This is a genomic window from Roseomonas gilardii subsp. gilardii (genome assembly GCF_023078375.1).
Classification (GTDB): Bacteria; Pseudomonadota; Alphaproteobacteria; order Acetobacterales; family Acetobacteraceae; genus Roseomonas; species Roseomonas gilardii.
On record NZ_CP095554.1, the window covers coordinates 1,890,014 to 1,945,189 of the forward strand.

At 71.4% G+C, this 55,176-nt stretch carries 51 protein-coding genes (1 of these 51 running past the window's edge); 22 read left to right on the forward strand and 29 right to left on the reverse strand.

Translation table 11 applies throughout. The features are described from left to right. The 7 genes from MVG78_RS08365 to MVG78_RS08395 form a co-directional block, all read right to left on the reverse strand. Nucleotides 1–384: the 5' portion of a DUF4214 domain-containing protein gene (locus tag MVG78_RS08365; RefSeq protein WP_247559906.1), read on the reverse strand. 1,389 nt of this gene lie to the left of the window's left edge; only the first 384 of its 1,773 coding nucleotides appear in the window; its start codon is at nt 382–384; its stop codon lies off the left edge, out of view. Nucleotides 385–573: 189 nt separating this feature from the next. Continuing rightward, entirely contained in the window at nt 574–1,731 is a 1,158-nt protein-coding gene (locus tag MVG78_RS08370; RefSeq protein ID WP_247559908.1) for a benzoate/H(+) symporter BenE family transporter, read from the reverse strand. Nucleotides 1,732–1,928: 197 nt separating this feature from the next. Then, entirely contained in the window at nt 1,929–2,321 is a 393-nt protein-coding gene (locus MVG78_RS08375) for a GFA family protein (protein ID WP_247559910.1), read from the reverse strand. 102 nt (nt 2,322–2,423) lie between these two features. Continuing rightward, nucleotides 2,424–3,437, reverse strand: a complete 1,014-nt coding sequence (locus tag MVG78_RS08380) for a Bug family tripartite tricarboxylate transporter substrate binding protein (protein WP_247559912.1) — start codon at nt 3,435–3,437, stop codon at nt 2,424–2,426. Nucleotides 3,438–3,620: 183 nt separating this feature from the next. Then, nucleotides 3,621–5,372 carry an FAD-binding protein gene (locus MVG78_RS08385; RefSeq protein WP_247559914.1) on the reverse strand — a complete coding sequence of 584 codons (1,752 nt, stop codon included), beginning with the start codon at nt 5,370–5,372 and terminating at the stop codon, nt 3,621–3,623. Next, nucleotides 5,362–7,122 carry an FAD-dependent oxidoreductase gene (locus tag MVG78_RS08390; RefSeq protein ID WP_247559916.1) on the reverse strand — a complete coding sequence of 587 codons (1,761 nt, stop codon included), beginning with the start codon at nt 7,120–7,122 and terminating at the stop codon, nt 5,362–5,364. Before MVG78_RS08390 ends, MVG78_RS08385 begins: the two co-directional genes overlap by 11 nt. After that, the gene (locus MVG78_RS08395) at nt 7,122–8,039 is read right to left on the reverse strand and encodes an IclR family transcriptional regulator (RefSeq protein ID WP_247559918.1); all 918 of its coding nucleotides are present in this window, start codon (nt 8,037–8,039) and stop codon (nt 7,122–7,124) included. Before MVG78_RS08395 ends, MVG78_RS08390 begins: the two co-directional genes overlap by 1 nt. 192 nt (nt 8,040–8,231) lie before the next feature. Between MVG78_RS08395 and MVG78_RS08400 the strand changes: the two genes are divergently transcribed. Next, nucleotides 8,232–9,026: a shikimate dehydrogenase family protein gene (locus tag MVG78_RS08400; protein ID WP_247559920.1), complete on the forward strand. Its 795-nt coding sequence runs from the start codon at nt 8,232–8,234 to the stop codon at nt 9,024–9,026. A 26-nt stretch (nt 9,027–9,052) separates the two neighbouring features. Continuing rightward, nucleotides 9,053–10,384 carry an MFS transporter gene (locus MVG78_RS08405; RefSeq protein WP_247559922.1) on the forward strand — a complete coding sequence of 444 codons (1,332 nt, stop codon included), beginning with the start codon at nt 9,053–9,055 and terminating at the stop codon, nt 10,382–10,384. Nucleotides 10,385–10,439: 55 nt separating this feature from the next. Here MVG78_RS08405 and phnD read toward each other — a convergent pair whose 3' ends face one another. Next, nucleotides 10,440–11,420, reverse strand: a complete 981-nt coding sequence (gene phnD / locus MVG78_RS08410; protein WP_247559923.1) for a phosphate/phosphite/phosphonate ABC transporter substrate-binding protein — start codon at nt 11,418–11,420, stop codon at nt 10,440–10,442. A gap of 264 nt (nt 11,421–11,684) precedes the next feature. Between phnD and MVG78_RS08415 the strand changes: the two genes are divergently transcribed. Beyond that, the gene (locus MVG78_RS08415) at nt 11,685–12,317 is read left to right on the forward strand and encodes a JAB domain-containing protein (protein WP_247559925.1); all 633 of its coding nucleotides are present in this window, start codon (nt 11,685–11,687) and stop codon (nt 12,315–12,317) included. 2 nt (nt 12,318–12,319) lie between these two features. Next, a complete protein-coding gene (gene radC / locus MVG78_RS08420; RefSeq protein WP_247559927.1) occupies nt 12,320–13,105 on the forward strand; it encodes a RadC family protein in 786 nt (261 codons plus the stop codon). 23 nt (nt 13,106–13,128) lie between these two features. On the opposite strand, the gene MVG78_RS08425 is transcribed toward radC, so the two are convergent. The 8 genes from MVG78_RS08425 to MVG78_RS08460 form a co-directional block, all read right to left on the reverse strand. Next, nucleotides 13,129–13,542, reverse strand: coding sequence for a DUF6525 family protein (locus MVG78_RS08425; protein WP_247559929.1), 414 nt, complete (start codon nt 13,540–13,542; stop codon nt 13,129–13,131). Nucleotides 13,543–13,637: 95 nt separating this feature from the next. Beyond that, nucleotides 13,638–14,507: a 16S rRNA (adenine(1518)-N(6)/adenine(1519)-N(6))-dimethyltransferase RsmA gene (rsmA, locus tag MVG78_RS08430; protein ID WP_247559931.1), complete on the reverse strand. Its 870-nt coding sequence runs from the start codon at nt 14,505–14,507 to the stop codon at nt 13,638–13,640. Next, complete coding sequence (locus tag MVG78_RS08435; RefSeq protein WP_247559933.1) at nt 14,507–15,718, reverse strand: peptidylprolyl isomerase; 1,212 nt, start codon at nt 15,716–15,718, stop codon at nt 14,507–14,509. Before MVG78_RS08435 ends, rsmA begins: the two co-directional genes overlap by 1 nt. 303 nt (nt 15,719–16,021) lie before the next feature. Beyond that, nucleotides 16,022–18,361: an LPS-assembly protein LptD gene (locus tag MVG78_RS08440; protein WP_247559935.1), complete on the reverse strand. Its 2,340-nt coding sequence runs from the start codon at nt 18,359–18,361 to the stop codon at nt 16,022–16,024. 106 nt (nt 18,362–18,467) lie between these two features. After that, nucleotides 18,468–19,604, reverse strand: coding sequence for an LPS export ABC transporter permease LptG (gene lptG / locus MVG78_RS08445; RefSeq protein WP_247559937.1), 1,137 nt, complete (start codon nt 19,602–19,604; stop codon nt 18,468–18,470). Then, on the reverse strand, nt 19,601–20,755 hold the full coding sequence (lptF, locus tag MVG78_RS08450; RefSeq protein ID WP_247559939.1) for an LPS export ABC transporter permease LptF: 1,155 nt from the start codon (nt 20,753–20,755) through the stop codon (nt 19,601–19,603). The genes lptG and lptF overlap by 4 nt, the downstream gene beginning before the upstream one ends. A 164-nt stretch (nt 20,756–20,919) precedes the next feature. Then, nucleotides 20,920–22,383 carry an FAD-binding oxidoreductase gene (locus tag MVG78_RS08455; RefSeq protein ID WP_247559941.1) on the reverse strand — a complete coding sequence of 488 codons (1,464 nt, stop codon included), beginning with the start codon at nt 22,381–22,383 and terminating at the stop codon, nt 20,920–20,922. A gap of 108 nt (nt 22,384–22,491) precedes the next feature. Further along, entirely contained in the window at nt 22,492–22,791 is a 300-nt protein-coding gene (locus MVG78_RS08460) for a hypothetical protein (RefSeq protein ID WP_247559943.1), read from the reverse strand. Between the two features lie 172 nt (nt 22,792–22,963). On the opposite strand from MVG78_RS08460, the gene MVG78_RS08465 reads away from it, so the two are divergent. Continuing rightward, on the forward strand, nt 22,964–23,410 hold the full coding sequence (locus tag MVG78_RS08465) for a DUF3775 domain-containing protein (protein ID WP_247559944.1): 447 nt from the start codon (nt 22,964–22,966) through the stop codon (nt 23,408–23,410). A 67-nt stretch (nt 23,411–23,477) separates the two neighbouring features. On the opposite strand, the gene MVG78_RS08470 is transcribed toward MVG78_RS08465, so the two are convergent. Next, a complete protein-coding gene (locus tag MVG78_RS08470) occupies nt 23,478–24,206 on the reverse strand; it encodes a DUF1194 domain-containing protein (RefSeq protein WP_247559946.1) in 729 nt (242 codons plus the stop codon). Between the two features lie 176 nt (nt 24,207–24,382). After that, a complete protein-coding gene (locus tag MVG78_RS08475; protein ID WP_247559948.1) occupies nt 24,383–25,147 on the reverse strand; it encodes a phosphoribosyltransferase in 765 nt (254 codons plus the stop codon). Between the two features lie 105 nt (nt 25,148–25,252). Between MVG78_RS08475 and MVG78_RS08480 the strand changes: the two genes are divergently transcribed. The 8 genes from MVG78_RS08480 to MVG78_RS08515 all read left to right on the forward strand — a co-directional run bounded on the left by MVG78_RS08480 (nt 25,253) and on the right by MVG78_RS08515 (nt 35,045). After that, on the forward strand, nt 25,253–26,851 hold the full coding sequence (locus tag MVG78_RS08480; protein ID WP_247559950.1) for an ABC transporter substrate-binding protein: 1,599 nt from the start codon (nt 25,253–25,255) through the stop codon (nt 26,849–26,851). A 125-nt stretch (nt 26,852–26,976) separates the two neighbouring features. Further along, entirely contained in the window at nt 26,977–28,581 is a 1,605-nt protein-coding gene (locus MVG78_RS08485) for an ABC transporter substrate-binding protein (RefSeq protein WP_247559952.1), read from the forward strand. A 31-nt stretch (nt 28,582–28,612) separates the two neighbouring features. Next, entirely contained in the window at nt 28,613–29,635 is a 1,023-nt protein-coding gene (locus MVG78_RS08490) for an ABC transporter permease (RefSeq protein ID WP_247559953.1), read from the forward strand. Beyond that, on the forward strand, nt 29,632–30,537 hold the full coding sequence (locus MVG78_RS08495) for an ABC transporter permease (RefSeq protein ID WP_247559955.1): 906 nt from the start codon (nt 29,632–29,634) through the stop codon (nt 30,535–30,537). Before MVG78_RS08490 ends, MVG78_RS08495 begins: the two co-directional genes overlap by 4 nt. Before the next feature lie 111 nt (nt 30,538–30,648). Then, nucleotides 30,649–32,385: an ABC transporter ATP-binding protein gene (locus tag MVG78_RS08500; RefSeq protein ID WP_247559957.1), complete on the forward strand. Its 1,737-nt coding sequence runs from the start codon at nt 30,649–30,651 to the stop codon at nt 32,383–32,385. 52 nt (nt 32,386–32,437) lie between these two features. Beyond that, nucleotides 32,438–33,310, forward strand: a complete 873-nt coding sequence (locus tag MVG78_RS08505; RefSeq protein ID WP_247559959.1) for an ABC transporter ATP-binding protein — start codon at nt 32,438–32,440, stop codon at nt 33,308–33,310. Then, nucleotides 33,307–34,044: an ABC transporter ATP-binding protein gene (locus MVG78_RS08510; protein ID WP_247559961.1), complete on the forward strand. Its 738-nt coding sequence runs from the start codon at nt 33,307–33,309 to the stop codon at nt 34,042–34,044. The genes MVG78_RS08505 and MVG78_RS08510 overlap by 4 nt, the downstream gene beginning before the upstream one ends. Before the next feature lie 134 nt (nt 34,045–34,178). Then, nucleotides 34,179–35,045, forward strand: a complete 867-nt coding sequence (locus tag MVG78_RS08515; protein WP_247559963.1) for a GntR family transcriptional regulator — start codon at nt 34,179–34,181, stop codon at nt 35,043–35,045. A 14-nt stretch (nt 35,046–35,059) separates the two neighbouring features. On the opposite strand, the gene uvsE is transcribed toward MVG78_RS08515, so the two are convergent. Both uvsE and cysK read right to left on the reverse strand, forming a co-directional pair. Then, nucleotides 35,060–36,112, reverse strand: coding sequence for a UV DNA damage repair endonuclease UvsE (gene uvsE / locus MVG78_RS08520; RefSeq protein WP_247559964.1), 1,053 nt, complete (start codon nt 36,110–36,112; stop codon nt 35,060–35,062). A 92-nt stretch (nt 36,113–36,204) separates the two neighbouring features. Continuing rightward, a complete protein-coding gene (gene cysK / locus MVG78_RS08525; protein WP_247560350.1) occupies nt 36,205–37,185 on the reverse strand; it encodes a cysteine synthase A in 981 nt (326 codons plus the stop codon). Nucleotides 37,186–37,304: 119 nt separating this feature from the next. Here cysK and MVG78_RS08530 point away from each other — a divergent pair, with 119 nt between their 5' ends. Next, on the forward strand, nt 37,305–37,751 hold the full coding sequence (locus MVG78_RS08530) for an RrF2 family transcriptional regulator (protein ID WP_247559966.1): 447 nt from the start codon (nt 37,305–37,307) through the stop codon (nt 37,749–37,751). Nucleotides 37,752–37,938: 187 nt separating this feature from the next. On the opposite strand, the gene cobA is transcribed toward MVG78_RS08530, so the two are convergent. Further along, entirely contained in the window at nt 37,939–38,781 is an 843-nt protein-coding gene (gene cobA, locus MVG78_RS08535; protein WP_247559968.1) for a uroporphyrinogen-III C-methyltransferase, read from the reverse strand. A gap of 95 nt (nt 38,782–38,876) precedes the next feature. On the opposite strand from cobA, the gene MVG78_RS08540 reads away from it, so the two are divergent. The 5 genes from MVG78_RS08540 (at nt 38,877) to MVG78_RS08560 (ending at nt 44,690) form a co-directional block, all read left to right on the forward strand. After that, nucleotides 38,877–40,613 carry an NADPH-dependent assimilatory sulfite reductase hemoprotein subunit gene (locus MVG78_RS08540; RefSeq protein WP_247559970.1) on the forward strand — a complete coding sequence of 579 codons (1,737 nt, stop codon included), beginning with the start codon at nt 38,877–38,879 and terminating at the stop codon, nt 40,611–40,613. A 194-nt stretch (nt 40,614–40,807) separates the two neighbouring features. Further along, nucleotides 40,808–41,842: a sulfate ABC transporter substrate-binding protein gene (locus MVG78_RS08545; RefSeq protein WP_282615064.1), complete on the forward strand. Its 1,035-nt coding sequence runs from the start codon at nt 40,808–40,810 to the stop codon at nt 41,840–41,842. Next, nucleotides 41,839–42,678: a sulfate ABC transporter permease subunit CysT gene (gene cysT / locus MVG78_RS08550; protein ID WP_247559972.1), complete on the forward strand. Its 840-nt coding sequence runs from the start codon at nt 41,839–41,841 to the stop codon at nt 42,676–42,678. The genes MVG78_RS08545 and cysT overlap by 4 nt, the downstream gene beginning before the upstream one ends. Before the next feature lie 88 nt (nt 42,679–42,766). Further along, nucleotides 42,767–43,570, forward strand: a complete 804-nt coding sequence (gene cysW, locus MVG78_RS08555; protein WP_247559973.1) for a sulfate ABC transporter permease subunit CysW — start codon at nt 42,767–42,769, stop codon at nt 43,568–43,570. A gap of 73 nt (nt 43,571–43,643) precedes the next feature. Then, on the forward strand, nt 43,644–44,690 hold the full coding sequence (locus MVG78_RS08560; RefSeq protein WP_247559975.1) for a sulfate/molybdate ABC transporter ATP-binding protein: 1,047 nt from the start codon (nt 43,644–43,646) through the stop codon (nt 44,688–44,690). Nucleotides 44,691–44,696: 6 nt separating this feature from the next. On the opposite strand, the gene MVG78_RS08565 is transcribed toward MVG78_RS08560, so the two are convergent. Further along, on the reverse strand, nt 44,697–45,023 hold the full coding sequence (locus MVG78_RS08565) for a chaperone modulator CbpM (RefSeq protein ID WP_247559977.1): 327 nt from the start codon (nt 45,021–45,023) through the stop codon (nt 44,697–44,699). Further along, nucleotides 45,020–46,030 (reverse strand): DnaJ C-terminal domain-containing protein, encoded by a 1,011-nt coding sequence (locus MVG78_RS08570; RefSeq protein WP_247559979.1) that lies wholly within the window; start codon nt 46,028–46,030, stop codon nt 45,020–45,022. Before MVG78_RS08570 ends, MVG78_RS08565 begins: the two co-directional genes overlap by 4 nt. Nucleotides 46,031–46,271: 241 nt before the next feature. Here MVG78_RS08570 and MVG78_RS08575 point away from each other — a divergent pair, with 241 nt between their 5' ends. After that, the gene (locus tag MVG78_RS08575) at nt 46,272–46,799 is read left to right on the forward strand and encodes a hypothetical protein (protein WP_247559981.1); all 528 of its coding nucleotides are present in this window, start codon (nt 46,272–46,274) and stop codon (nt 46,797–46,799) included. Here the strand turns inward: MVG78_RS08575 and MVG78_RS08580 are convergent. The 5 genes from MVG78_RS08580 to MVG78_RS08600 form a co-directional block, all read right to left on the reverse strand. Then, nucleotides 46,721–47,623: a glycosyltransferase family 2 protein gene (locus MVG78_RS08580; RefSeq protein ID WP_247559983.1), complete on the reverse strand. Its 903-nt coding sequence runs from the start codon at nt 47,621–47,623 to the stop codon at nt 46,721–46,723. The genes MVG78_RS08575 and MVG78_RS08580 overlap by 79 nt on opposite strands. 129 nt (nt 47,624–47,752) lie before the next feature. Beyond that, nucleotides 47,753–48,571, reverse strand: coding sequence for a polysaccharide deacetylase family protein (locus MVG78_RS08585; protein WP_247559985.1), 819 nt, complete (start codon nt 48,569–48,571; stop codon nt 47,753–47,755). After that, on the reverse strand, nt 48,568–49,686 hold the full coding sequence (locus MVG78_RS08590; RefSeq protein WP_247559987.1) for an anhydro-N-acetylmuramic acid kinase: 1,119 nt from the start codon (nt 49,684–49,686) through the stop codon (nt 48,568–48,570). Before MVG78_RS08590 ends, MVG78_RS08585 begins: the two co-directional genes overlap by 4 nt. A gap of 31 nt (nt 49,687–49,717) precedes the next feature. Then, on the reverse strand, nt 49,718–49,999 hold the full coding sequence (locus tag MVG78_RS08595) for a hypothetical protein (RefSeq protein WP_247559989.1): 282 nt from the start codon (nt 49,997–49,999) through the stop codon (nt 49,718–49,720). Between the two features lie 32 nt (nt 50,000–50,031). Then, a complete protein-coding gene (locus MVG78_RS08600) occupies nt 50,032–50,526 on the reverse strand; it encodes an MBL fold metallo-hydrolase (RefSeq protein WP_247559991.1) in 495 nt (164 codons plus the stop codon). 220 nt (nt 50,527–50,746) lie between these two features. Here MVG78_RS08600 and MVG78_RS08605 point away from each other — a divergent pair, with 220 nt between their 5' ends. Together MVG78_RS08605 and MVG78_RS08610 are read left to right on the forward strand one after the other, a co-directional pair. Next, complete coding sequence (locus MVG78_RS08605; RefSeq protein ID WP_247559993.1) at nt 50,747–52,699, forward strand: DEAD/DEAH box helicase; 1,953 nt, start codon at nt 50,747–50,749, stop codon at nt 52,697–52,699. Nucleotides 52,700–52,849: 150 nt separating this feature from the next. Then, the gene (locus MVG78_RS08610; protein ID WP_247559994.1) at nt 52,850–53,587 is read left to right on the forward strand and encodes an outer membrane lipoprotein; all 738 of its coding nucleotides are present in this window, start codon (nt 52,850–52,852) and stop codon (nt 53,585–53,587) included. A 168-nt stretch (nt 53,588–53,755) separates the two neighbouring features. Here the strand turns inward: MVG78_RS08610 and MVG78_RS08615 are convergent, their stop codons facing one another. Further along, entirely contained in the window at nt 53,756–55,030 is a 1,275-nt protein-coding gene (locus MVG78_RS08615; protein ID WP_247559996.1) for an aldehyde dehydrogenase family protein, read from the reverse strand. Nucleotides 55,031–55,176 lie beyond the last annotated feature (146 nt).

The following is a 55,176-nucleotide window of genomic DNA, read 5'->3' on the forward strand; positions in this document are numbered from 1 at the left end:
GTTGCCCGTATAGCTGTTATACCCGTCAATCTCGATATAGTAGGTGAGGCCCTGCGTGGCCGTGAAGGTGACCTCGGAGGGCAGGCCGTAGGGGCTGTCGTCGTTCTGGGTGACCAGCGTCATCGATCCGAAGTCATGCCCACCCGTGCTGCTCCAGACCGTCAGGGTGGTGTCGAAGTCCGACCCATTGGTGTTGAACGCCACATCGCGCGTCACGGTCGGCCGATAGACGAACCAGACGCTGTGGTTCGTGTCCCCCCAGATCCAGGCCGTGTTGGGCTCCCCGCTCTCCTGGGTGGCGCCGATGTTGGAGCCAGTGGCCAAGAATGGCAGTGAACCGATGACCACGGCATTGGCGATGTCGTCGTTAATGGGGCCGACCATGCAGTTGTTTCCTAAGGGCCATCTTCCGCCACATTGGCGGGTGGATCTGTGGTGCAATACCACTTCGGGTTTGTAATCCTAGATCGTTAACAACCCGTTTTTAGCAACTCTGCCATTTCGGCTGTGGAAAAGTCGGGGCGCCGGCTCGCTGTGGCCATGCGGACACGGTCTGGGGCCGGACGGCGTGGTTCAGGCCCGTGGCCGCCGCAGCCGCGACAGGGCGAGCATCGCCCCGCCGGCCAGGAGGCCCCAGAAGGCGCCGCTGATCCCGGCGAAGGCGGTGCCTGAGGCGGTGACGAGCAGGGTGACGATGGCCGCCTCGCGCTGCTCCGGCGCCGCCATGGCGCCCTGCAGGGCGCCGCCCAGCGCGCCCAGCAGGGCGAGGCCCGCCACCGCCTCCACCAGCAGCGGCGCGGCGGCGACGAAGCTGGTGACGAAGCCGGCGAGCAGGCCGAAGAGGATATAGCCGACGCCGTTCACCACGGCGGCCTTCCAGCGCTGCGCCGGGTCGGGATGCGCGTCCTCGTTGGCGCAGAGGGCGGCGGTGATGGCGGCGAGATTCACCGCATGGCCGCCCAGGAAGGCGGCGGCGACGGAGAAGAGGCCGGTGGCGCGGAAGAGCGGCCCGGCTTCGGGGCGGTAGCCATAGAGGCCGAGCGTGGCGAGGCCCGGGATGTTCTGCGAGGCCATGGTGACCAGGAAGAGCGGGAGGGCGGTGCCGACCAGGGCCTGGAGGGTGAATTGCGGCATCACCGGCACGGGGACCGGCCAGGCCGCCGCGATATGGGTGCCCGGATTGGCCAGGATCAGCCCGAAGGCCACGATCACCGCCGCCGGCACGGCGAGCAGCCGGTGCAGCCGCCCGGCGATGGCCCAGGCCAGGATCACCGCGAGGGCCGGGCCCGGCATCTGCGCCACGGCCCGCACCGGGGCGAGGCAAAGGCCGATCAGCACCCCGGCCAGCATGGCGCTGGCCAGCGAGGAGGGGATGGCGGCCACCCAGCGGCCCAGCGGCTTCCACCAGCCGGCCAGGACCACCAGCAGCGCCGAGACCAGGAAGGCGCCGACCGCCACGGGGAAGCCGCCGGCGATGGCGCCGGAACTGGCCAGGAGGGCGGCGCCCGGGGTGCTCCAGGCGACGCTGACCGGCATGCGGCTGCGCAGGCTGAGCAGGATGCCGCAAAGCCCCATGGCGACGGCGAGGGCCATCAGCCCGGAGGCGGCCTCGGCCGGGCTGGCTCCGGCGGCGGTCAGCCCGCGCAGCACCACGGCGAAGGAGCTGGCGAAGCCGACAAAGGCGGCCAGCAGGCCGGCGGCCAGGGTCTGGGGCGGCAGGAGGTCTCGCATCGGGGGAACACTTCTCGGGCGGTGCCAGGGGACATGCGAGGGTGCATGCCAGGGGGCAGCGCGGCGGACAGGACTTCCGGCGGGAAGGCCGGGATTCCCGGCACCGGCGGCGGCGCGGGGTGATTCCCCAGGGCGGGGCATGAAAGCCGGGATCGGGCCCCGGGACCAGGGGGCGGTGATGCGGGGCGGAAGTGGCGCTATCCCGGATAGCGCTCGAATTCCGGCAGCTCGTGGGCTGTCCGCATCCAGCCGATGCGCTCCGCCACCTGGATCTGTGCCTGGACGGGCAGGGCGCCGGGGTTGTCCAGCGTGGCGGTCTGGATGTCGATCATGCCGGGCAGCATGAACTCGTTGACATAGAAGAGGCCGGTGCCGCAGGCGGCGCAGAAGTGGCGCCGGCCGTGTTCCGAGGAATGGTAGATGGCGGGCTCTCCCTGGAGCCTGAGCTGATCCGCCGGGATCATGGCCCAGGCGACGGCCGGGGCGCCGGCATGGCGGCGGCAATCGGTGCAATGGCACAGGGCGTGGTGCAGCACCTGTTCCGGCATCTCGTAGCGGATGGCGCCGCAATGGCACCGGCCTGTCAGCATGACGCGGTTCTCCGTCGGACTGGGTGGCGGATTCGGTGACGGAGGCTAGCATGGAGGGGCGCACCGTTCCCGCCGCGCGACCGGCGGGAACGGCGGGCGCGGTCACTGCACCTGGATGTTCCGGCTGCGGATCACGCCGCCGAGCTTGGCGCTTTCCGCCGCCTGGTAGGCTGCCCAGGCCTCGGGCGGCTGCACGTTCGGCGTGATGGCCAGGGCGGACAGGCGTTCCTGCATCGCCGGGGTGGCGAGGGCGCGCTTCGCGGCGGCGTTCAGCCTGGCCAGGATGGCGGGCGGCGTGCCCACCGGGGCGAGCAGCGCGACATGCTCGACCATCTCGTATTCCGGGTAGCCGGATTCCGCGACGGTGGGCACCTCCGGCGCCAGGACGGTGCGCGTGCGCGAGGCCACCGCGATGGCGCGCAGGTCACCGGATTGCAGGAAGCTCATCACCGCCGGGGCGGGCATCATGAACATCCCGGCCTCGCCCGCCAGCACGCCCTGGATGGCGGGGCCGCCGCCGCGATAGCCGACATCGGGGACCTGAAGCCCCGCCATCTGCAGGAACATCTCCGTGCCGATATGCGTGGTCGAGCCGCTGCCGGAATTGGCATAGACCTCCTTGCCGCCGGAGCGCTTCACCAGGGCCACGTAGTCGGCCAGCGTCTTCGCGGGCGAATTGCGCGGCACCATGATGAAGATCGGCGCTTCCGCCATCAGCCCCACGGCGGTGAAGGAGCGGTCGTTGTCATAGGGCAGCTTGTAGAGGTGCGGCGCGCCCGCATAGGTGCTGTTGGTACCGACCAGCAGCGTGTAGCCGTCCGGCTTCGCGCGGGCGACGGAGGCGAAGCCGATGGTGCCGTTGGCGCCGGTGCGGTTCTCCACCACGAAAGGCTTGCCCAGCTCGGTGCCGAGGCCGGAGGCCAGCAGGCGCCCGAAGACATCGGTGGGGCCGCCGGCGGCCCAGGGCACGACCAGCGTGACGGGGCGGTCGGGATAGCCCGCCGCGGGATCGGTGCCCGCTTGTGCCCCTATTTGGGCCCTGGCCGCGGAGGCCGTCATGCCCCCGCCGAGGAATCCTGCACCGAGGGCGAGCCCCAGCCTGCGACGCGTCAGCATCGTCTCGTTTCCTTCCCAGCTTCGTCCCCGGGTTCCGTTCGCCGCGGGGATCATGGTGGCCGGCCCCGTCCGGGTTGGTGGGGCATGCCGCCAGTTCGTTGTCATGCCGCACCAGTTCGATGTGGCAACATTTCGCCCGCGAGGGCGGGCGCGGGAGGGGCCGTACCCTCCCGTGCCCATCTCTCAGGCGGCGTGGCGCGCCGGTTCCGGCCGCGCCGCGGCGCCCTGGCCGGCGGCGTGCTTGGCGATGCGCCAGCCGAAGACCATGGCCGGGCCGAGCGTGGTGCCGGGGCCCGGATAGGTGCCGCGGAAGATCGAGCTCAGGTCGTTGCCGCAGGCATAGAGGCCGGGGATGGGCTGGCCCTCGCCATCCAGCACGCGGCCGTCGCCATCGCCCTGGAGGCCGCCGCTGCAGGCGAGGTCGGCGGGCCAGACCGCCATGGCGTAGAAGGGGCCGGGGCCGATCGGGCGCATGCAGGGGTTGGGCTTGTTCTCCGGATCGCCGTTGAAGCGGTTGACCGTGCTGCTGCCGCGGCCGAAGGCCTCGTCCACGCCGGTTTCGGCATAGCGGTTGTGCTCGGCGACCGTCTGCTCGAAGCCCGTGGCATCGAAGCCGGCCTTCTGCGCCAGCTCGCGCAGGGACTTGCCCTCGATGAGGTAGCCGGCCTTCAGGAAAGGCTCCAGCTTCTTCGTGCCGGGGAAGACCATGCCCAGGCCGTACTGCTTCAGGAAGCTCGCGTCGCAGATCAGCCAGGCGGGCAGGGTCGGCACCGTCTCGTTCGAGCGGAGCATGCCCATGACGAAGTCGTGGTAGGAGTCGGACTCGTTCACGAAGCGCCGCCCGGCCTTGTTCACCGCGATCAGCCCCGGCTTGGCACGGTCGAGGATGATGTGCGGCCAGACGGATTCCCGCCCGTCCGGATGCTTCAGGATGGAGCAGGGCATCCAGAGGCCGGGGCTGTCGAGCCCCTCGGCCAGCGCGGCGCCGTTGCGCAGCGCGAGGGAAACGCCGTCGCCCGTGTTGGTTTCGGGCGCGAGGGAACGCTGCTTCGTGCCCTCCGGGAAGAGCTGTGCGCGCAGGGCCTTGTTGTGCGCGATGCCGCCGGTGGCGAGCACCACGCCGCGCCGCGCGCGGATCGCCTTGCGCCCGTCCTTGCCCGCGACGATGGCGCCCAGCACGGCGCCGTCGCGCTTCACCAGTTCCATCAGCGGCGTCTCGAAGCGGATCGGCACCTTGCGCTGGCGCAGGCTGTAGAGGAGGCGGCCGACCAGGGCGTTGCCCATCACCAGCCGCGTGCCGCGCCGGTGGCGGAGGCGATCGCGGAAGTGGCGCAGCAGCAGGCCGGTGGCGGTGCGGAAATTGGCGGCGGAGGCGAAGGGCTTGAGCAGCGGCTCGATCTCCGTCCGCTGCACCATCATGCCGCCCAGCACCATGAAGACGTCGCGCGGCGGGCGCACGCGGCGGAAATCCTCGCCGAGCAGGCGGCCGTCGAAGGGGGCGGGGGAGAGGGCGCGGCCGCCATAGGCCTCACCGGGATGGTTGCCGAGATAATCCGGATGCGCCTTGGCCGGGATCAGGTGCACCTCGGTCTTCGCTTCCAGCTCGTCCACCGCCTTCGGCCCGGCCTCCAGGAAGGCGGCACGCGCCGCGTCGCCGCCGCGCAGGCCGATCACCGATTGCAGGTAGCGCGCGGCATCCTCCACGGAATCGGGCACGCCCGCCTTGACGCTCAGACTGGTGCCGGGGATCCAGATCGTGCCGCCGGAGGTGGCGGTGATGCCGCCGGCCATGCTGGTCTTCTCGCAAAGCAGGACGTCGAGCCCTTCCAGCGAGCCCACCAGCGCGGCGGTCATGCCGCCCGCGCCGGCGCCGATCACCAGGAGATCGACCTCCTCATCCCAGTGGGGGGCGCCGTGAGGGGTGTCAGACGGCATGTTCGTTTCTCCCAACGGTATTCGTGTCGTGGTCCGTGGAGCGGCCGGCCATGTGGCGTGCCGCGATCCAGCCGAAGGTCATGGCGGGGCCGAGGGTGATGCCGCCGCTCGGGTAATGGCCGCCCATCACGCTCGAAAGGTCGTTGCCCGCCGCGTAGAGGCCGGGGATCGGCTGGCCCCACGCATCCAGCACGCGCGCCTCGGCATCGGTGATGAGGCCGGCGAAGGTGCCGAGGCTGCCGGGCACGATCCGCACGGCGTAGAAGGGGCCTTGCCCGATCGGCGCGATGCAGGGGTTGGGCCCGTCGTGATAGGCATCGCCCTGGCCGCGCTGGAAGGGCGTGCTGCCGCGCCCGAACAGCGTGTCCACGCCCTGCCGCGCGTCGTTGTTGTAGGCGGCGAGCGTGTCGCGCAGCCCGGCGGCGTCGATGCCGCAGGCGGCGGCCAGTTCCTCGATCGTCCTGCCGCGCTTCAGGTAGCCGTTGCGCAGCCAGGGGGAGAGCGGCAGCGGCGCCGGCTTCACCGCGCCCATGCCGTAGCGGCGCAGGAAGCGGTGGTCGCAGAGGAGCCAGCATTCCGCCGCCTCGCCAGGCCCCAGCGCCCGGAACAGGCCGCGCATGAAGTCGTGGTAGGGGCCGGACTCGTTGACGAAGCGGTGGCCCTGGCGCGTGACCGCGATGATGCCGGGCTTGCCACGGTCGATCAGATGCGGGAAGCGGCCGGTCGTGCCGTCGGCGCGCGGCACCAGCGAGACGGGGGCCCAGGCGCCGGAATCCGCCAGCCCGCCATCGACCTGACCGCCCACGGCCTCCGCCAGGCGCATGCCGTCGCCCGTGTTGGTGGCGGGCGCGGCGGACTGGTGCGGCGTGCCCTCGCGCACATGCGGGAAGAGCTCCCTCTGCCGCGCCGGATCGTGCGGGAAGCCGCCGGTGGCGAGCACGACGCCGCGCCGCGCGGTGACGGCGATGCGGCCTTCCGGCCCTTCCAGGATGGCGCCCGTCACGCTGTCGCCGAGGCGGGTGATCTGGCGCGCGGCGGTGGAATGCCAGAGCGTCACGCCACGATCGGCGGCGGAGCGCAGCAGGCGCGCGGCAAGGGCATTGCCGTTGACGAGCTGCATCGAGCGGCGATGGCGCGCGAGGTCGAGGCCATGGCGGGCGAGGCGCTTCGCGACATGGGCGAAGGATGCGGCCGAGCGCGTGGCGCGCAGGAAATGGCCGAGATCGGCGCCCGAGGCGATGGCCATGCCGGCCAGCGTGGTCTCGGGGATGGGCGGGCGCAGGCGCGCGATCAGCGGACCCAGCTCGCGCCCGTCATAGGGCGCGGCGACGACGGAGCGCCCGCCGGTGGCGGCGCCGGGGGCGTTGCCGTGGAAATCGGGCACGGCGCTGCCGGGCAGGAAGCGCACGGCGGTCTCGCGCTCGAAGAAGTCGATCATGCGCGGCCCGGCTTCCAGGAAGGCGTCCACGCGGGCGGGATCGTAGCGGTTGCCGAGGATGTGGCGGAGATAGGTGCGCGGGGCCTCGGCATCCTCCTCGATCCCGGCGCGGACCACGACCGGGTTGCGCGGCACCCAGAGCCAGCCGCCGGACCAGGCGGTGGTGCCGCCGAAGACCGGCTCCTTCTCCGCCACGATCACCTCCAGCCCCAGCGCCGCCGCCGTCACCGCCGTGGCGAGGCCACCGGCGCCGGAGCCGATCACCAGCACGTCGCAGCTCCGGCTGCGCGTGGTGTCTGCCATCCCGTCCATCAGCGTGACATCCCCGTGGCGTGGCGGGCGCCGTGCAGGGCGCGGTTCAGTAGGGGCGAGCCGAGGCTCGCCTGGGTCATCTCAGCCGCCGCCTCCAGCATCAGCGGGGCGAGCTCGTACAGCTTCTCCTCCGGCAGGCGCATCATCGGTCCGGCGATGCTGATCGTGGCGCAGACCGTGCCGTCCGGCGCGCGCACCGGCGCCGCCATGGCCGACATCCAGGGGGTGAAGGTCTGGATCGTCACGGCATAGCCGCGCTTGCGGGTCTGGCGCAGTGCCTGCAGCAGCGCCCTGGGCGTGCGTGGGGCACGCGGACCGAATTCCTCCGGTGCGCCGAAGCCCTGGCGCTCCACCAGCGAGAGGGCTTCCTCGTCGCTGAGGGTGGAGAGCCAGGCCCAGCCGCTGGCGCTGCAGGACAGGGTCGCCACCTGGCCCATTTCCGGGTCGTAGCGCAGGCCGGTCTGGGCGCCCTGTGCCCTGGCGACCCAGGTGAGGCTCCGGTCGGCGCCCTCTCCATCCATCACCGCGAGGCGCACCAGCTCGCCGCTGCGCGCGGCCAGCCGGTCCAGCACCGGCTGGGCGATGTCGGTGACACCGCTGCGGGCGAGGTAGGTGAAGGCCAGCGTCACCAGCCGCATGGTCAGGCGGTAGTCGCCATGGCCGCGTTCCTGCTGCACGAAGCCGTGCTCCGCGAGTTCGGAAAGCAGGCGGTGCGAGGCGCTGAGGGGGATGCCCAGGCGCTCGGCCACGGCCGAGATCGGCAGGCCGTTCGCGTTTTCGGCCAGGAGCTGCAGCACGGCGAAGGTGCGGTCCATGACGCCGCTGGGAGCCGCCGAGGCACCGCGGCGCCCTTTGGTAGCCCCCCCGGAGGCGACGGGGCCGTGCGTCGGTTCGGCCTCGGGTGGCGTCGCGTTCATGCTGGGTTACTCCGGATGCTCCGCTCCCGCCCTGGGAGGTCCGGTCATGGCCGGGCCCGGCGGGGTGTCTGGTTGGTACTGGAAAAACTTTCCGATCTCAAGAAAAAATTGTGGAAAGTCTTTCCAGGAATCGATACGCCTCCTGGCCGACCAGCCGGCATGGCGGTCCCGCGCCGCAAGATGGAGGAAGACATGTCCGAGAGCCTGAACGGCGCCACGCGCCTCTACCCGATCGTGGGCGATCCGATCGCGCAGGTGAAATCGCCCGCCGGCGTCACCCGCGCGCTCGCGGAGCGTGGGCACAACGCGATCTGCATCCCCGCCCATGTGGCGCCAGGCGACCTCGCCGATTTCTTCGCCACCATGGCGCGCGTGCGGAACGTGGACGGCGTGATCGTCACCGTGCCGCACAAGTTCGCCAGCTTCGACGTCTGCGCCAGCACCACGCCGCGCGCGAAGGTGCTGCGCGCGGTGAATTCCATCCGCCGCAACCCGGACGGAAGCTGGCATGGCGACATGTCGGACGGCCAGGCCTTCGTGCAGGCGCAGATCCATGCCGGGGCGAAGCCGCAGGGCGCGCGTGCCCTGCTGGTCGGCGCGGGCGGTGCCGGCAGCGCCATCGGCCTTGCCTTGCTGGAGGCCGGGGTGCGCGAACTGGTCGTCCATGACAGCGACGCCGCGCGGGTGGACCGGCTGGTCGGCGTGCTGCGCGAACAGGGCAGGGGCGAGGTGCGCGCCGGAACGGCCGACCCGGCCGGATTCGACATGGTGTGCAACGCCACGCCGTCCGGCATGCGTGACGGCGATCCGCTGCCCGTGCCGGCGGAACTGCTGCGCCCCGCCATGTCGGTGGGCGACGTGATCACCGCGCCGGAGGTGACGCCGCTGTTGCAGGCGGCACGCGCCGCCGGCTGCCGCACGGCGACCGGCGTGGACATGTTCCGCGTCGTACAGGGCCTCATCGTCGATTTCCTGCTCGACCGCTGAGCGCCACCCGAGGGAGAGCAAGAAACATGTCCGACATGCAGGCTGTCGCCGGCGCGCCCGCCGCGCTGGCGCCACGGCGCAGCACCGCCGAGATCATCCGCCATGCCTGGGCCGTGGGCCGGGTGCGCTGGGGGATGCTGGCGCTCGTCTTTTTCGCGACGGTGCTGAACTACACCGATCGCGCGACGCTCGGCATCCTGCAGCCGGTCCTGTCGCTGGAGCTGAACTGGACGGCGCAGGACTACGCCAACATCAACTTCTGGTTCCAGGCGGGCTATGCGCTCGGCTATGTGCTGCAGGGGCGCATCATCGACCTGGTGGGCGTGCGGCGCTCCTTCGCCATGGCGGTGCTGGTCTGGAGCCTGGCGGCCGCCTCGCACGGCCTCGTCTCCTCCGTCGGCGGCTTCATGATCTGCCGTTTCGTGCTGGGGCTGGCCGAGGCGGGCAACTATCCTTCCTGTGTGAAGACGACGCGGCTCTGGTTCCCCGCCGGGGAGCGCGGCATCGCCGCCGGCTTCTTCAACGCGGGCACCAATGTCGGCGCCATGCTGACGCCGATGATGATCCCCTTCATCGTCTCCGCCTGGCACTGGCAGGGCGCCTTCTACATCCTGGGCGGGCTCGGCTTCGTCTGGCTGTTCTTCTGGCTGCGCCACTACCGCGACCCGGAGCGGCACCCCACCGTCACGCAGCGGGAGCTGGAGCACGTCCATGCCGGGCGCGAGCCGGAGGTGGCGCAGAAGATGCCCTATTCTCGGGTGCTGCGGCTGCGGGCCACATGGGCCTATGCCGTCGGCAATCTCTCGGCGATGGTGTTCTGGTTCTATCTCTACTGGCTGCCGCCCTATCTGAACCAGCACTTCCACCTGGGCATCAGCGTGAGCGAGCTGGGCCTGCCGCTGATCGTCATCTACCTCGCCGCCGATGCGGGCTCGATGATCGGTGGCATCCTGTCCTCCGTCATGATCGGCCGTGGCATGAAGCCGGTCCCGGCGCGCATCCTGGCCATGCTGATCTGCGCCATCTGCATCGTGCCGATCATCTTCGTGAACACGGCATCGAGCCTGTGGGTGGCGGTGGGCTACATCTCGCTCGCCATCGCGGCGCACCAGGCCTGGACGGCGAATATCTGGAGCCTGGCGATGGACATGACGCAGAAGAGCGCCGTCAGCTCCGTCTTCGGCTTCGGCGGCATGGTCTCGGCATTGGGTGGGATGTTCATGACGCAGATCGTGGGCTACGTGCTCACGGCCTCGAACAACAACTACGGCCTGCTCTTCACCATCATCCCGGCCGTCTATGGCGCCTGCCTGCTCTGGGTCTTCCTGGTGGCACCGCGCCGGCCGGAACCGGTCTGAGGCGGACGGCGGCACTTCTGGCCCGGGGGAAAGGCGCTGCCTTTCCCCCGGGGGTTCAGCGCCGGCGCCGGTCGGCGGCCTCCGCCTTCCGCATATCGACGAAGACGGCATAGTCGGCATGGCTTGTCGTGGTCCAGCCGATGGCGGAGCCGCGCTCCACGGCGCGATGGATGTCGGGATGCGCCGACGGCAAAGCGAGGTGGAAGGCGATCATGTCCTGCTTGAACTCGGCCGGCAGGTCGGTGCGCACCACGATCGGCCCGTTCTGGATGGGGCGGGAGGTCCAGATGATGCGCAGGTCCTCCATCTTCAGCATGCCCTTGTCCACCGCCGCGCGCAGCGTGCCGCGGGTATAGGGCGGGTCGCCCTGGCCGGAGACCCAGGTGACGCCGGCGTCGTACTGCTTCTGCAGCACGGCCACGAGCGCCTGGTCGTGCCCGCCGGCGAAGCCGGTGCGGCCGAAGAACTTCCCCGGCTCCGGGTCGATGCCGGCGGCGCGCAGCTCGGCGCGCGGGATCAGGTAGCCGGAGGCGCTGTTCGGGTCGGCCCAGGCGATGGACTTGCCCTTGAGGTCCTCGATCTTCGTGATGCCGGAATCGCTGCGGACATACATCACCGCGACATAGGAGGTGCTGCCGTCGGCCTCCCTGGTGACGAGGATGGGTTCCACGCCGCCGTTGGTGTCCATCCAGGTCGCGGCATAGGCGGCGGGCGCCATGTTGGCGATCTCCAGCTGCTTCGCGGCGAAAGCCTGCTGCACCCCGGCATAGTCGGAGGCGAAGTAGAGCCGCGTGGGCACCTGGAAGGTCTCCTCGAACAGCTTGCGATAACCGTCGTAGCGGCCGAGCCGGTCGCTTTCCGTTTCTCCGCCCAGCACGCCGATGCGGATCTCGGGCACCTGCGCGGCCCAGGCGCGCTTGCCGGGCGCGGGCATGGCGGAGGGCGTCTGACCCTGGCTCCGGGCGGGGAAGGGAGCGGCGAGGGGCAGGAGGGCAGGCAGGCCGGCGAGTGCCAGGAGGCGGCGGCGCAGGGGCATGGCGTGCTTCCGGAAAGAGGGTTCCGGCGCATCGGAACACGGCGGCGGTGGCGCTCCAAGCGTTTCGCGCGGATTGCGGTGCCCGATGGCGAAAGTTGCCGATGGGTCCGATACATGCAACCTTTGGTTGATACTCTCGCCTGAGGGGAGAGGCTGAAGGACGCGTCGATGCCGAGGGAAGATCCCGGGCTCCACGGAAATCGGGCCGGAGCCGGCAGCGGGCCGGTTTTCGCCGGCACCGGCCCCCAGGGCCATCGCAGCCGGATGCGGGACAGGCTGCTGCAGGGTGGGCCGGCGGCGCTGCCGGATTACGAGATCCTGGAGATGCTGCTCTTCCTGGGCATTCCGCGCCGGGACACCAAGCCGCTGGCCAAGGGGCTGATCAACCAGTTCGGCAGCCTCGCGGCGGTACTGGGGGCGGACCCGCGTTGGCTGCGCCGGACCACCACGCTCGGCATGGACAGCATCGCCGCCCTGAACCTCGTTTCCGCGGCCGCCACCCGCCTCGCCCGGGCGGAGGAGACGGAACGGCCCGTGCTGAAGAGCTGGGACCGGCTGATGGCCTATCTGGAGGCAGCGCCCCTGGAGGCAGCGCCCGGCGCCAGCCGGACGCAGGCGCGTGTCCTGTTCCTGGACAACCGGAACCGGCTGCTCGCCGACGAGAGCCAGGATGGCGTGCAGGAGCCGCGCGCCATCATGCGGCGGGCGCTGGAGCTGCATGCCACGGCCCTGATCCTGCTGACCTGGCGGCCCGACGGGCAGCCGCGCGAGGAGGATGTGGCGCGCACGGAGCAGATGCAGAAGGCGGGCGCGCTGCTGGCCATCACCCTGCACGACCACCTGATCGCCGGCGGAAGGACGGAGCCGCTGAGCCTGCGGCGGGAGGGGCTGATCTGACGATGGCCGACGGTTTCTCGGATGCCTCCGGCTTCCTGCTGCGCGATCCGGCCCTGGTGCCCGCCCCGGCCAGCACATCTGTCCTGCGTCCGGCGATCGCGGATGCCGGTGCCCCGCCTCTTGCGGCACGGCCCGGATCGCCCACGGAGCTGCGCCGCCGGCTGCTCAACGAGGGCGAGGCGGCGCTGTCGGAGGAGGACATGACCACGCTGCTGCTGGGCTTCGTCCTGCCCACCGATCCGCGCGCCCTGGCGCAGGCGGCGCTGCGCCGCTTCGGCAGCTTCGCTGCCCTGCTGTCGGCCAGCCAGCGGGAACTGCGCGGCGTGCCCGGCTTTGGGACCCACAGCATCGCGGCGCTGAAGCTGGTGCAGGAGGCGGCGCTGCGGCTTGCGCGGGCGGAGGTCATGGCGCAGCCGGTGCTGGACAACTGGAACCGGCTGCTCGCCTATCTCACCGCCTCCCTGGCGCGGGAGCGGATCGAGCAGTTCCGCGTCCTCTTCCTCGATGCCGAGGAGCGTCTGCTGGCCGACGAGGCGCAGGCGCGCGGCACGGTGAACCACACGCCGGTCTATCCGCGCGAGGTGGTCAAGCGCGCGCTGGAACTCGACGCCGCGCGGCTGATCCTGGTGCACAACCATCCCAGTGGCGATCCCACGCCCTCCCGCGACGATCTGCTGATGACCGACCAGGTGCGGCAGGCGGCGGAATGCCTGGGCATCGTGTTGCAGGACCATGTGATCGTGGGGAACGGGCGCCACACCAGCTTCCGGCGGGAGGGGCTGCTGTAGGGGGCGGGCGCCGTCTCCCGCCCTCAGCGCCTGGAGCGGCGGCCTGCGGGGCGCTTGGCCCGTGCCTTCGGCCGGCTTTTTGGCGGGGCGATGGGCCTGGCTTCCGGGATGCCCTCCGTTCCGGCATAGCGCTGGAGCGTCGCGCCGGCGGCGAGGTGCGGATAGGCCCGGGTGCCTTTCGGCCATGTCCTCGCGAAGGCGGCCACCTCGGCGTGGTCGTGCCCACGGATGGCCTGGACAAGACAATACGCCGCCTGGGCTGGGCGCAGCCGCTGCTGGCGCAGCAACTGGTGATACCACTCGCGGGCGCGCAGGGGGCACCAGTCCACCAGGGCTTCCTGCAGGGCCCGGCGCACCTCGGCCGGCAGTTCCTCATAGGCCCGGTAGGGGTCGCCCCTGAGCTTGCTGTACGGCTTGGCCGCCATGCTGTTGTCCATGGCGGCCTTCTACAGGAGGGAAGACCCTGGGGAAATCGCGCCGCCAACCGCCTGCCGCCCGGCACATATGCGCCGCACCGGACGTAACCGGTGCCTCAGCCGCCCTCGCGCGCCAGCAGGGCCCGCGCCAGGGCCTCGAACTCGGCGATGCCCAGCGTCTCGGCGCGCCGCGTCGGCTCGATGCCGCAACCCGCCAGCAGCGCCTCCGGCTGGCCCAGGGATTTCAGCGAGCCGCGCAGCATCTTGCGGCGCTGGCCGAAAGCGGCGGCGGTGACGCGCTCCATGGCCCGCGCCAGGGCGGGGGCGGGCTGTTCCGGGCGCGGCACCAGATGCACCACGGCGGACCAGACCTTGGGCGGGGGCGAGAAGGCACCGGGCGGCAGGCGCAGCACCATGCTGGCCGCGCAGCGCCATTGCGCGAGCACGGCGAGGCGGCCGTAATGCTCCGTATCCGGGGCGGCGACGATCCGCTCGGCGACCTCGAGCTGGAACATCAGGGTGAGCGATTCCCAGAGCGCGGCCTGGGACAGCCAGTTCACCAGCAGCGGCGTGCCGACATTATAGGGCAGGTTGGCCACGACCTTGCGGGGCGCGCCGGTGATGGCGGCGGCATCCACCGCCAGCGCATCGGCCTCCAGCACCGTCAGCCGGCCCGGGAAGGCAGCGGACAGTTCCGCCAGGGCGGCGATGGCGCGGCGGTCCAGCTCGATCGCGGTGACATGCGCCGCCGGGGCGGAGAGCAGGGCGCGGGTCAGCCCGCCGGGGCCGGGCCCGACCTCCACGACATGACGGCCGGCGAGGTCGCCGGCCTGCCGCGCCACGCGCTCGCAGACCGCGGGGTCCAGCAGGAAGTGCTGGCCGAGCGACTTGCGCGCGTCCAGCCCATGCCGGGCCACCGTGTCCCGGAGGGAGGGCAGGGCGCCGGGGGCGTCCGGCCCCGGCACGGGGGGCAGGGTGCCGGCCATCAGCCGTCCCGGGCGGCGCTGGGCTGGACGCGCATGTCGATCTGCGCCTGCCGGCGCAGGTTGCGCTGCTGCTGCTGCGACACCAGCTCGACACGCTCTCGCAGGATCTGCGCCTTGGCCATCTCCGGCGTGTACTGGGCGAGGTTGCGGCTTTCGCGCGAGCAGACGGCGATCACCAGGATGCCGTCCGGCGTCACGATCGGCTGGCTGGCCTTGCCGGGCGAAAGGCTGGCGACGAGCTGGCGGAGCTGCGGCGGCTCCAGCGTCTCCTGCCGCACCTGTCCGGGATCGGCGGGGCGGACGCTGCCGGCGGCGCGGTTCGCCGCCTCCACCGCGTCGCAGCCGCCGGTCACGCGCTGGGCCTTCTCCAGCTGGGCGTGCTGCTGCTCGGTCGGGTTCTGCGGGTCGAGCTGGCTGGTGAAGGGCAGGAAGGCCTGGCGCAACGTCACCAGCGTGGCGATGTCACGGCCGGTCTCGCGCTTCTGCCGCAGCGCGACGATGCGGTAGCCGCCCGGCACGCGCACGGCGTTGCTGATGGCGCCGACCGGCATCTGCGTGACGATGCGGGCGATCTCGGGCTCCAGCTCGTCGGGGCGGACCCAGCCGAGATCGCCACCCTGCAGCGCCGTCTGGCTCTGCGAGAACTGCGTCGCGGCCACGGGGAAGGGCATGCCGGCGCGCAGGCGGCCGACCACGTCGTTGACGAAGCGCTGAACCTCGTCGGCGCGCGCCGGGTCGTCCACGGGCACGAAGATCTCGGAAACCTGGTATTCCGGCTGGCCGACGCGTGCCTCATGCGATTCCACGCGCTCGCGGACCTCGGCCTCGCTGGGCTCGGCCTGCTGGCCCAGCGCCTGCCGGATCAGGCGCGACCAGCCGATCTGCACGCGGATCTGGTCGAACAGCACCCGCGTGTCGACGCCGTTGGCGCGGAGCTGCGCCACCAGCCCGCCCTTGGGCAGGTTGTTGCGGCTCTCGATATCGGCGAGGGCCGTGGCCACCTCCTCGTCGCTCACCACGATGCGGCGGCGGCGCATTTCCTGGAGGCGCAGCCGGTCGTCGATCACGAGACGCACGATCTGCGGCTCCAGCCGCGTGATCAGGTCGCTGGAGGCACCGAGGCCCGTGGTCATGGCGAAGAGCTTGGCGCGGCTCGCCACCTCGGACTGGGTGACCACGTCGCCGTTCACCACGGCGACGATGCGGTTCATGTTCTCGGGCCCCTTCTGAGGCGCTGGGGCGGCCTGTCCGTGCCCGGCGCGCGCGGGGGCGGGGCTGGGCCTGGGCCGGGAGGCTGGCGGGCAGCGCCAGCGCCACGGCCAGCGCCATGGCCAACGGGGAGGCCAGCGGGAAGGAAAGGGAAGGAAGGGGGCGTCGCATGGGCTTGTTCCGGGATCAGGTCCGCCCGCCGGCTGCGTGGCCCGGGGTCCGGGGGCCGGTTCCGCGGGGCGGGAAGGGCAGGGGGAGGGCGGGTGTCACAGGCGGGACATCACGGGGAGGGAAAGGGGCGGGCATCAGAGGGCACGGAAGCCGAAATCGCCCAGGGTCTTGAAGCCGACCCGGATGAGCAGCGTCGTGGAGGATGGATAGAGGGTGCCCGAGGACTGCTCGGCATAGGATTTGTAGAAGCGGGTGTCGAAGATCAGGCACTCGTCCTCGTAGGTGAGGTTCGCGCCGACGGAGACGCCGCGCTTGAGCTCCAGGTCATAGCGGCCGAAGGCACCGGTGGACCAGTGCTGGTTGACCCTCACATTGGCCGAACCATAGACCTCCCGCCGGTAGGTGGAGGGTGTCAGGTAGGTCTGCGGTACGGAGTAGAAATAGCCGGCCGTGGTGCTGACGGGGATGCCGACCAGCCCGTTGAAGTCGAGCCGCGAGGAGACGTCGACCATCTGCCGGTCGAAGCTGCTCTTGTCGAAGCGGCCGCGGCCGATCACGCTCAGCCAGGGCGTGGGCGAGACGCGGATGCGCGCGACCACGTCCGAGACCTCGTCGCGCAGGCCGGAATTCGTGGCGAAGACCTCCTCCTTGGAGGCGCGGTAGGACTGGCCGACCAGCCCCTCGACCTGGCCGCCATTGGGGAAGAACCAGGCCGAGCGCAGCGCCGCATCGATGCGCGAGCCGCCTTCCTGCCGATCGCGGCCGGTGAAGCGGTTGAGCGAGAAGAGGTTGGCGTCGCTGAACTCGAAGTCGAGGCTGTCCTCGTTCGGGATCAGCGTCTGGCGGCCGGTGGCGGGGCCGGTCACGATCTGCACATGCGGCTCGATGAGCTGGCTGCCATAGGCGCCGGCGGAGCGGATGAAGGGCATGCGCCAGTCGATGGCGGCGCGGACATTGGCGGTCGCCATCTCCCGGCTGCTGACCGAGGCATAGAAGGGCGCCTCGTTGAAGTCGCTGGCCGAATAGCCCTGCGCATCCCCCTGGAACCTGAGGGTCCAGAGATCACCGAGCGCGCCGTAGCGCGGCAGGTCGTAGGTCAGGCGGGTGGCGAGGCGGCGGGTGTCCGCGCCCTCGGTGCGGAAGAGGTTGTAGTTGGAGGTGTCGATGGTCGCGAGGCCGCCGAGGCTGTCGGGGCGGAAGGCATGCTCGAAATAGATCGTGGGCAGCGCGTAGGGGATCTGCCCCACATCGTCGACGTCGCGCAGGCCCTGATAGGCGCGGCTGTCGATCTTGGCGTAGGTGTCGGTGCCCCAGAAGCCCTCGGCGTAGATGTTGCTCGTCAGGACGCGCTGGGTCGGGAAGCGGAAGGCGCGAAGATAGGATTCCGAGGTGGCGCGGTTGACGTTGAAGCCGACGCGCCAGTTCTCGTCGATGTTGAACGTGCCCTTGCCGAAGATGTGGCCGCCGGCACCGGTTTCGTTGTTGACCCGGGACGAGCCGTCGAGTTCGCCGACCGAGCCCTGGATGTCGATCTGGCCGAAGTTGAAGCGCTGGCGGTAGCGCGCGGCCAGCGACGGGGCGATCCTGGTCGAGATGGTCGGCGTGAGCGTCAGGTCGGAGCTGCCGTCGATGGCCCAGTAGTAGGGCAGCTCGACGAAGCCGCCGAGATAGCTCGTCTGCCCGAAGGAGGGCGAGAGGAAGCCCGAGGAGCGCGGCGCCGAGGGATCGGGCATGGAGAGATAGGGCGAGTAGAAGACCGGCCAGCCATCGAGGCGCACCTGCGCGTCGCGGAAGCGGATGCGCTGCGCTTCCTCGTCACGGGTGGCGAGGCGGGACTGGATCTGCCAGAGCGGCGGGCGCGTCGGGTCCTCGGCGCAGAGGTTGCAGGCCGAATAGACCGGCCGTGCCATGTCGGTGATGGCGCCGCCGGGGCGGTCGGTGCGGCGGGCGCCATTGGCCACCAGCTTGCCGTTCTGGGCGAGCAGGGCGCTCATCCCCTCCAGCACGCCGTCCTTCATGTTGCCCGTCAGCTCGGCGCGGTCGGCGAAGAGCACCTGCCCGTCCGGCTGGAGGAGCTGGACATTGCCTTCCGCCGTGGCGACGCCGGTGTCGCGGTTGTAGGTGAACTTGTCGGCGCGCAGGATCTGCTCGTTCTGCCAGGCCTCGACATGGCCGGTGGCGGTCACGATCTTGCTGTTGTCGTCGTAGTCCACCTGGTCGGCGGTGAAGGTGACCGGGGCGTTGCGGTCGGCCGGGCTGCCCACCAGGCCGCCGAAGGCGGCGCTGGGGCCCGGCCGGGCCGGCGCGGCGGCGCCGGAGTGCGTTCCGGCCGGTGCCCCCGTCGTCTGGGTTCCCGTCGGCGTACCGGTTGGCGTCGTGGTACCGCCTGTGCCGCTTTCCTGGGCTCCCAGGGGCCCGGCCGCGAGAAGCAGGCAGAGGGCCGTGCCGCCCAGCAGGGACGGGCGCAACGCCATCCCGCGCGGCCGGGCGGCGACCCGGAGTGCGGCGGGGCGGGAAGCCCCCGGAATGTCCCTTGGGATGTTCCGTGGGATGCTTCCTGGGACGATGCCTGTCGGCGCATCAGCCGTCCTCCAGATGCAGCAAAAGGGTCAGGGCCAGCAGCAGGCCGGCCAGGGCGGGTGCCCAGGCGGCCAGGACGACGGGAAGGGTGCCGGTCTCGCCGAACTCCCCCGCCACCCGGTCCAGAACGAAGAGGGAGAAGCCGGCCGCCACGCCGAGGCCCAGCATCTGCGCCACGCCGCCGCGCCGGGCCTGGCGCATGGAGAAGCCGGCCGAGAGCAGCGCCATGGCCAGGCTCAGCACCGGCAGGGCCAGCAGGGACTGGTAGTGCAGGCGGTGCCGGACCGCCGAGAAACCGGCCGATTCCAGCACCCCGATGAAGTCCGGCAGTGCCCAGAAGGAGAGAGTGTCGGGGCTGGCGAAGCTGTCCTCGATCCGGGCGGGCGTCAGGTCGGTGGGCAGGGTGATCCGTCCGGGCTCGGAGGCGCGGCGGTCCTGCCCGAAGGTCACGGCGTCCTCCAGCACCCATTCGCCGACGCCGCCATGGCTCTGCAGCTCCGCATGCGGCGCCTCGACGCGGGCCAGCGGCCTGTCGTCGCCGGACAGGCGCCAGACGCTGACGTCGTCGAGCTTCAGGGCGGCACGCTCGATCCGGTTGCTGTTCACCGCCGGCCGCCCGGCCAGGATGGCGACGCCCTGCGGCTCGATGGTCCGGTCCGCCTGCCGCAGCCAGAGCCGGCCGCCGGCCAGGGCGGTGATGCCGGAGGCGTTGCGCAGGTAGATGCCGTCCAGCCGCTCCGCCCGGGCCAGCATGGCCGAGGAGAGCGGCGAGATGCCGGTGGTGGCGACGATGCCGATCAGCAGGGCCACCGCCGCGGGGCCGGTCAGGAAGCCCCAGGCCGAGATGCCGGCGGCACGGGCCACCACCAGCTCCGAGGAGCGGGACAGGCGCCAGAAGGCGACGATGCCGCCCAGCAGCACGGCGAAGGGTAGGATCTGCATGGCCATGAAGGGCAGGCGCAGCCCGCCGATCGTGGCCACGATGCCGAAGCTGGCCTCCGCCCGGGTGGCGGCGCGCCGCAGCAGCTCGATGAAGTCGAACAGCGAGACCAGCCCGGTGAGCGCCAGCAGCATGGCCAGGACCATGCCGGTGAAGCGCCGGGCCACATAGAGGGTGAAGGTGAGGGGCAGGCTCATGCGGCGGCGAGCCGCCGGCGGCGCGGCCAGCCGGGCATGCCCGACAGGACCCAGGCGGAGATCAGGCCGGGGCCCACCGCGTGCAGCCAGATCAGCGGCACCAGGGCGTTGTTGCGGGCGGCGAGGTTGCCCACGGCGAGTCCCAGCGCCAGCAGCCCGACCACGGTGCCGACCCCGACGCCGATGGCGAAACCGCCGCCGTGGCGGCGGAAGCCGCTGGCCAGGGCGGTGGCCAGGCCGACCAGGGCGAAGGAGAGGGTCGTCAGGGGATTCGAGAGGCGCTGGTGCGCCTCGGCGTAGAATTTGCGGATGTCGCGCTCCGGCAGGTTCTCGGCGGGGTCGGGGTGCAACAGCTCGCTCACCGAACGTTCCCGCGAATCGCGGTTGCGGGAATCATCGTCGCTCCGGCCGGTGCGGGCCAGATCCACGCTGTTCTCGCCGAAGGTCAGCACCGCGAGGCGCAGGGTCGGCGGCGTGCCGGGCGGGCTGCCGGCGGGCGGGGCCACGCGCTCGACCTGCTGGCGCTGGCCGTTGAGCAGGATCACCCGCGGGCCGCTCGGGGTCTGGGTGATGCGCCCTTCCTCCGCCAGGATGGTCACCGGGGCGCCGGCGTCACGGCTGTCCTGCACCAGGATGCCACGGAGCGTGCCGTCGCGCTGCCGCAGCCGGGCATAGACGGTGAGATCGTCGCCGACGCTGCTGAAGACCCCTTCCTGCACCAGGATGGCGGCCATCTGGTTGCGGATCTCGAACTGCCAGGTGCGGAAGGCGGTGTGGCTCATCGGCACCAGCCAGAGCTGCAGCATGAAGCACAGGCCGGTGGCGATCACCGCCAGGTACAGGGCGGGGCGGGAAAGCTGCCACTGCGACAGGCCGGCCGCGCGCATCACCACCAGCTCCCGGTCCGTGGACAGGCGCACATAGGTGAAGAGCGTCACCACGAAGGTCGCGATGGGCAGGATCACGGCGAAGAAGGAGGGCATCAGCAGCCCGGTGAGTTCCAGGAAGACGGCAAAGGACAGGCCCCGGTCGAGCACCAGCTCGATGAAGCGGAGGCTCTGGGTCAGCCAGATGAGCAGCGCCAGCCCCACCGTGACCGCGATGAGGGCGACGGCGAGCTGGCGGAAGATGTAACGATCCAGCCGTGACATGGCGGGGGCAACCTATCCAGCCGAGGGGGCGCCGGCAAATCGGCGCCCCGGAACCGCCAGCCTCTACAGCCTTTCCGTGGCCTTTCCGAGACTTGTCGTGGCTTCTTCGCGAGGCCCGGAAACCCGCTGTTGCAAACAGGTGCCGGAGCCGGGGGTGGCCGGGGTCAGCCGGGGAAGACCTTGCCGGGGTTCATCAGCCCCTTCGGGTCCAGCGCCGCCTTGATCCGGCGCATCGCCTCGTACTCCGCGCCGCCGCGCCAATCGGCCAGCATGTCGGTCTTGAGCCGCCCGACCCCGTGCTCGGCCGAGAAGGAGCCGTCCAGGTCGCGGACCACGGCGTTCACCGCCTCCATCAGGTCATGGGCCCGGGCCAGGAAGGCGGCGGCGTCCATGCCCTCGGGCTGGACCACGTTCATGTGGATGTTGCCGTCGCCCATATGGCCGAAGGGCACCGGGCGGCAGCCGGGCACCAGGGCCTGCATGGCCTCGGCCGAGCGGCGGATCATCTCCGGCACCCGGGAAACGGGGACGGAGACATCATTCTTCACATTTCCGCCGGCGCGCTTCTGGGCCTCGGCATGCTCCTCCCGCAGCCGCCAGAGGTTGGCGGCCTGGGCCTCGCTTTCCGGCAGGGCGGCGTCGAGCACCTCGCCGGCCTCCAGCGCCTCCTCCAGCACCGCCTCCATCAGCCCGCGCAGGTCTGCATCGGGGCGGGAGGAGGCGAGGTCCACCAGCACATAGTGATCGGCGCGTTCGGCCAGAGGCAGGGTCGCGCCCTCGATCAGGCCCGTCACGAAATCCATCCCGGCGCCGGACATGTATTCGAAGGAGCGGACGCTGCTCTCGTCCCGGTCGCGGAAGCGGCGGAACAGGGCCAGGGCCGCGTCCTCGTCCGTCATGGCGCAGAGGGCCAGGGCGGTGGTGCGGGGGCGGGGGAAGAGGCGCAGCACCGCGGCGGTGATGATGCCCAGCGTGCCCTCGGAGCCGGCGAAGAGCTGGCGCAGGGCGAAGCCGGTGTTGTCCTTGCGCAGCCGCCGCAGCCCCTCGACCACGCTGCCGTCGGGCAGGACGACCTCGATGCCCATCAGCAGGTCCCGGGCATTGCCGTAGCGCACCGTGTTGTTGCCGCCGGCATTGGTGGCCAGCACGCCGCCGATGGTGGCCGAGCCCTCAGCGCTGAGGGAAAGGGGGAAGAGGCAGCCCGCCTCGGTGGCCGCGTCCTGGGCGTTCTTCAGGATCACCCCGGCCTCGGCGACCATGGTCATGTCCACCGGGTCGATGTCGCGGATGCGGTTCATCCGGGCCAGGGAAAGCACCACCTGCCGCCCGCTCTCATCTGGCATGGCGCCGCCGACCATGGAGGTGTTGCCCCCCTGGGGCACCACGGCCACGCCCGCCGCGCTCAGCAGCCGCATCGCCGCCGCGAGTTCCGCCGTGCTGGCCGGGCGCAGCAGGGCGGGCGAGGCGCCGTGATAGAGGCCGCGCCAGTCGGACAGGAAGGGCGCCATGTCCGCCGGGTCCGTGATGAGCCCGCGCGGGCCCAGCAGGGTGGAGAGCGCGTCCAGCAATGCCGGGGGCAGCGCGGTCGGGGCGGTGTTGGCGCGAGGGGTGGCCGTGGCGTCGGTCATGGTGCCGCAAGGGAGGCCAAGTCAGGTCTCCCGGTCAAGAGACCCGGTGCGGCGTCACATGGGACCGCGCCGTGGCCCCTATCGGGGGGGCGGGGCAGGCGCTGTGCCTCAGGTGCGGTGGATGACCTTGCGCGGGCCTTCCAGGCCGACCGCGCAGAGATGGAAAGCGGGGCGGAGGGTCGCCTCGGGCTCGTCATCCCCGATGGGCGGCAACGGGCGGGGGGCGGCTTTCGGGGTGCGGCGCGCGGCGACTTCCTGCGGCAGGCCGAAGACGGTCCCCCGGGCGCCGAAGGTGCCGTCGCAGGACATGGCGGGTTGGGGTGGAATCGGGGCATCGGAGGAGCCCGCCGGGGCGGCCATCGCCACGCCAGACATCATCAGGAAGAAGCCCGCCACCACCATGCGCATCCCGTCTGCCCTCCTCTGTTGCAGATATACAACTCCGCACGTATGAGATGGTAATTCTGCCACATATCCTATTGACTGTGGCCAATTTCCAATCGGCGTTTCCAACGCGAAGCCGAAGGCCCGGTTTCGGCGTTGGGCGGGCACAGCAACACGAGCGGCAGAGGTAGGCCTGATGAGCGACCGCCCAGACCCCACCGGCACCGACCCCACCGGCGCCCCCGACAATGATGACGATCTGGATCTCGGGATCGCGATTCCGACCGTCGTGAGCATCATCGACACCGCCCGCCAGGTGGACGAACTGGTGGAGGATGAGGAGAACGAGGACTTCCAGGACGAGGAGGCGCCCGACGATTCCGATCCGGAGGGCCTCGCCGAGATGCTGGAGGAGCAGATCACCGCGCTGAACGAGGACGAACAGGCGGCGCTGATCGCCCTCGCCTGGATCGGACGCGGCGACTACGAGGCCGAGGACTGGGAGGAGGCGCTGCGCCTGGCGCGGGAGCGCAACGAGCGCGGCGACGCGGCCGCCTATCTCACGGGCATGGAAATGCTGGGGGATCTGCTCTCCGAGGGGCTGGAGGCGTTCGGCATCTCGCCGGAAGAAACCGCGCGCTGAGGCCGGGCCGTCCCGGGGGAGAGGCGGCGCCTTTCCCCTGGGGACATCGCAAAACCCGGTTTGGCCTTCAGCCGCGCATCACGCGGGGCCCGTCCAGCCCGGCGACCTCCCGGACCAGCTTGCGGCGCACGGCATTCTCGAAGGCTTCGAAATCAGCAGCCGAGATGAGGAAGGCGCCGGGGCCGCCGATCACGTTCTGGCCATAGTACTGGTCGAGCGGCAGGGGCGGCATGCGGCCATAGGCGGGGCGGTCGTTCATGATCGGCAGGCCGTTGATCACGATCCCGTCCGCCACGGCCCGGTCGCGCGCTTCCTCGGCGGGCGGGCCGCTGTTGTTCACCCCATCCCCGGACACGTCGATCACCCGCCGCATCGCCTCATAGGGCATGTCGTCCAGCAGCTTGTGCGAGAAGTCGATGCCGCCCGAGATCGAGGTCCAGGACAGGGACTGGCGCGGGGCGCGGTCGAGCGCATCGGCCCAGCCATCGGCATCCGCCTGGCTGGCGATCTGGGTCCAGGGGATCACCAGCCGCTGGTACTCCGCGCCCGCCCATTCGACATAGGCCAGGGCGATGCTGCCGATCATGCCGCCCCGGATCGCGGCCACCACGCGGGGATCGGTCACCGCCTTGCGGTAGCCCTCCCGCTGCAGCCGGGCCTCGTCCTCATCGATGGAGCGCGACACGTCCACGGCGAGCACGAGGGCGACGTCCACGGGTTCCGCGGCGCGGGCCAGCCCGGAATGGGCCATGAGGCCCGCGGCCCCACCAGCGATCAGCAGGGATCGACGGCGCATCAGCACACTCCCGAATGACCAAGGGGGAGTCAGTGCATCAGGATCGCAATGTGCATCGCAACAGAATTCGGACCGGTCCGGTCACGAATGCGGGAAAGCCCTGTGCCTGGTTCGTTGCCGGGAGACTCGCGAGAGACTTCCCGGCGGCGGCCGGTGGCGTCCCGCCCTGGTGGCGGTCAGGCCGGGCGGTGGGGAGGCGGCAGCAGGACCCCGGGCAGCGTGGCCGCATCCGGCACCCAGCCCGCCGTGCCACCGGGCATCCCTTCCGGCGCCGGGCGCAGCAGCGGCGTGGCGAAGCCCGCCGCCACCGGCACCTCCGCCGGCCAGGAGGCGCGCCAGCGGTCGCCCTGCGCCAGGCCGACGCAGAGGCCCACCGGCCTCACCCCGGCCGCCGCCAGCAGGGCCAGCCCGGCCAGGGCCGAGCTGCCGGTGCTGATCACATCATCCGCCAGCAGCACGCGTCGCCCTTCGAGGCGGTGCAGCACGCGCGGGTCCAGCCAGATCCGGCGCTCGTCGGTGGCGGTGGAGGAGGAGACGGGCACGGAGGGAGCGTCCGCGCCATACCAGCGCTTGCGCGAATAGCCGGCGGCGACCCAGTTGGCGTGGCCCAGCGCCTCGGCCACCGGGGCGGCCAGGACATGGCCCAGGGTCGGCAGGCCGCAGACCACCTCCGCGCCCAGGGGGCGGGCGGCCTCGGCCATCCAGCCGGCCAGGGCGCGTACCACGGCAAAGGAGGCCTGGTTGGCGATGAAGCCCGTCACCGCGATCGCGCCATAGTCGCGCAGCGGCAGCCAGAGGCGCGAGCCGTCCGGCATCGGGGCGGGGAAGCACTGCCCATAGGGCGGGCCGGGGTCCTCGGACGCGGCCGAGAAGGATTGCCAGAACTCCATGCCGCCGCCGGTGCCATGGCGCGCGGCACGGGTCCAGCGGCAAAGCCGCATGCCCGGCCTCCGGTGCCAGGATCGGGTCCCCGAAGGGCCATGGCGGGGTGGCGCGGGGCGGTCTATTCTCAACCGGTCTTCACGATTTGGATAACGGATCGCAACATGATGGCCTCCCGCCGCGCGCTGCTGGCCGGCACCGCCGCCGCTGCCTTCGCCATGACCCATACGCGCTGGGCCGAGGCCCAGTCGCCGTCCGGGGTCATCGTCTTCGCCAAGCAGATCGACGACCTGATCAGCCTCGATCCGGGCGAGTGCTTCGAGTACACGGGCTCGGAGATCTGCGGCAACGTGTACCAGAAGCTGGTGAGCACGCCGAACAGCAACCCCTCCGAGCTGGTGGGCGAGCTGGCGGAGAAGTGGGAGGCGTCGGAGGACGGCAGGACCTTCACCTTCACGCTGAAGGAGGGGCCGAAATTCGCCTCCGGCAAGCCGGTGACGGCGGAGGATGCGGCCTGGTCGCTGCAGCGGGCGGTGATCCTGAACAAGACCCCGGCCTTCATCATCAACCAGTTCGGCTACACCAAGGACAACGTGGCGGAGATGATCCGCGCCACCGGCCCGCGCACGCTGGTGATGCAGACGGCGCAGGAGACGGCGCCGACCTTCCTGCTCTACTGCCTCTCCGCCGTGGTGGGGAACGTGGTGGAGAAGGCCGTGGCGATGTCGCACGAGCAGAACGGCGACCTCGGCAATGCCTGGCTGAAGCAGAACTCCGCCGGTTCCGGCCCCTATGCGGTGCGGAGCTGGCGGGCGAGCGACAGCGTGACGCTGGAGGCCAACCCGCACAGCACCGCGGTGCCGAAGACGAAGCGCGTGATCCTGCGCCACATGCCCGACCCCTCGGCGCAGCTTCTCGGGCTGCAGCGGGGCGATATCGACATCGCGCGCAACCTGAGCTCCGACCAGATCCGGCAGGCCAAGGCGGACAGCAACTTCAAGGTCCAGTCGCAGCGCAAGGCCAGCCTGCTCTATGTCGCGATGAACCAGAAGCATCCGATCCTGAGCAAGCCGGAGGTGCGTCAGGCGATCAAGATGGCGATCGACTATGACGGCATCCAGAAGAACATCGTGCCCGACCTCTATGCCGTGCATCAGGCCTTCCTGCCCGAGGGCCTGCCCGGCGCGCTGACCGACAAGCCCTTCCACCACCAGATCGCCGAGGCCAAGGCGCTGCTGGCCAAGGCTGGGCATGCGGACGGGTTCGAGATCACCTTCGACTACGCCTCGGTCTCGCCCGTCAGCGACATCGCCCAGGCGATCCAGGCGAACCTCGCCGAGATCGGCATCCGCGTGCGGATGCTGCCGGCCGAGCAGCGGCAGGTGCTCACCCGCGTTCGCGCCCGGCAGCACGAGATCTCGATGAGCCGCTGGGGCAGCGACTACTTCGACCCGAACTCGAATGCCGAGACCTTCGCGGTCAACACGGACAACAGCGACGACGCGCGCAACCGCACCTCCGCCTGGCGCTCCTCCTGGCTGATCCCGGAATATTCCGCCCAGGTGGTGGCCGCGGCGAAGGAGCGCGACGCGGCGAAGCGGACGGCGATCTATCTGAAGCTGCAGAAGGAACTGCAGGAGCACAGCCCCTTCGCCTTTCTGCTGCAGGAGATCGAGGTCGCGGTCAGCCGCAAGGGCGTGAGCGGCTTCGACATGGGGCCGATGAACGACCGCCACCGCTATGTGGAGATCGTGAAGGCCTGATCCCGGTCCGGTTGGCGCTCCGCACGGGCGCCAACCGCCGGCGAAGCGGGTGGAAAGGCTTGGCAGCCCCGTGAGGCGCGCTAGGCTGGGTGCTTTCCATCCCCGCAGGTCCGAGGCCAAGCGAGATGACCACCCGACGTGCCCTGTTGGCCGGCTCCGCCGGCGCCCTGGCGCTGCCCGCGCTGCTGACCGGCCAGGGTTCCGCCCTGGCCCAGTCGCCACCCGGCGTGGCGGTCATCGCCAAGCAGATCGACGACATCATCAGCCTGGACCCGGCCGAGAGCTTCGAGTTCTCGGGCAACGAGATCTGCGGCAACATGTACCAGAAGCTGGTCCGCAACGACGAGAAGGACCCGACCAGGCTGACCGGCGACCTCGCCGAGCACTGGGAGGCCTCCTCCGACGGCAAGAGCTTCACCTTCCGGCTGCGCAAGGGCGCGAGCTTCTCCTCCGGCAAGCCAGTGACGGCGGAGGACGTGGCCTGGTCCCTCCAGCGCGTGGTGGCGCTGAACAAGAGCCCGGCCTTCATCATCAACCAGTTCGGCTATACCAAGGACAATGTGGCGGGGATGATCCGCGCCACGGCGCCGGACACGGTGGTGCTGGCCACGGCCGAGCCGGCCTCGCTGAGCTTCCTGCTCTACTGCCTCTCGGCCAATGTGGGGGCGGTGGTGGAGAAGGCGGTGGTCGCCTCCCACGAGGCCAATGGCGATTTCGGCAATGCCTGGCTGAAGCAGAACTCCGCGGGCTCCGGCCCCTTCATGCTGCGCGCCTGGCGGGCCAGCGACAGCGTGACGCTGGAGGCCAATCCGCACAGCGAAACGCCGCCGAAGACGAAGCGGCTGGTGATCCGTCATGTCGCCGACCCCTCGGCGCAGCTCCTCGGGCTGCAACAGGGGGATTACGACGTGGCCCGCAACCTGCAGGCCGACCAGATCAAGGGCCTGCAGGGCAATGACCGCTTCCGCATCCTGGACCAGCGCCGGGCCCAGGTGATGTTCCTGTCGCTGAACCAGAAGAACCCCTATCTGGCCAAGCCCCAGGTGCGGCAGGCGATCAAGTGGGCGATCGACTACGCGGGCATCCAGAAGAACATCGTCCCCTCCACCTATGCGGTGCACCAGGCTTTCCTGCCCGAGGGCCTGCCCGGCGCGCTGACCGAGCGGCCCTTCCAGGCCGATGCGGCGAAGGCGAAGGCGCTGCTGGCCGAGGCGGGGCATCCGGACGGGTTCGAGATCGGCTTCGACTACTTCTCGGTGTCGCCCTTCTCCGACATCGCCCAGGCGATCCAGGCCAATCTGGCGGCCATCGGCATCCGCGCCCGGATGCTGCCGGCCGAGACGCGGCAGGTGATCACCAAGACCCGCGCCCGGCAGCACGACATCGCCCTGGTCTACTGGGGCAGCGACTATTTCGACCCGCACAGCAATGCCGAGGCCTTCAGCATCAACACGGACAACGGCGACGATGCCCGGAACCGGACCCTGGCCTGGCGGGCCTCCTGGTACATCCCGGAGCTCTCGAAGCGGACGATGGAGGCGCTGCGCGAGGGCGACAGCGAGAAGCGGGCCGCGCTCTACGAGGCGTTGCAGCGGGACCACCAGCAGGCCAGCCCCTTCGTCATCCTGCTCCAGGCGATCGAAGTGGCCGTGACGCGGGCCGGCGTTTCGGGCATGAGGCTCGGCGTGATGAGTGACCAGACCTCCTACGCCGGTATCAGCAAATCGTGACATCCCATCCCTCGCGCGGAGGAGGGCTCCGTTGAGCCTCGGCCGCGCACGCCTGAAGGCGCTGGCGGCCACCCTCGCCAGCGTCCCGATCACCCTTTTCGGCCTGACCCTGGTGACCTTCTTCATCGGGCGGGTCATGCCGATCGACCCCGTCATCGCCATCGTGGGCGACCGCGCGCCACAGGACGTGGTGGAGCGGACCCGGCTGGAGCTGGGCCTCGACCAGCCCCTGCCGGTGCAGTTCGTCCGCTACCTGGGCCAGTTGCTGCATGGCGACCTGGGCCGGTCGGTGATGACCTCCAACACCGTGACGCGGGACATCGCCAACTTCTTCCCGGCGACCTTCGAGCTGGCCACGGTGGCCATCATCCTGGCGGTGCTGATCGGCGTGCCGCTCGGCGTCTGGGCCGCCAGCCGTCAGGGCAGGGCGGTGGACCAGGCGGTGCGGCTCTTCAGCCTGTCGGGGCATTCCATCCCTGTCTTCGTGCTGGGGCTGGTCAGCCTGCTGGTCTTCTATGCCCGGCTGGGCTGGCTGCCGGGGCCGGGGCGGCAGAATGTCGCCTATCAGGACATGATCGACGTCCATACGGGGATGCTGACCATCGACGCGGCGCTGGCCGGGGAATGGGACGTGTTCTGGGATGCCGTGGCGCATCTGGCGCAGCCGGCGGGCGTGCTGGCCTTCTTCTCGCTGGCCTATATCGCGCGCATGACGCGGGCCTTCATGCTGGCGGAGCTGCGGTCGGAATACGTGACCACCGCCCGGGCCAAGGGCCTGTCCGGCTTCCGCATCGTCTGGGGCCATGCCTTTCCCAACGTCGCGGTGCCGCTGGTGACGGTGGTCTTCCTCACCTATGCCGGGCTGCTGGAAGGGGCGGTGCTGACCGAGACGATCTTCTCCTGGCCGGGGCTCGGCCAGTACCTGACCGTCTCCCTGATGAATGCCGACATGAACGCGGTGCTGGGCGCGACGCTGGTGGTGGGGCTGATCTATGTCGTCCTGAACCTGCTCTCCGACCTGCTCTACCGCCTGCTGGACCCGCGCGTGCGATGACCGCCAAGACCTTCTCCCGCGCCTGGCTGCTCTCGCCGGCCCCGGAATCCCGCCGGCAGGCCGCCTGGGGGCAGCGCTACCAGGCCTGGCTGGCCTTCCGCCGCAATCCGCTGGCCATGGCCGGGCTGATCGTGGTGGTGCTGCTGCTCGCGCTCTCGCTGCTGGCGCCGGTGCTGGCCACGCACGACCCGAACATCCAGAACCTGGCGAACCGGCTGCAGCCCTGGTCGGCCCAGCACTGGCTGGGCACGGACGAGCTGGGACGCGACGTCTATTCCCGCCTGCTCTATGGCGGGCGGATCACGCTCGGCATGGTGGTCTCCGTGGTGATCCTGGTGGCGCCGCTGGGCCTCGTGGTGGGCTGCATCGCGGGCTATGCCGGGGGGATCTGGGACCGCATCCTGATGCGCGTCACCGATGTCTTCCTGGCCTTTCCCCGGCTGATCCTGGCGCTGGCCTTCGTGGCCGCGCTGCGCCCGGGGGTGGAAAGCGCGGTGATCGCCATCGCGCTGACCGCCTGGCCGCCCTATGCCCGCCTCGCCCGGGCGGAGACGCTGACCATCCGCCGCACCGACTACATCGCCGCGGTGCGCCTGTCCGGCGCCTCGCCGGCCCGGGTGGTGCTGCGGCACGTGGCGCCGATGTGCATCCCCTCCCTGACGGTGCGGGTGACGCTGGACATGGCCTCGATCATCCTGACCGCCGCCGGGCTGGGCTTCCTGGGCCTTGGCGCGCAGCCGCCGCTGCCGGAATGGGGGACGATGATCGCGACGGCACGGCGCTTCGTGCTGGAGCAATGGTGGGTTCCGGTGATCCCGGGCATCGCCATCTTCGTGGCCAGCCTCGCCTTCAACCTGCTGGGCGACGGGCTGCGCGACGTGCTGGACCCGAAGCAGCGCTGAGGCGGGCGGGGAAGGGTGCCCTCTCCCCCGGCCGCGGAATGAGCTTGACGTCGTCTCCCCACATTGCTCTGCACGGGCTTCCTGCCCGTGCCGCCGTGAGTCTCCCGCCCCATGCTTCGCCGCTTCTTCGCCTATTACCGCCCCTGGCGGCGCCTGTTCCTGCTGGATTTCGGCTGCGCGGTGCTGTCGGGCCTGCTGGAGCTGGGCTTTCCCATCGCCGTGCGCGCCTTCGTGGACCATCTTCTGCCGCAACAGGACTGGCCGCTGATCCTGCTCGCCTCGGCGGGGCTGATCTTCATCTATCTGGCCAATACCGGGCTGATGGCCATCGTGAACTACTGGGGCCACATGCTCGGGATCAACATCGAGACGGAGATGCGGCGGCGGGCCTTCGACCACCTGCAGAAGCTCTCCTTCCGCTTCTACGACAACCAGAAGACCGGGCATCTGGTGGGGCGGCTGACCAAGGACCTGGAGGAGATCGGCGAGGTCGCGCATCACGGGCCGGAGGACCTGTTCATCGCGGTGATGACCTTCCTCGGCGCCTTCGGGCTGATGCTCTGGGTCAATGTGCCGCTGGCGCTGATGACGGCGGTGATCGTGCCGCTGACGAGCTGGGTCTCCACCCATTACGGCAGCCGCATGACCCGCACCTGGCGCGCCATCTATGGCCGTGTCGGCGCCTTCAACGCGCGGATCGAGGAGAATGTCGGCGGCATCCGCGTGGTGCAGGCCTTCGCCAACGAGGATCACGAGCGCGCCCTCTTCGCCCGGGACAATGCGGGCTACCGCGACACCAAGCTGCAGGCCTACCGCATCATGGCGGCCAGCCTGTCCATCTCCTATCTCGGCATGCGGCTGACGCAGATGGTGGTGATGGTCGCCGGCGCCTATTTCGTGATCCGGGGTGAGCTCACGGCCGGCGGCTTCGTCGGCTTCCTGCTGCTGGTCGGCGTCTTCTTCCGGCCGGTGGAGAAGATCAACGCGGTGCTGGAGACCTATCCCAAGGGCATCGCCGGCTTCCGCCGCTATGTCGAGCTGCTGGAGACCCAGCCCGACGTGGCGGATGCGCCCGACGCCGTGCCGGCGCCGCCGCTGCGGGGCGATATCCGCTACGAGCATGTCACCTTCGGCTATACGCCGGACAAGCCGGTGCTGCGCGACATCGGGCTGGAGATCCGGGCCGGGGAAACGGTGGCCTTCGTCGGCCCCTCCGGCGCCGGCAAGACCACGCTCTGCTCCCTGCTGCCACGCTTCTATGAGCTGGATTCCGGCCGCATCACCATCGACGGGATGGATATCCGGCGCATGACCCTGTCCTCCCTGCGGGCGCAGATCGGCATCGTGCAGCAGGACGCCTTCCTCTTCTCCGGCACGCTGCGGGAGAACATCGCCTATGGCCGCCTCGATGCCAGCGAGGCGGAGATCCGCGAGGCCGCCCGCCGTGCCCGGCTGGAGGCGATGATCGCCGCCTTGCCGGAGGGGCTGGACACGGTGGTGGGGGAGCGCGGGGTGAAGCTGTCCGGCGGGCAGAAGCAGCGCATCGCCATCGCCCGGATCTTCCTGAAGAACCCGCCGATCCTGATCCTGGATGAGGCGACCTCCGCCCTGGACACGGAGACGGAGCGGGCGATCCAGGCCTCGCTGGCCGAACTCTCCGAGGGGCGCACCACGCTGGTGATCGCGCACCGCCTCGCCACCATCCAGAACGCCGACCGGATCGTGGTGGTGGACGCCTCCGGCATTGCCGAGCAGGGGCGCCATGCCGAGCTGGTGGCCCGCGGGGGGATCTATCGCCGCCTGCACGAGGCCCAGCATGGGGCCGCCGGCACGGCGCGGGCGGGGTAGGGTGCATCCCCCCCGATGTTCCTCGTCCCGGCGCTGTTCTAAAGAGGACGTAATGCCCGAAAAGCTCGTCGAGATCCGCAACCTCCGGGTCGCCTTCGCCTCCGCCACCGGGGTCACGCCCGCCGTGCGCGGCCTGTCCCTGACCCTGGGCCGCGAGAAGCTCGGCATCGTCGGGGAGAGCGGCTCCGGCAAGTCCGTGACCGGGCGCGCGCTGATGCGCCTGCTGCCCGCCACCGCCGATGTGCGGGCGGATGCGCTGCGCTTCGGCGGCACCGATATCCTGACGGCGCCGGAGCGGGAGATGCGCCGCCTGCGCGGCGGGCGGATCGGGCTGATCCTGCAGGACCCGAAATACAGCCTGAACCCGGTGCTCCCCATCGGCCGCCAGATCACCGAGGCGCTGCGCCAGCACAAGCGCATCGGCCGGGGCGAGGCGCGCGACCGGGCGCTGGCGCTGCTGGAAAGCGTGCGCATCCGCGATCCGGGGCGCGTGCTCGACGCCTATCCGCACGAGGTTTCGGGCGGCATGGGGCAGCGTGTGATGATCGCCATGATGCTGGCGCCCGAGCCGGACATGCTGATCGCCGACGAGCCGACCAGCGCGCTGGATTCCTCGGTGCAGGCGGAGATCCTGCGCCTGATCGGCGATCTGGTGGACAGCCGGGGCATGGCGCTGATGCTGATCAGCCACGATCTGCCGCTGGTCAGCCATTTCTGCGACCGCATCCTGGTGATGTATGCGGGGCAGGTGATGGAGGAACTGAAGGCCTCCGAACTGCACAGGGCGGAACATCCCTACACGCGCGGGCTGCTGGCCTGCCTGCCCTCGCTGGCGAAGCCGCGCGGGCGCCTGCCGGTGCTGACGCGCGACCCGGCCTGGCTGGAACCGAGAAGCCCCGTTCATCAGGAGGGAGCGGCATCGTGATCGAGGTCGGCGACCTGCATGTCCACTTCGGCAGCACCCATGCGGTGAAGGGCGTCTCCTTCTCCGTCGGCAAGGGTGAGAGCTTCGGCCTCGTCGGGGAAAGCGGTTCCGGCAAGTCCACCGTGCTGCGCACCCTGGCCGGGCTGAACGAGGACTGGTCCGGCACGGTGACGGTGGATGGCAGGCCGCTCGGGCGCCGCCGCGACAGGGAATTCTACCGCCGCGTCCAGATGGTGTTCCAGGACCCCTACGGCTCTCTGCATCCGCGCCAGACGGTGGACCGCCTGTTGTCCGAGCCGCTGCTGATCCACGGCATCGGCGATGTGGACAGGCGCATCCTGCGGGCGCTGGACGAGGTGGCGCTGCCGCGGGCGGCGCGCTTCCGCTTCCCGCACCAGCTTTCCGGCGGCCAGCGCCAGCGCGTGGCCATCGCCCGCGCCCTGATCGCCGAACCCTCCGTGCTGCTGCTCGACGAACCCACCAGCGCGCTGGACGTGTCCGTGCAGGCGGAGGTGCTGAACCTCCTCGCCGACCTGCGCAGCGCGCATGGTCTGACCTTCCTGCTCGTCAGCCACAACCTCGCCGTGGTGGCGCAGATCTGCGAGAGGCTGGCGGTGATGCAGAATGGCGAGATCGTCGATCTGCTCACCGAATCGGACCTGCGCAACGGCGAGGCGCATCACGCGCATTCGCGTGACCTGCTGCGACTTTCGCGGGAACTGGAAGAGAGTTGACAAGCCACCGCGACAGCCCACGGACAGGCGGCAACCGCTTCCGCCCCGGACTCATCACAGTGTGAGCGCGGGCGGGCCGGAAGGGAGGCCGGGAACGGTCGCCTTCCGGAACGGAAGCCGCTATGCCGCTGGTAATGTCTGAGCCCGATGCAAGCGCGTCCCCGTTCCATCGCGACCTCGCCCGGGACATTCTGCTGCGATTGCGGGCGCGCGGCGCGCGGCCCGGCGACCGTCTCTCGCGTCTCGGCCTGGCCCGGGAATTCGGCGTCAGCCGCACGCCGGTCCTGGCTTCCCTCGCCCTGCTGGAACGTCTCGGCGTCGTGGTCACCGAGGGGCGCTCGGTCCGGCTCCTCGATCCCGGCTACGATCCGGCGCGCCTCGACGTGGCCGACGAGACCGCCCTTCTCGTGCTCCGGATCGCGCGCGAGCGCCGCGACGGCAACCTGCCCGAGGAGGTGTCGGAGCGGATGCTGCGGCAAAGGACCGGGGCCAGCCGCACGGCGCTGCATGAGGCCCTGCATCATCTGGAATCGGTGGGGATCGCCACGCGCAACCGGGGCCATGGCTGGCGCCTCGGCATGGGTTTCGCGAGCGAGGAGGAACGCGTGGCCTCCTACCGCTTCCGCCTGATGCTGGAGCCGGCGGCGCTGCTGGAGCCGGGTTTCACCCTGCCCCGCGACCGGATGGCCGCCCTGCGCGAAAGCCAGGAAGCCGCCCTGCGCCGGCCATGGCGGGAAGGGGATGTGCCGCGTTTCTACGAGAGCGCCGCGGGCTTCCACCTCGCGCTGGCGCAGGGCTGCGGCAACCGCTTCGTCATCCAGGCGGTGGAGATGCAGAACCGCCTGCGCCATCTCCACGGGCTGCACCTGTTGGACCGGGCGCGGGTGCATGACGCGGCGCGTGAGCATCTCGGCATCCTGGATGCGCTGGAAATGGGCGACCGCGCCCTGGCCGCGGAACGGATGCGCGCGCATCTGCAGGGCAGCCTCGCCCCGCGATAGCGCCCGCCGAAAGGTCAGGCCCCGGCCGGGATCTCCTCCTCCAGCAAAGCCGCCTCCTCCGCCTCCAGGCGTTCCGTCTCTCCCGGCTGGAGGCCGAAGCGCCGGGCGACATCGGGGGCGTAGCGCAGCAGGTCCGGCCGCAACCGGATCAGCGCGAGGTCCTTGGCCTTGGCCTCCAGCATCACGTCGAATTCCAGACCTTCGGCGAGCCGCATGAAGGTGATGAACTCGAAGGGGTTGCAGTAGTCCGCATGGCCCGTCCAGACGGGCGGCACGAGCACGGTCTTGTTCTTGCCCGTCCGGCGATCCTTGCGCTGCGTCTCGCGCAGCTCCGTGCGGGGCGAGGAGAAGTGGCATTTCGGGCGTACCCCTGCGGGCCAGGAGCGCAGGAAGCGTTCCAGGGTCGGCCGCATCGCCAGCCCCTCGGGGTTCAGGCACCAGAAATGCTGGTGGTCGAAGATCAGCCGCACGCCGGTCCGCTCCTGAATCCAGAGCACGTCGGCGGCGGAGAAGCGCAGGTCGTCATTCTCCAGCACCAGGCGGCGGCGCACCGGTTCCGGCAGCCTCTCCTCCCAGCAGCGTACCCAGCGCTCCCGGCTGGCGGGCACGTCGCCATAGGTGCCGCCGACATGCACCACCACCACGGCCTCCGGGCCGAGCTCCATGCGGTCCAGCATCTCCGCCTGGGCAGCGAGGTCCCGGATGCTCTTCTCCACCAGTGCCGTGTCGGGGCTGTTCAGCACGATGAACTGCGAGGGATGGAAGGAGAGCCGGATATCCATCTCCCGCGCCCGGGCGCCGAAGGCGCGCAGCTCCGCATCGCTTTCCGCGATCATGCCGTGGAACTGCGGCATGTCAGGATGCGTGGCATAGGGCGCGAGGTCGGAGGACATCCGGTACATCCGGATGCCGTGCCGGCCGAGATAGTCCAGCGCCCGGTGCATGTACTCCAGCGAGACCCGGAGATGCGGCGCGCTCTGCCAGCGCCGCGTGTCGTTGCTCCGGATCTCCGGCGCGCCCATCAGCTTGACGGGAAAGCCGAGGCGCAGCGTTTCCTGTGCGGCCATGCCGTCCGTCTTTCCCCCGAATCCCACCCGTCGCCAACGCGGTCTGGCGAGCGGGGTTCGGGGGCCTCGCCAAAGCGTGCGTTCCCCGGCGGCTACAGCCCCTGGAACAGCGCCGTGGAGAGGTAGCGTTCCGCGAAGGAGGCGGCGATGCCGACGACCAGACGGCCCTCCATCGCCGGGTCCCGCGCCACCTCCACCATCGCATGCAGCACGGCGCCGGAGGAGATGCCGACCGGCAGGCCCTCCAGCCGCGCGCAGCGCCGGGCCATGGCCATGGCGTCGGATTCGCCCACCGCGCGGATCTGGTCCAGCCGCTCCAGCTCCAGTACCCCCGGCTTGAAACCGGCACCGATGCCCTGGATGTCGTGCGGCCCCGGATCGTCCCCGGCCGAGAGCACGGCGCTTTCCCGCGGCTCCACGCCGATGATGCGCAGGCTGGCGCGGCGCGGCTTCAGCGTCCTGGCGATGCCGGTCAGCGTACCGCCGGTGCCGATGCCGCTGACGATGGCATCCACCTCGCCACCGGTATCGGCCCAGATCTCCTCGGCCGTGGTCGCGGCATGGATCTCCGGATTGGCCTCGTTGTCGAACTGGCGTGGAATCCAGGCGCCGGGCGTGGCGGCGGCGATGGCCTCGGCCCGGGCGATGGCCCCGGACATGCCGCGCCGGGCGGGCGTCAGCTCCACATGCCCGCCCATCAGGCGGATCATCTTCTGCCGCTCCACCGAGGCGCCGTCGGGCATCACCACGGTCAGCGCATAGCCCTTGGCGGCGGCCACGAAGGCCAGGGCGATGCCGGTGTTGCCGGAGGTGGGCTCGATCAGCGTGGAGTGGCCGGGCCGGATCAGCCCCTGGCGCTCGGCGGCCTCCACCATGGCCAGGCCGATCCGGTCCTTCACCGAGCCGAGCGGATTGAAGAATTCCAGCTTCAGCGCCAGGCGCGCCGGCAGGGCTTCGGCGGCCTCCAGCCTCGGCAGGCGGACCAGCGGTGTGGCGCCCACGAGGTCGAGCACGCTGTCGTACAGGCGGCCCCTGTGCTGGCTCGGCGGGAGGCGGGACCGTTCCTCCGGCATGGCGGGGGAGGGGGACGTCGTGTCTTCTTTCATCGCACCGGCTGGATTACCACGGTGCGGCGGCGTATTTTAGGGGGCATCCGGGAAAGGAACGGCCCAAACCCCATGTTGTTGCGCCCATGCTGCTGAAACAGGATCGAGCCCTCACCGCCATTTCCGTGATGCTGGATGTCGCCTTCCATATCGGGCGCGGCGCGGAGGTGGCGAGCGGCGGGGACATCGCGGACCGCCTCGGCGCGGCCAAGCGGGGGATCGAGCCGGTCTTCCAGGCCCTGTCCCGCGCCGGGCTGCTGGACAGCACGCGCGGCCCGCGCGGCGGCTACCGCCTTGCCCGCCGGCCGCGCGACATCCGCCTCTGGGACGTGGTGTCCGCCCTGGCCGAGGAGGAGGAGAGCCCGGACATGACCGGCCAGCTCCAGGCCGCCGTGGTGGCGCCGCTCTGGGGGGAGATGGAGGGCTTGCTGCGGGAGCGGCTGGAGGGGATGACCCTGGACGACCTGCTGCGCCGTGCCCAGGCGCGCGGCCTCAAGCGCCCTTCCACGGAGCCGCTGAACTTCGCCATCTGAATCCCGGCTGCGAATCGCGGCGGGGCGGATCAGAGCAGCGGCGAGATCCAGGTCATCAGCGCCAGGATGGTCGCGGCAATGGCCAGGGACAACGGGGCCTGATCGGCCTCCTGCAACAGCAGGGCCTCGATCTCGGCTTCCATGGCTTCCTCCTCCGGTTTCCGCCCCTTTGGGTCGCGCATGAGGCTCAGGCCCGCTTTCCCGCCGGCAGCGCCGTTTCGGCCCGGGACACTTCCGCCTCCAGGCCGGGCAGCAGCATGGCGGCGAGGCCGGCGACCTCGCCCACCACCACCAGCGCCGGCGTCGGCAGGCCGGCGGCCCGGGCGGCGAGGCTGCAACGGCCCAGCGTGGTGCGCAGCGTGCACTGCCCCGGCAGGCTGGCCTGGGCGACGATGGCCACCGGCGTGTCCGGCCCGCGGCCGCAGGCCAGCAGGCGCAGGGCGATTTCGTCCAGCCGGCTCAGCGCCATGAAGGCCACCACCGTGCCGCCGCCGCGGCCGAGCGCGGCCCAGTCCACGCTGTCGGGCAGGTTGCCCGCCTCGTCATGGCCTGTGATGAAGGTGACGGCGCTGGCGATGCCGCGCTGGGTGAGGGGAATGCCCGCCGCCGCCGGGGCGGCGAGGCCGGCGCTGACCCCTGGCACCACGCGCCAGGGGATGCCGGCGGCGGTCAGCGCGGCGGCTTCCTCGCCGCCCCGGGCGAAGAGGAAGGGATCGCCGCCCTTCAGCCGCACCACGCGCTGTCCGGCCCTGGCCCCCGCGATCAGCCGGGCGTTGATCTTCGCCTGGGACAGCGCTGCCGCGCCCTTGCGCTTGCCCACCGGCACCAGCGTGGCCACGGGATTGGCCAGGCGCAGCACGCCACGCCCCGGCAGGGCGTCATGGAGCACCAGGTCGGCCCGGCGCAGCGCCTCCGCCGCGCGCAGGGTCAGCAGCGCGGGATCGCCCGGCCCGGCACCGACCAGCCAGACCTCGCCCGGCCGGGGCGCGTCTCCGGCGGCCAGGGCCGAGCCGTGATCCACCCCTGTCATGCGCGCACCGTCATGCGATTGGCCTTAAACTACGTTTGACATGAGCTAATATTGGTATTTCACTCAGATCAAGAGGTTTAAGGCGCTTTTCGCATATGGCTCAGACCGGCACGATCCAGGACGGCACCGCGGGCACGACCGCGAAGAAGCCGACGGGGGTGGAGATCAGCAAGCTGGCGAGCCGTGGGCTGCGGGGCGGGGTGGCGGCCGAGCTGGCCAGTACCGAGACCCGTGGCGGCGTCAGCGAAGACAGTTTCAACCTGCTGAAATTCCATGGAACTTATGAACAGTTCGACCGTGACACCGCCACGCCGCGCAAGCAGGCGGGGCTGGACAAGGAATGGCAGTTCATGGTCCGCGTCCGGGCCCCGGCGGGGCTGCTGACGGCGGAGCAGTACCTCGCGCTGGACGGGCTGGCCGATCTCTATTCCAACGGCACCCTGCGTGTGACGACGCGGCAGGCTCTGCAATTCCACGGCGTGCTGCGGGAAAACCTGAAGCCGACCATCGGCGCGATCAACCGCATGCTGTTGACCACCATGGCCGCCTGCGGCGACGTGGTGCGCAACGTCACCACCACCCCGGCGCCACGGCGGGACCCGATCCACCGGCAACTGGTCGAGGATGCGCGGATGCTGTCCTCGGAGCTGCTGCCGCGGACCCGGGCGCATCACGAGATCTTCCTGGACGAGGAGCCGGTTTCCGCCGTGCCGGAGGAGGAGCCGCTCTATGGCGCCACCTACCTGCCCAGGAAGTTCAAGATCGGCCTCGCCCACCCGGCCGACAACACGGCGGATGTGCTGACCAACGACCTGGGCTTCATCGCCATCGAGGATGGGGCGGGCGGCATCGGCGCCTATCAGGTCTGCATCGGCGGCGGACTCGGCCTGACGCACAACCGGCCCGACACGTTCCCCCGCCTGGCCACGCCGGTGACGGTGGTGCCGCGCGAGCGCCTGCTGCACGCCGCCGAGGCGGTGGTGCGCTTCCAGCGCGACCATGGCGACCGCACCGACCGCCGCCGCGCCCGGCTGAAATACGTGATCGAGGATTACGGGCTGGACTGGGTACGGGAACAGCTCGCCCCCTATTTCGGCGGCGAACTGGCCGATCCCGGGCCGCTGCCGCGCCTGCGCCTGCCGGAGCTGCTGGGCTGGCACGAGCAGGGCGACGGGCGCTTCTGGCTGGGTGTGCCCGTTCCGTCCGGCCGTGTCGCCGACCAGGGACGGGTGCGGCTGCGCACGGCGCTGCGGGAGGTCGTGACGCGCTGGGGCGCCAACCCGGTGCTGACGCCGCAGCAGGACGTGATCCTGGCCGACCTGCCGGCCAATTCCCGCGAGGCGGTGGAATCGCTGCTGCGCGAGCATGGCGTGACCCTTACCGAATCGCTCTCGCCCCTGGCCCGCTGGGCCCTGGCCTGCCCGGCCCTGCCGACCTGCGGCCTGGCGCTGACCGAGGCGGAGCGGGTGCGCGACCCGCTGGTGGCGGAGATCGAGGCGGCGCTGGAGCGGCACGACCTGCTGGACGAGCGGATCAGCCTGCGCATCACCGGCTGCCCCAATGGCTGCGCCCGCCCCTATGCCGGGGATATCGGGCTGGTGGGCCGCGTGCCCGGGCATTTCGCCATCTTCGTGGGCGGCGATTTCGAGGGCACGCGCCTGTCCTTCAAGCTGCATGAGCGCGTGCCGCAGGGGCAGATCGCGGCGCGGCTCGAGCCGCTTTTCGCCGCCTTCGCCGGCGACCGGCGGGGCGAGGAGGGCTTCGGCGATTTCTGCCACCGCCTCGGCCCCGATGCGTTGCTGGCGCTGGGAGCAGAACCTGTCCCGGCCTGATCCCCGCCCGGCCCCTGGCCCCGGCGTGTCCCACGCCGGGCATCATCCCCTTGGCGTGTCCCACGCCGGGCATCATCCCCATAGGCGCCCGCTCAACGAGACCTTGAACAGGAGTTGAGCGGACCCCGCTTGCCTTCGCCCCGCCGGACGAAGCATCGTGCGCTTCGGTCCGAGAGAAGATAAGGAGTCGTGCCTTGCTTCGCCTGAACCGACGCCATGTTCTCTCCGCCTCGCTCGCCGCCGGCCTGGGCGCCACGCCGCTGGCAGGCCGCCAGGCCGCGGCGCAGCAGGTGCCGCCGCTGCTGAATGTCAGCTACGACCCGACCCGCGAGCTCTATCGCGACTTCAACGCCGCCTTCATCGAGCATTGGGCGAAGGACCATGGCGGCCAGCGCCTGCAGATCCGCACATCCCATGGTGGCTCGGGCGCCCAGGCACGCTCGGTGATCGACGGCCAGCCGGCGGATGTGGTGACGCTGGCCCTGGCCTATGACATCGATGCCATCGCCGAGCGCGGGCTGATCGCCAAGGACTGGATCACCCGCCTGCCGCACAACAGCGCACCCTATACCAGCACCATCGTGCTGCTGGTGCGGAAGGGGAATTCCAAGGCGATCCGGGACTGGGGCGACCTGGTCAAGGATGGCGTCTCCGTCATCACGCCGAACCCCAAGACCTCCGGCGGGGCGCGCTGGAACTACCTCGCCGCCTGGGCCTGGGCGAAGCGCCAGCCGGGAGGATCGGACGCCACGGCGGAAGAGTTCGTGACGAAGCTGTTCCGCAACGTGCCGGTGCTGGACACCGGCGCGCGCGGATCCACCACCACCTTCGTCCAGCGTGACCAGGGCGACGTGCTGCTGGCCTGGGAGAACGAGGCGCATCTCGCCTTCAAGGAATTCGGCGCCGACAGGTTCGAGATCGTCTATCCCTCCCTCTCCATCCTGGCCGAGCCCTCGGTGGCGGTGGTGGACCAGGTGGTGGAGCGCAAGGGCACCCGCGCCGTGGCGGAAGCCTATCTGAGCTATCTCTATACGGAGGAGGGGCAGAAGATCGCCGCCCGCAACTTCTACCGGCCACGCGACGCGGCCGTGCTGGCCGCCGCCGGCAACACCTTCCCGAAGCTGGAGATGATCACCGTGGATGACAGCTTCGGCGGCTGGGCCGCGGCCCACAAGGCGCATTTCGCCGATGGCGGCTCCTTCGACCGGATCTACAAACCCGGGCGATGACGGCCGCCGGGATACGCCCGTCGCACCGTGACCCGGTGGCCGGCTTCGGCCTGGCCCTGGGTGTCACCCTGTTCTGGCTCACGGCCATCGTGCTCGTGCCGCTGCTGGCACTGGTGCTGCGGCCCTGGGAACTCGGCCTGTCCGGCGTGCTGTCCTCGCTGGCCGAGCCGCGCGTGCTGGCCGCGCTGCGGCTGAGCTTCGGTGCCGCCTTCCTGTCGGCGCTCGTCGACGTGCCGCTGGGCCTGCTGCTGGCCTGGGTCCTGGTGCGCTACCAGTTTCCCGGACGGCGGCTGATGGATGCGGTGGTGGACCTGCCCTTCGCCCTGCCCACCGCCGTGGCGGGGCTGGCGCTGACCGCGCTCTTCGCCACCAATGGCTGGCTGGGCAAGCCGCTGGCGGTACTGGGCATCAAGGTCGCCTTCACGCCGCTGGGCGTGATCGTCGCCATGGCCTTCGTCGGCCTGCCCTTCGTGGTACGCACGGTGGAGCCGGTGCTGCGCGACCTGTCGCTGGAGGCCGAGGAGGCGGCGGCCACGCTCGGCGCCTCCCGCCCGCAGGTGCTGCGCCGCGTGGTGCTGCCCGCCCTGGCGCCCGCCCTTCTGACCGGCTTCGGCCTGTCCCTGGCGCGGGCCGTGGGCGAATATGGCAGCGTGATCTTCATCGCCGGCAACATGCCGATGGTAAGCGAGATCGCCCCGCTGCTGATCGTCATCCGGCTGGAACAGTTCGACTATGCCGGGGCGGCCGCGATCGGGCTGGCCATGCTGCTGATCTCCTTCGCCGTGCTGCTTTGCCTGAACCTCGCGCAGCGCTGGCTGCGCAGGGGCCGCCGCTGAGCCGCCCGGCCCCGTTCCAGCCCCCGGTCAAGCCCCCGGTTTCGGCCCCGGCTGGGGAGGGCACCCGGCGGCGGAGGATCCGCGGGTGATGCGGGTGCTGCTGCTGCTGCTGGCGGTGCTCGCTCTGGGCCTGTTCCTCCTCCTGCCGACCGTGGCCGTCTTCGCCGAGGCCAGCCGGCGCGGCTGGCCACCGGTTGCCGCGGCGCTGTCCGATCCGGACACGCTGTCCGCGATGCGCCTCACCCTGCTGGTGGCGGCGATCGCGGTGCCGGTGAACACGCTGGGCGGGGTGGCGGCCTCCTGGTGCATCGCCAAGTTCGACTTCGCCGGCAAGCGCCTGCTCACCACGCTGATCGAGCTGCCCTTCTCGGTCTCGCCGGTGATCTCGGGCCTGGTCTGGGTGCTGCTCTTCGGCGCCCAGGGCTGGTTCGGCCCCTGGCTGCAGGCGCATGGCGTCCAGATCATCTTCGCCCTGCCGGGGCTGGTGCTGGCGACGGTCTTCGTCACCTTTCCCTTCGTGGCCCGCACGCTGATCCCGCTGATGCAGGAACAGGGGCGGGAGGCGGAGGAGACCGCGGCCACGCTGGGGGCCACCGGCTGGCAGACCTTCTGGCGTGTCACGCTGCCCGACGTGAAATGGGCGCTGCTGGCCGGCGTCCTGCTCTGCAATGCCCGCGCCATGGGGGAGTTCGGCGCCGTGGCCGTGGTGTCCGGCCATATCCGGGGGGAGACCAACACGCTGCCGCTGCATGTCGAGATCCTCTACAACGAGTACCAGTTCGTCGGCGCCTTCGCCGTGGCGGCGCTGCTGGCCTCGCTGGCCCTCGTTACCCTCTGCGCCAAGATCGTGCTGGAACGTCTGTCCGGCCGCAGGGCTTTGCTGGAGCATTGAATGTGACGATGACCCCCGGGCGTGCCGGTCTGCCGCCTTCCGGCGCGCTGCCTTGCGAAGGGATGATGCGGGGATGAGCGTCGAGGTCCTGGGCATCTCCCGCAGCTTCCAGCCCGGCCTGCTGGCGCTGGATTCCGTGGAACTCGCTGTCGGCGATGGCGAGTTCGTGGCCCTGCTGGGGCCCTCCGGCTCCGGCAAGACCACGCTGCTGCGCATCCTGGCCGGGCTGGACTTTCCGGATGCCGGGCAGGTGCGGATCGACGGCCGGGACGTCGCCGCGCTGCCGGCGCGGCTGCGCGGCATCGGCTTTGTGCCGCAGAACTACGCCCTGTTCCGGCACATGAGCGTCTTCGAGAATGTCGCCTTCGGTCTGCGCGTGCGTCCGCGCGCCGCGCGGCCGCCCGAGCGCGAGATCGGCGAGCGTGTGCGGCGCCTGCTGTCCCTGGTGCAGATCGCCGAGCTGGAGCGCCGCTACCCCGACCAGATCTCCGGCGGGCAGAGGCAGCGCGTGGCGCTGGCCCGGGCGCTCGCGATCGAGCCCGCGCTGCTGCTGCTGGACGAACCCTTCTCGGCGCTGGACGCGCAGGTGCGCAAGAACCTGCGCGGCTGGCTGCGCGACCTGCACGAGAAGCTCGGCCTGACCAGCGTCTTCGTCACGCATGACCAGGAGGAGGCGATGGAGATCGCCGACCGGGTGGCGGTGCTGCGCGCCGGGCGGATCGAGCAGTTCGACACCCCCACCGCCATCCTGGCACGCCCGGCCAGTGCCTTCGTGGCGGGTTTCCTGGGGGAGGCGAACCGGCTCGATTGCACCGTCCGGGATGGGCGGGCGCATTTCGGAGCGCTGCCCCTGCCGCCGGTCGCGGTGGCACTGCCGGACGGCCCGGCCCTGGCCTTCCTGCGCGCCCATGACCTCCTCGCGAGCCCGGGGGAAGGACCCTGGGCAGTGCGCCAGGCCCGGCAGGACCCGCGCGGCCTGCGCCTCCAGGTCTCGGCGGGCGGCGACGGGCCGGTGCTCGATGTCCTGCCCGAGCCGGACTGGCGGGAGGCGCGGCGGGGGGATTCCTGTACGCTCCGCCTGCTCTCGGCCTCGGTCTTTCCCCGCGGTGCGATGGACTGACGGTCCTTAGCGGCCTGCCCCCAGGTGGCTCAGGAGGTCGCGCACCCGGTCCTCGGGCCCGGCGGCGTCCAGCATCTCGCAGAGGCGGCGCATGTGGCGGCGGGTGGCATGGAGCTGGTCGAGCAGCGAGAGCACCACGGGCATCGCCGTTTCCCCGACCTCGAGCTGATCGCGCAGTTCCAGGATCAGGCGCAGCCGGGCGAGGTCGATCTCCTCGAACACGGTCTCCTCGCCGCGCCGGACAGGACGCACCCAGTCCTGCGCGATCCAGCTCCGCAGCGTCTGCTCGTCCAGGCCCCGGACCTGCTGCAGCACGGTGGTGACGGTGATCATGCCTGCCTCCTCATCTCCTGGCGGGCTTCGTCGCCGCTCTTGTCCTTCGCCCAGTCGCGCAGGAATTCCTCGATCCGGTCATCCACCGGCCCCAGCACCAGCCGCAGCGTGACATAGAGGTCGCCGGCAGGCTGGCCGCCATGCTCGGCCACGCCGCGCCCGCGCAGCCGCAGACGGGTGCCGGCGTCGGAACGCGGCGGCACGGTGAGCGTCACCTCGCCGCGCGGCGTCGGCACGGCCACCCGCCCGCCCAGGATCGCCTCGGCGAAGGTGACGGGCAGGTCCATCTCCAGGTCGCGGCCCTGGCGCCGGTAGAGCGGATGGGGCCGGACCGCGATCTCGATCAGGGCGTCGCCATCGGGGCCGCCGTTGCGCCCGGGCTGGCCCTTGCCGCGCAGGCGCAGCACCTGCCCGTCCTCCAGCCCCGGCGGGATGCGGACATCCAGCGTCCCGCCTTCGGGCAGGGTCAGGCGCTGGGTCGCGCCGTTCACCACGTCGAGGAAGGGGACCTCCAGATGGTAGCGGTTGTCCTGGCCCTTGCGCGGGCGGGACGTGCCGCCGGCTTCGCCGCCCCTCTGGCGGAAGAACTGGCCGAAGATGTCGCCCAGATCCTCCGGGTCGATCTGCCCCTCGAAACCGTCCGGGCCGAAGCCTTCGCCGCTCCCGAAGCCGGAGGCACCGAAGCCTTCCCTTCCCCCGCCGGCCCTCGCCCCGGCGCGGTAGCGGCCGGCGCCGGGAGCATCGGCATAGTCGCGCCAGTACTGGCGCGGCGGGACCTCCTGGCCGGTGGCGTCAATCTCGCCGCGGTCGAAGCGGGCCCGTTTCTCCGGATCGGAGAGCAGGTCATGGGCGGCGTTGGCCGCCTTGAAGCGCTCCTCCGCCACCGTGTCGCCGGGGTTGAGGTCGGGGTGGTGCTTCTTGGCGATGGCGCGGAAGGCTTTGCGGATCTCGTCCGGACTGGCCTGCCGGCCGACGCCGAGAATCGAGTAGGGATCGTCTTTGGCCATGGCGAGGAGTGTAACGCAACTGCCGGGTGATCGTCGCGCCCCTGCCTGGCCCCGGGGGAGAGGCTCCGCCTTCGCCCCGGGCCACAGCCGCAACGCCGAAGCCGCGACGGGCGGGCATGATGCAACCCGGCGCGGGCTGTGGCGTCCTGTGCCCGGAGGCCATCGCGCCCGCAACAAGCGCCGTTTGCCACTGGCGGGGCCGGGGCAGGCTTCCTCCGGGAGGCCGCATCCGGGAGACCGCATGAGATATCTCGCCATTCTGGCCTGGATGCCGTTGCTGGGTGGCTGCGGCTATGAGGCGTCGCGCCTGGCGCATCAGGCGCAGATCAACCTGATCGGGATGACCGCGCAGGACCTGCAGACCTGCGCCGGCATTCCCGATAAGACCCAGCGCCTGGACGAGCGGAACGAGCTCTACGCCTATCATCTGCGGAACGCCTCGGGCGGGGAGATCAGCACCACCCTGCCGATCATCGGCGGCGGCGTGACGATCGGCTCCAGCGGCACCTTCTGCACCGCCAATTTCCGCCTGACCGATGGACGTGTCTCCGCGCTCGTCTATGCCGGGGACACTGATCGCGGGGTGGGGACGGACGGGGTCTGCGCGCCCATCATCCGCGGCTGCCTGCGGCAGCCGATGCCGAGCATGCGCCCGCTCGACCGGGACAGCATCGCGGCCAGTTCAGCCTATCACGCGCCGCCGGTGCCGCCGGTGCCGGTGGGCGCGGCTCCGGTGCCCGGCCTGAGCATGGCGCCGATCGGCCGCTGAACCAGCGCGGCGCGTGCGGCGGAAGCGGGGCGGGACTGGCGCTCCGGCACGGGGTGTGGAGCGCCGTCGCCGGCCTCCAGCCGGGCGCGGAGGTTGGACAGGATGGGGTAGAGGGCCGCCATCAGGGCGATCAGGAAGCCCCAGCCGCCCTCGCGGTAGCCGCGGCGGGACAGGTAGCATTTCAGGAAGCGGCGCAGGCCCCGGAAACTGTCCGAGGCGAGCGAGGGAAGGGGAGTGCGGCTCTCGCGCAGATCCTCCGCCCGCAGGCGGGTGTAGCGGTCCAGACGCGCCAGCATGTCGGAGATGTCGCTGTCGAGCTGGTGCTGCAGGGCATGCCCCAGGGTCGGCCCCTGCCGCCCGGCCAGGCGCGCCGTGGGATGGACGCGCTGGTCCTGCCAGGTCTTGGCACCGCGGCGGTAGAGGCGTCCGACGGCGCTGGTGCCGAAGGAGCCGCCCCAGCCATGGCGCACCAGATGCGTGCCGATATGGTTGTCCACGGGGATGAGGAACCAGTCCGCCGCCGGGTCGCTGGCGAGGAGGCCGCGGATCTCCCTGGCCAAGGCGGGGGTGACGCCCTCGTCGGCATCGATCTCGAGCACCCAGTCGCCGGTGCAGGCATCCTGGGCGGCGGCGCGACGCTGGCCCTCCAGCGGGAAGGCGCCGCACACGACACGGTCGGCCATGGTCCGTGCGATCTCCGCCGAGGCATCGGTGCACCGGTCCAGCAGCACCACGATCTCGTCGGCGAAGCGCAGCCGCTCCAGGCAGGCTGGCAGACGCTCGGCCTCGTTATGGGCGCAGACGAAGGCCGAGAGGCGGGCCATGGGGAACCCTCGCGAGATATCGGGAGCGGCCTGTTGCCCGGCCCGGGGCAGCGCCACCGGACCCGCACGGGGCCCCGGCAACATAGCGTCACAATACTCAAGAAAAGGTGATAGCGGAAGCTTTTTTTGTCACGATGGCGTTCCGTGCGCTGATCCCGGAAAAATCTCACCCGTGGCCATGACGGCGAATGGGGCGGCGTCGGCGAAGCCGGACTCGAGCGCCCGGCTGAAGGACAGCCATTGCAGTCCCGGCAGGCGCAGCAGCCAGTCCAGATGGGTCCAGCTTTCCTCATCCTGGACCAGGTGATGCGTCAGCACGCCGATCGGCTGCCGGAACCGGCCGGCGCGGCGGCGCGCGCGCAGCGCCTGGCGCAACTGCCGTGCCAGGACCGCGCGCGGACGGGCACGGGGGCCGCCTTTCCAGCGCAGCAGGTCGAGATGCACGTCGAGGCGCCGCAGCCCCTGTTCGATCGCGGGAGGGCCGCCATGCGCGGAGAGGCTGGTGAAGCCCTGTTCGCGCAGCAGGGCGGGCAGGGCGGGATGCAGGGCGTTCCAGGGCGGCACGAAGGCGGGCGGCGCCGCCGGAAAGGCGTCGCGGAAGCGGGCCGTGCCCGCGGCCAGCAGGGGGCGGATCGTGGCGGCGGTGTTGTCCGGCGCGAACTCACCGCTGGGCTCGCCAGCGGCGCGGCGGTTGCGGTGATCCGCCCCGTGCTGCAAGGCGGTGACGCCGGCCTCGGCGCGAAGCCGGCGGGCGAGGGTTCCGAGCGGGCCATCCGGGATGGCGGCGATGGCGCAGGGCACGCCATGCACGGCGCAGAGCGCCAGCAGCCGGTCCAGCGCGGCGCCGGGCTGCCGCGCATCATCGTCGCGCAGCCAGAGGCGCGGCCGGTGGCCCAGGGCCTGCCAGCGCGACAACTCCCAGCGGAGCGGCCAGGACCGGGGATTCATGCCGGCGGCCAGGAGGTTGGGTCGTGGCGGCGCCCGCCGGTCAAGGGGGCCGCGACGCCGGTGGTCGAGGGCAGGCTGAGCGGCAGGCCGCGCAGGGAGCGCAGCGCCAGGAAGCCGAAGCACTGCGCCTCCAGGAAGTCGCCGTTCCAGCCGACCGTTTCCACCGCCTCGACCGTCACGCCGAGTCGGTGGCGCAGCCCATCCATCAGCACCGCGTTGTGGCGCCCGCCCCCGGCGACCAGCCAGCGGCGCGGCGGGCGGGGCAGGTGGCGCAGGGCGGCGGCCTGGGCCTCCACCGTGCAGGCGGCCAGGGTGGCCGCGCCATCGGCATCGGACAGCGCTGCCACCCAGCCGAGCGTGGCGGCGAAGGCGTTGCGGTCAAGGGATTTTGGCACGGGCCGCCCGAAGAAGGGGTTCTCCAGGAAGCGCGCCACGATCCCCGCATCGGCGCGGCCGCTGCGCGCCAGGCGCCCGCCCTCGTCGAAGCCACGGCCGGTGCGACGGAACAGGAAGTCGTCCAGCATGGCATTGGCCGGGCCGGTGTCGAAGGCGATCACCGTCTCGCCGTCGAGATAGGTCACGTTGCCCACCCCGCCCAGGTTCAGCACGGCGAGCGGCCCCGTCTCACCCAGCCCCGCCGCCAGGGCGCGGTGATAGAGCGGCACCAGCGGCGCCCCCTGGCCCCCCGCAGCCACATCGGCGTCACGGAAGCGGTCCACCACCGGCAGGCCCAGGCGCGCGGCGGCCTTGTCGCCGAAGACGAGCTGCCGGGTGAAGCGTGCCTCCGGCCGATGCAGCACGGTCTGCCCGTGCAGGCCGACCACGGCGACCTCCTCGCGCGGCAGGCCGGTCTCGGCCAGGAAGCGTTCCACCGCCGCCGCATGCGAATCCGTGACCGCCTGCTCCAGCGCCGTGAGCGGATCAGCCAGCACCCGGTCCGGCTGCGCCGCCAGTTCCAGCAGGGCGGCGCGCAGGCCGGGCTCGTAGGGGTAGGTCCGGCCCTCGCCCGGTTCCACCATCGATTCGCCATCACTGCGGAGGGCGGCGACGTCGATCCCATCGACGGAGGTGCCGCTGATGACCCCGATGGCGGTGACGGCGGGATGGCTGGGCATGGATGCACTCCGGGTGGGATGGCGGAAGCTTCTACGGGGTGCCGCCGAGGAGTTCGATATAGCGGGCCGCCGAGCGGGCGACGATCGCGTCGCCCTCCGCCGTCACGTCCTGCCCCTGGAAGGCGCCATGGATGCGCCCGAAAGACCAGGGCGCCAGCCGGTCCGCGACACGCCGCACCTCCGCCGCGGGCAGGGGCATCATGTTGGGATAGCTCCACATGAAGGAGACGCGCCGCGCGCCGGGTGCCACCTGCACGATGTCGCCGGCGAGCAGGACGCCCGTGCCATCCGCCGCGCCGCCCCAGTGCAGCACCGTCCCGCCGGGGAAATGCCCACCGGCCCGGATCAGCGTCGCCGAGGGGGCGGGTTCCAGCGTCTCGCCCTCCCAGAGCCGGAGATGGGGGAGGGGCGCATGATCCAGTCGCGGTCCGCCGCGTGCAAGTGGATGGGCGCATCGAAGGCGGCGGCCCAGTCCTGCATGGTGGTGTAGTAGTGCGGATGGGAGATCGCGATGACGCTCAGCCCGCCCAGGCCATGGACCAGGGCCTCGGTCGCCGGGTCGAGCAGGGCGATGCAGTCCCACAGCACGTTTCCCGCAGGCGTGGCGAGCAGGAAGGCGCGCTGGTTGATGGCGAAGGCCGGCACGGTCTGCAGGCTGAACAGGCCGGGCTCGTGCCGGTGCCAGGCGTTGCGGTGGGTCCGCGGCAGATCCCCCCGTGCGATCCAGGCCTGGCCCTCCGCCGGGACGAACTGGCGCTCATCCTGGCAGACCGGGCAGGCCGCCGGCGGCGCGTCGGCGGGCGGATAGGAGGTGCCGCAGGCTCTGCACAGGAAGACCATGCCGGGTTCGCTCCCCTCCCGGACCGCTTCGCCGCCATCGGCCCGCGCGGAAGGCTAGCGCCGCGGCCGGGTCCGGGAAAGCCCAGGCCCAACCAGGGGAAATAATCCCCGCTATTCACAGAGAATCGGTGGACATGTGGATTTCTTCCTGCATGTTCATGGAATGTCTCAGGAACTTTCCGCAAACGCATGATGGTCCGCCCATGACGGCAGGGCGCTGATGCTGCCCGCACGGCCGCTGCGCGACCATCAGCGGCGCATCCTGGCCATCGCCCGGGCCATCGCCGGCGGTGCGGAGGCGCGCGACCTGCTGGCCGCCGTGACGCCGGGGGGCGGCAAGTCGCTGCTGCCGGTGCTGATGGCGCATGAGCTGATCGAGGCGGGGATCGTCGAGCGCGTCTGCTGGGTGGTGCCGCGTGACAGCCTGCGCCTCCAGGCCGAGGAAGCCTTCGCCGATCCGCTCTGGCGGCAGGCGCTGGGGCACCGCGTTTCCGTGCGGGCGGCCGAGAACGCGCCGGACCCGTGCCGCGGGCTGCAGGGCTATGTGACCACCTATCAGGGCGTGGCGGCGGCGCCGGACCTGCATCTGGCCGAGTTCCAGCGGCACCGGACGCTGCTGGTGGTGGACGAGGTGCATCATCTGCCGGCGCTGGCCGAGCTGGACCCGGGTGGGCGGGCGCGCGGGGAGGGCGAGGCGGTGGACGAGGCCGCCGCCTGGTCCGCCGCGCTGCTGCCGCTGCTGGAATGCGCGCGGGTGCGGCTGCTGCTGTCCGGTACGCTGGAGCGGGCGGATGGGCGGCGCATCCTGTGGCTGCCGTACAGGCGCGGGGCGAAGGCGGCGACGCACGAGGTCGACCTGGATGCGCCGGGCTGGGCGGTGGTCGGCTATTCCCGCGCCCAGGCCCTGGCCGAGCGCGCGGTGTTGCCGGTGACCTTCGGCGCGCTGGACGGAGAGGCTTCCTGGCTCGACGCCGCCGGGCCGGACGGGGCGCGCGCCACGGTGGGGCCACACCGGCTCTCGGCCAGCGTGCCCGGGGAAACGACGCGGCCCGCCCTGTTCACCGCGCTGCGCACCGGCTTCGCGGAAACCCTGCTGCGCCATGCCTTCGAGGCGACACGCGACCTGCGGGCGAAGCGGCGCCGCGCCCGCGGGCTGGTGGCGGGGGAGGGCGCGCGCGGCCTCGGCAAGCTGCTGGTGGTGGCACCGGACCAGAGCTGCGCGCGGCTCTATCTGGACATGCTGCGGCGCTGGGTGCCGGCGCGGCAGGCGGAGAACCTGCGTCTCGCGACCTCGGACGAGCGCGATGCGCATGAGGTGCTGGCGGCCTTCCGCCTGCGGCCGGAGCCGTCGATCCTGGTGACGGTGGCCATGGCCTATGAGGGGCTGGACGCGCCCGAGGTCGCCGTGGTGGCGGCACTGACGCATATCCGCTCCCGCCCCTGGCTGGAGCAGATGGTGGCCCGCGCCACGCGGGTCGATCACCAGGCCGGACCCTATGAGGAGCAGCAGGCGCTGGTCTTCCACCCGGACGACCCCTTCTTCGGCCAGTTCCGCTGGCGGATGGAGGAGGAGCAGGGCACCCGCGCCCGCGCGCCGAAGCCCCCGCGCCAGGGTGTGCTGCCGCTCTGGCTGAAGGAGATGCGGGAGGAGGCGCGGGAGCGGGAAGGGATCGTGCCGCTGGAAAGCAACGCGCTGGCGCTGCGGCTTTCCACCCTGCGCCCGGGGCCGGACCTGGCGCAGCGGCGCCCGGAATTCGCCGAGCCGCAGCAGGAGCTCTTCGAGGCGCCCTCGATCGCCGAGCGGCGGCTGCGCGCGCGGGTCGGCGAACTGGTGGCGGCGCAGGTGGTGGAGGATGAGGGGGCGCTGCATGCGCCGCGCGGCCAGGGCACCTACCACGCCTACAACGCCGCGCTGAAGCGCGTGCTGGGCAACAAGGGGCGGGCGGAGATGACCCTGCCGGAGCTGGAGGCGGCAGTGTCCTGGCTGGAGCGGAACCGGCTGTCCGACCATCTCCATCTGCTGGAGGGCGACCACCGCTATGACTGGGCGGCGCGGCAGCGCCAGGACTGGCGGCCGCCGGTCGGGCGCCCCGCCGCGCGGCGCATCCCGGTGCGGGAGGCGGGGCGGGAGGACGCGCTGCCCGCGCGGCAGACCGGGCGCAAACAGGCTTGAGACGCGGCGCCGCTGGCTTTACCTCCGCCCCCGGAAACCTCCGGCGATGCCGGTGCGGGCCGCCTGCGGCCCCTGGCCCCGGTGCGCCGCCGGCCAGCGGGCGCCGGTTCGCGAGAACGGGGGCGCGATCACGATGGACAGAGCGATGCCATGGGCCTTCCCGCCGGAATGCTGACGCCGCGACGGCCTGCCCTGCTGCTCTACGTCCTCCTGGCGGGGTGCGGCGCGGACTATACGCCCGACACCTATGCCACGCGGGCCGTGCAGCAGGCGAACAAGGTGGAACAGGGCACCGTCGCCGGGGTGCGCCCGATCGGCATACGCGCCGATGGCACCACCGGCGCGACAGCGGGCGCGGCGGCGGGCGGCATCGCCGGCTCGACGGTGGGGCAGGGCAGCACGGCCGGGGCCTTCGGCGCGATCGGCGGCGGGCTGATCGGCGGGCTGCTCGGCTCGGCGGCGGAGCGTGCGACCGGCGACACCGACGGCTATGAGTACATCGTGCGCAAGACGAACGGGGAGCTGCTTTCCGTCACCCAGGTGGACAAGGTGCCGCTGGCCATCGGGCAGAAGGTGCTGGTGATCACCGGCAACCAGGCGAGGGTGGTGCCGGACTACACGGTGGCCGAACAGCCGGGCGGCGCGGCCGCCGCCCCGCATGCTGCGCCGGCCCAGCCGCCGGGTGCCTCCGCGCCAGCGGGGACGGCCGGCGGCACCGCCGCGCCGGGCAGCGCCCCGGCCGGTGCGCCCGCCCCGCCCCCCGCGCCGGTGGAAACCGCGCCTCTGTCGCCTCCGGCCTCAGCCGAACCCTCCAGGCCGGCGGAAACCCCGGCCGCCAGCCCGGCCTCGCGCTCGCTCTTCCCGGGCTTCCCGACGATCGGGCTCTGAGAGCCCGATTAAGAATGGCCGCGGGTCGGTCTGGCGGGTCTTTTCCGCGCCGGGGGCGTCAGGCCCTTGCCCCGATGCCCCGCATCGGGGCGGCGGACCTTCCTGCCCAGCACGAAAAATCCCTCGCCAGTCCTCCGCCGCTCCATTCTCAATCGGGCTCTGAAGGGGTCATCGCACCAGCCGCCGGGCCAGCTTCCGCGCGAAGCCGCCGCGCGGCGGGTCGAGCAGCCGGGCCAGGGCGAAGGGGCCGTGCCGCACCCGGGCGCGCCAGTCGCTGAACTCCGCGAAGCCGGCGAAGCCGTGGTAGCGGCCATGGCCTGAGCCCCCCACGCCTCCGAAGGGCAGGTTGGGGAAGCCCACATGATCCAGCGCCCGGCCGCAGGCGATGGCGCCGGCGCGGCTTTCCGCCGCGATCCGCCGTTCCTCCTCCCGGCTGGCGCCGAAGAGCGAGAGGGCCAGCGGCGCCGGGCGGGCGCGCAGCCAACCGAGCGCCGCCGCCAGATCCGCGCATTCCACCAGGCCGAGCACCGGGCCGAAGCGTTCCCCCTGCATCGCCGCCGAGGCGCAGCGCCTCCCCGGGCCTCCGGCCAGAACCTCGCTGCCCGCCGCGAGGCGCGCCTGCCGTTCCGCCTGCCAGGGCACGATCCGGCTTTCCGGGGCGATGCCGGTGGCGCGGGCGGCCCGGGCGAAGGCGGCGCGGGAATGGCCCACCAGCAGCACCGTGTCTGGGGCCACGCAGGTCTGCCCGGCATTCAGCGCCTTGGCGGCCAGAATGGCCTGGGCGGCCCGGTCCAGCCTCGCCCCCGGCAGGACCAGGGCGGCGCATTGCCCGCCGAGTTCCAGGGTCAGCGGCGTGAGGTTCGGCGCCGCGGCCCCGGCCACCCTGCGCCCGGTTTCCGTACCGCCGGTGAAGACCAGATGGTTCCAGGGCTGCGCCGCGAAATCCGCCGCCACCGCGGCATCGCCCTGCACCACCCGGGCGATGCCGGGGCCCCAGGCGCGGGCGACGATCTCCTCCAGCAGCGCGGCGCAGCGGGGCGTGTGCTCGCTGGGCTTGATCGCCACGCGGTTGCCCGCCGCCACGGCCTCCAGCGCCGGCCAGAGGGCGAGCTGGACCGGGTAGTTCCAGGGCGCCATCACCCCGACCACCCCCTTGGGCACCGGCTCGGTCCAGGCCAGGCAGGGCTGGAAGGGCAGGGGCGCCAGCACCGGCCGCGGCCGTGCCCACCAGCGCAGCCAGCGCCGCGCCCGCCGGGCCGCCTGCAGCGTCACCAGCACGTCGCCCAGCAAAGTGTCCTCCGCCGCGCGCCCGCCGAAATCGGCATCCGCCGCCGCCACGATCGCCTCCGACTGCCGCACCAGCTCCGCCGCCAGCGCCGCCAGCAGCCGGCGCCGCTCCGCGAGTGCCGGCGCCGGCCCGGCGGCCCGCAGCGCCGCCAGCACCGCGGCGGGGGAGGTTTCGGGTGATCGGGCCGGGGAACCGGGAGGCTCTGCCTCCCGGACCCTCCGCTCAGGGGGATAGTATCCCCCCGAGACCCCGCCAGGAGCGCTCCGCGAGGAGGGGTGGGCGTCCGCCGTTGCGCCTATGG

Coding starts and splice junctions, on each gene's coding strand:
- MVG78_RS08370 (WP_247559908.1), bottom strand. CDS start 1,731: ATGCGAGACCTCCTGCCGCCCCAGACCCTGGCCGCCGGCCTGCTGGCC.
- MVG78_RS08375 (WP_247559910.1), bottom strand. CDS start 2,321: ATGCTGACAGGCCGGTGCCATTGCGGCGCCATCCGCTACGAGATGCCG.
- MVG78_RS08380 (WP_247559912.1), bottom strand. CDS start 3,437: ATGCTGACGCGTCGCAGGCTGGGGCTCGCCCTCGGTGCAGGATTCCTC.
- MVG78_RS08385 (WP_247559914.1), bottom strand. CDS start 5,372: ATGCCGTCTGACACCCCTCACGGCGCCCCCCACTGGGATGAGGAGGTC.
- MVG78_RS08390 (WP_247559916.1), bottom strand. CDS start 7,122: ATGGACGGGATGGCAGACACCACGCGCAGCCGGAGCTGCGACGTGCTG.
- MVG78_RS08395 (WP_247559918.1), bottom strand. CDS start 8,039: ATGAACGCGACGCCACCCGAGGCCGAACCGACGCACGGCCCCGTCGCC.
- MVG78_RS08400 (WP_247559920.1), top strand. CDS start 8,232: ATGTCCGAGAGCCTGAACGGCGCCACGCGCCTCTACCCGATCGTGGGC.
- MVG78_RS08405 (WP_247559922.1), top strand. CDS start 9,053: ATGTCCGACATGCAGGCTGTCGCCGGCGCGCCCGCCGCGCTGGCGCCA.
- phnD (WP_247559923.1), bottom strand. CDS start 11,420: ATGCCCCTGCGCCGCCGCCTCCTGGCACTCGCCGGCCTGCCTGCCCTC.
- MVG78_RS08415 (WP_247559925.1), top strand. CDS start 11,685: ATGCGGGACAGGCTGCTGCAGGGTGGGCCGGCGGCGCTGCCGGATTAC.
- radC (WP_247559927.1), top strand. CDS start 12,320: ATGGCCGACGGTTTCTCGGATGCCTCCGGCTTCCTGCTGCGCGATCCG.
- MVG78_RS08425 (WP_247559929.1), bottom strand. CDS start 13,542: ATGGACAACAGCATGGCGGCCAAGCCGTACAGCAAGCTCAGGGGCGAC.
- rsmA (WP_247559931.1), bottom strand. CDS start 14,507: ATGGCCGGCACCCTGCCCCCCGTGCCGGGGCCGGACGCCCCCGGCGCC.
- MVG78_RS08435 (WP_247559933.1), bottom strand. CDS start 15,718: ATGAACCGCATCGTCGCCGTGGTGAACGGCGACGTGGTCACCCAGTCC.
- MVG78_RS08440 (WP_247559935.1), bottom strand. CDS start 18,361: ATGGCGTTGCGCCCGTCCCTGCTGGGCGGCACGGCCCTCTGCCTGCTT.
- lptG (WP_247559937.1), bottom strand. CDS start 19,604: ATGAGCCTGCCCCTCACCTTCACCCTCTATGTGGCCCGGCGCTTCACC.
- lptF (WP_247559939.1), bottom strand. CDS start 20,755: ATGTCACGGCTGGATCGTTACATCTTCCGCCAGCTCGCCGTCGCCCTC.
- MVG78_RS08455 (WP_247559941.1), bottom strand. CDS start 22,383: ATGACCGACGCCACGGCCACCCCTCGCGCCAACACCGCCCCGACCGCG.
- MVG78_RS08460 (WP_247559943.1), bottom strand. CDS start 22,791: ATGCGCATGGTGGTGGCGGGCTTCTTCCTGATGATGTCTGGCGTGGCG.
- MVG78_RS08465 (WP_247559944.1), top strand. CDS start 22,964: ATGAGCGACCGCCCAGACCCCACCGGCACCGACCCCACCGGCGCCCCC.
- MVG78_RS08470 (WP_247559946.1), bottom strand. CDS start 24,206: ATGCGCCGTCGATCCCTGCTGATCGCTGGTGGGGCCGCGGGCCTCATG.
- MVG78_RS08475 (WP_247559948.1), bottom strand. CDS start 25,147: ATGCGGCTTTGCCGCTGGACCCGTGCCGCGCGCCATGGCACCGGCGGC.
- MVG78_RS08480 (WP_247559950.1), top strand. CDS start 25,253: ATGATGGCCTCCCGCCGCGCGCTGCTGGCCGGCACCGCCGCCGCTGCC.
- MVG78_RS08485 (WP_247559952.1), top strand. CDS start 26,977: ATGACCACCCGACGTGCCCTGTTGGCCGGCTCCGCCGGCGCCCTGGCG.
- MVG78_RS08495 (WP_247559955.1), top strand. CDS start 29,632: ATGACCGCCAAGACCTTCTCCCGCGCCTGGCTGCTCTCGCCGGCCCCG.
- MVG78_RS08500 (WP_247559957.1), top strand. CDS start 30,649: ATGCTTCGCCGCTTCTTCGCCTATTACCGCCCCTGGCGGCGCCTGTTC.
- MVG78_RS08505 (WP_247559959.1), top strand. CDS start 32,438: ATGCCCGAAAAGCTCGTCGAGATCCGCAACCTCCGGGTCGCCTTCGCC.
- MVG78_RS08515 (WP_247559963.1), top strand. CDS start 34,179: ATGTCTGAGCCCGATGCAAGCGCGTCCCCGTTCCATCGCGACCTCGCC.
- uvsE (WP_247559964.1), bottom strand. CDS start 36,112: ATGGCCGCACAGGAAACGCTGCGCCTCGGCTTTCCCGTCAAGCTGATG.
- cysK (WP_247560350.1), bottom strand. CDS start 37,185: ATGCCGGAGGAACGGTCCCGCCTCCCGCCGAGCCAGCACAGGGGCCGC.
- MVG78_RS08530 (WP_247559966.1), top strand. CDS start 37,305: ATGCTGCTGAAACAGGATCGAGCCCTCACCGCCATTTCCGTGATGCTG.
- cobA (WP_247559968.1), bottom strand. CDS start 38,781: ATGACAGGGGTGGATCACGGCTCGGCCCTGGCCGCCGGAGACGCGCCC.
- MVG78_RS08540 (WP_247559970.1), top strand. CDS start 38,877: ATGGCTCAGACCGGCACGATCCAGGACGGCACCGCGGGCACGACCGCG.
- cysT (WP_247559972.1), top strand. CDS start 41,839: ATGACGGCCGCCGGGATACGCCCGTCGCACCGTGACCCGGTGGCCGGC.
- cysW (WP_247559973.1), top strand. CDS start 42,767: ATGCGGGTGCTGCTGCTGCTGCTGGCGGTGCTCGCTCTGGGCCTGTTC.
- MVG78_RS08560 (WP_247559975.1), top strand. CDS start 43,644: ATGAGCGTCGAGGTCCTGGGCATCTCCCGCAGCTTCCAGCCCGGCCTG.
- MVG78_RS08565 (WP_247559977.1), bottom strand. CDS start 45,023: ATGATCACCGTCACCACCGTGCTGCAGCAGGTCCGGGGCCTGGACGAG.
- MVG78_RS08570 (WP_247559979.1), bottom strand. CDS start 46,030: ATGGCCAAAGACGATCCCTACTCGATTCTCGGCGTCGGCCGGCAGGCC.
- MVG78_RS08575 (WP_247559981.1), top strand. CDS start 46,272: ATGAGATATCTCGCCATTCTGGCCTGGATGCCGTTGCTGGGTGGCTGC.
- MVG78_RS08580 (WP_247559983.1), bottom strand. CDS start 47,623: ATGGCCCGCCTCTCGGCCTTCGTCTGCGCCCATAACGAGGCCGAGCGT.
- MVG78_RS08585 (WP_247559985.1), bottom strand. CDS start 48,571: ATGAATCCCCGGTCCTGGCCGCTCCGCTGGGAGTTGTCGCGCTGGCAG.
- MVG78_RS08590 (WP_247559987.1), bottom strand. CDS start 49,686: ATGCCCAGCCATCCCGCCGTCACCGCCATCGGGGTCATCAGCGGCACC.
- MVG78_RS08600 (WP_247559991.1), bottom strand. CDS start 50,526: ATGGTCTTCCTGTGCAGAGCCTGCGGCACCTCCTATCCGCCCGCCGAC.
- MVG78_RS08605 (WP_247559993.1), top strand. CDS start 50,747: ATGCTGCCCGCACGGCCGCTGCGCGACCATCAGCGGCGCATCCTGGCC.
- MVG78_RS08610 (WP_247559994.1), top strand. CDS start 52,850: ATGGGCCTTCCCGCCGGAATGCTGACGCCGCGACGGCCTGCCCTGCTG.